At 61.4% G+C, this 56025-nt stretch carries 59 protein-coding genes and 1 pseudogene (1 of these 60 only partly in view); 33 read left to right on the top strand and 27 right to left on the bottom strand.

Annotated elements, in window-relative coordinates; translation table 11 throughout:
* Positions 1-28: 28 nt before the first annotated feature.
* Complete coding sequence (locus tag L0U82_RS37125; protein WP_233838814.1) at positions 29-925, bottom strand: LysR family transcriptional regulator; 897 nt, start codon at positions 923-925, stop codon at positions 29-31.
* Between the two features lie 95 nt (positions 926-1020).
* Here L0U82_RS37125 and L0U82_RS37120 point away from each other — a divergent pair, with 95 nt between their 5' ends.
* A complete protein-coding gene (locus tag L0U82_RS37120; protein ID WP_233838813.1) occupies positions 1021-1770 on the top strand; it encodes a sulfite exporter TauE/SafE family protein in 750 nt (249 codons plus the stop codon).
* 152 nt (positions 1771-1922) lie between these two features.
* Complete coding sequence (locus tag L0U82_RS37115; protein ID WP_233838812.1) at positions 1923-2555, top strand: LysE family translocator; 633 nt, start codon at positions 1923-1925, stop codon at positions 2553-2555.
* A 74-nt stretch (positions 2556-2629) separates the two neighbouring features.
* Here the strand turns inward: L0U82_RS37115 and L0U82_RS37110 are convergent, their stop codons facing one another.
* The 17 genes and pseudogenes from L0U82_RS37110 to L0U82_RS37030 all read right to left on the bottom strand — a co-directional run.
* Positions 2630-3397 (bottom strand): SDR family oxidoreductase, encoded by a 768-nt coding sequence (locus L0U82_RS37110; protein WP_233838811.1) that lies wholly within the window; start codon positions 3395-3397, stop codon positions 2630-2632.
* 66 nt (positions 3398-3463) lie between these two features.
* Positions 3464-3919 carry a DUF3788 domain-containing protein gene (locus L0U82_RS37105; protein WP_233838810.1) on the bottom strand — a complete coding sequence of 152 codons (456 nt, stop codon included), beginning with the start codon at positions 3917-3919 and terminating at the stop codon, positions 3464-3466.
* Between the two features lie 68 nt (positions 3920-3987).
* Positions 3988-4491, bottom strand: a complete 504-nt coding sequence (locus tag L0U82_RS37100; protein WP_233838809.1) for a YkgB family protein — start codon at positions 4489-4491, stop codon at positions 3988-3990.
* A 256-nt stretch (positions 4492-4747) separates the two neighbouring features.
* On the bottom strand, positions 4748-5197 hold the full coding sequence (locus L0U82_RS37095; RefSeq protein ID WP_233838808.1) for a GNAT family N-acetyltransferase: 450 nt from the start codon (positions 5195-5197) through the stop codon (positions 4748-4750).
* 30 nt (positions 5198-5227) lie between these two features.
* The gene (locus L0U82_RS37090) at positions 5228-5716 is read right to left on the bottom strand and encodes a pyridoxamine 5'-phosphate oxidase family protein (protein ID WP_233838807.1); all 489 of its coding nucleotides are present in this window, start codon (positions 5714-5716) and stop codon (positions 5228-5230) included.
* A gap of 51 nt (positions 5717-5767) precedes the next feature.
* Positions 5768-6463: a glutathione S-transferase N-terminal domain-containing protein gene (locus tag L0U82_RS37085; protein WP_233838806.1), complete on the bottom strand. Its 696-nt coding sequence runs from the start codon at positions 6461-6463 to the stop codon at positions 5768-5770.
* Between the two features lie 48 nt (positions 6464-6511).
* Positions 6512-7429 carry an NADP-dependent oxidoreductase gene (locus tag L0U82_RS37080; RefSeq protein WP_233838805.1) on the bottom strand — a complete coding sequence of 306 codons (918 nt, stop codon included), beginning with the start codon at positions 7427-7429 and terminating at the stop codon, positions 6512-6514.
* A gap of 86 nt (positions 7430-7515) precedes the next feature.
* Positions 7516-8061, bottom strand: a complete 546-nt coding sequence (locus L0U82_RS37075; protein ID WP_233838804.1) for a carboxymuconolactone decarboxylase family protein — start codon at positions 8059-8061, stop codon at positions 7516-7518.
* Between the two features lie 190 nt (positions 8062-8251).
* Entirely contained in the window at positions 8252-8887 is a 636-nt protein-coding gene (locus L0U82_RS37070) for a nitroreductase family protein (protein WP_233838803.1), read from the bottom strand.
* Positions 8888-8991: 104 nt separating this feature from the next.
* Complete coding sequence (locus tag L0U82_RS37065; protein WP_233838802.1) at positions 8992-9762, bottom strand: alpha/beta hydrolase family protein; 771 nt, start codon at positions 9760-9762, stop codon at positions 8992-8994.
* A 94-nt stretch (positions 9763-9856) separates the two neighbouring features.
* Positions 9857-10405 carry a carboxymuconolactone decarboxylase family protein gene (locus L0U82_RS37060; protein ID WP_233838801.1) on the bottom strand — a complete coding sequence of 183 codons (549 nt, stop codon included), beginning with the start codon at positions 10403-10405 and terminating at the stop codon, positions 9857-9859.
* Positions 10406-10707: 302 nt separating this feature from the next.
* On the bottom strand, positions 10708-11664 hold the full coding sequence (locus tag L0U82_RS37055) for an AraC family transcriptional regulator (protein ID WP_233838800.1): 957 nt from the start codon (positions 11662-11664) through the stop codon (positions 10708-10710).
* Between the two features lie 189 nt (positions 11665-11853).
* Complete coding sequence (locus L0U82_RS37050) at positions 11854-12564, bottom strand: SDR family NAD(P)-dependent oxidoreductase (protein ID WP_233838799.1); 711 nt, start codon at positions 12562-12564, stop codon at positions 11854-11856.
* Positions 12565-12737: 173 nt separating this feature from the next.
* Positions 12738-13283, bottom strand: coding sequence for a carboxymuconolactone decarboxylase family protein (locus tag L0U82_RS37045; RefSeq protein ID WP_233838798.1), 546 nt, complete (start codon positions 13281-13283; stop codon positions 12738-12740).
* A gap of 53 nt (positions 13284-13336) precedes the next feature.
* Positions 13337-13981, bottom strand: coding sequence for an FMN-dependent NADH-azoreductase (locus tag L0U82_RS37040; RefSeq protein ID WP_233838797.1), 645 nt, complete (start codon positions 13979-13981; stop codon positions 13337-13339).
* Between the two features lie 126 nt (positions 13982-14107).
* Positions 14108-14725, bottom strand: coding sequence for a nitroreductase family protein (locus L0U82_RS37035; RefSeq protein WP_233838796.1), 618 nt, complete (start codon positions 14723-14725; stop codon positions 14108-14110).
* A gap of 49 nt (positions 14726-14774) precedes the next feature.
* Positions 14775-14864: pseudogene (locus L0U82_RS37030) on the bottom strand (cupin domain-containing protein); the annotation flags it as partial.
* Positions 14865-14983: 119 nt separating this feature from the next.
* Here L0U82_RS37030 and pdxR point away from each other — a divergent pair.
* From pdxR to L0U82_RS37005, 5 genes are all read left to right on the top strand, one after another.
* On the top strand, positions 14984-16393 hold the full coding sequence (pdxR, locus tag L0U82_RS37025; RefSeq protein WP_233838795.1) for a MocR-like pyridoxine biosynthesis transcription factor PdxR: 1410 nt from the start codon (positions 14984-14986) through the stop codon (positions 16391-16393).
* 171 nt (positions 16394-16564) lie between these two features.
* A complete protein-coding gene (locus tag L0U82_RS37020; protein WP_233838794.1) occupies positions 16565-18163 on the top strand; it encodes an MFS transporter in 1599 nt (532 codons plus the stop codon).
* A 52-nt stretch (positions 18164-18215) separates the two neighbouring features.
* On the top strand, positions 18216-18866 hold the full coding sequence (locus L0U82_RS37015; protein WP_233838793.1) for a flavin reductase family protein: 651 nt from the start codon (positions 18216-18218) through the stop codon (positions 18864-18866).
* Between the two features lie 82 nt (positions 18867-18948).
* Positions 18949-19899, top strand: a complete 951-nt coding sequence (locus L0U82_RS37010) for a LysR substrate-binding domain-containing protein (protein ID WP_233838792.1) — start codon at positions 18949-18951, stop codon at positions 19897-19899.
* 52 nt (positions 19900-19951) lie between these two features.
* Positions 19952-20941 carry a helix-turn-helix transcriptional regulator gene (locus L0U82_RS37005; RefSeq protein ID WP_233838791.1) on the top strand — a complete coding sequence of 330 codons (990 nt, stop codon included), beginning with the start codon at positions 19952-19954 and terminating at the stop codon, positions 20939-20941.
* Between the two features lie 94 nt (positions 20942-21035).
* On the opposite strand, the gene L0U82_RS37000 is transcribed toward L0U82_RS37005, so the two are convergent.
* Entirely contained in the window at positions 21036-22259 is a 1224-nt protein-coding gene (locus L0U82_RS37000) for a porin (protein ID WP_233838790.1), read from the bottom strand.
* A 442-nt stretch (positions 22260-22701) separates the two neighbouring features.
* Here L0U82_RS37000 and L0U82_RS36995 point away from each other — a divergent pair, with 442 nt between their 5' ends.
* The 10 genes from L0U82_RS36995 (at position 22702) to L0U82_RS36950 (ending at position 31259) form a co-directional block, all read left to right on the top strand.
* On the top strand, positions 22702-23169 hold the full coding sequence (locus L0U82_RS36995; protein WP_233838789.1) for a RidA family protein: 468 nt from the start codon (positions 22702-22704) through the stop codon (positions 23167-23169).
* Positions 23163-23705, top strand: coding sequence for a 3-hydroxyanthranilate 3,4-dioxygenase (locus tag L0U82_RS36990; protein ID WP_233838788.1), 543 nt, complete (start codon positions 23163-23165; stop codon positions 23703-23705). Before L0U82_RS36995 ends, L0U82_RS36990 begins: the two co-directional genes overlap by 7 nt.
* Positions 23706-23896: 191 nt before the next feature.
* On the top strand, positions 23897-25387 hold the full coding sequence (locus L0U82_RS36985) for a 2-hydroxymuconic semialdehyde dehydrogenase (protein ID WP_233838787.1): 1491 nt from the start codon (positions 23897-23899) through the stop codon (positions 25385-25387).
* Entirely contained in the window at positions 25387-26199 is an 813-nt protein-coding gene (locus L0U82_RS36980; RefSeq protein WP_233838786.1) for a fumarylacetoacetate hydrolase family protein, read from the top strand. The genes L0U82_RS36985 and L0U82_RS36980 overlap by 1 nt, the downstream gene beginning before the upstream one ends.
* A 9-nt stretch (positions 26200-26208) precedes the next feature.
* The gene (locus L0U82_RS36975; protein ID WP_233838785.1) at positions 26209-27150 is read left to right on the top strand and encodes an acetaldehyde dehydrogenase (acetylating); all 942 of its coding nucleotides are present in this window, start codon (positions 26209-26211) and stop codon (positions 27148-27150) included.
* 13 nt (positions 27151-27163) lie between these two features.
* A complete protein-coding gene (gene dmpG / locus L0U82_RS36970; RefSeq protein WP_233838784.1) occupies positions 27164-28207 on the top strand; it encodes a 4-hydroxy-2-oxovalerate aldolase in 1044 nt (347 codons plus the stop codon).
* Positions 28204-28977: a 2-keto-4-pentenoate hydratase gene (locus tag L0U82_RS36965; RefSeq protein ID WP_233838783.1), complete on the top strand. Its 774-nt coding sequence runs from the start codon at positions 28204-28206 to the stop codon at positions 28975-28977. Before dmpG ends, L0U82_RS36965 begins: the two co-directional genes overlap by 4 nt.
* A gap of 38 nt (positions 28978-29015) precedes the next feature.
* Positions 29016-30038 carry an amidohydrolase family protein gene (locus tag L0U82_RS36960; protein ID WP_233838782.1) on the top strand — a complete coding sequence of 341 codons (1023 nt, stop codon included), beginning with the start codon at positions 29016-29018 and terminating at the stop codon, positions 30036-30038.
* A 27-nt stretch (positions 30039-30065) separates the two neighbouring features.
* On the top strand, positions 30066-30668 hold the full coding sequence (locus tag L0U82_RS36955) for an NADPH-dependent FMN reductase (RefSeq protein ID WP_326489809.1): 603 nt from the start codon (positions 30066-30068) through the stop codon (positions 30666-30668).
* A 90-nt stretch (positions 30669-30758) separates the two neighbouring features.
* Entirely contained in the window at positions 30759-31259 is a 501-nt protein-coding gene (locus L0U82_RS36950; RefSeq protein ID WP_233838781.1) for a 4-hydroxylaminobenzoate lyase, read from the top strand.
* A gap of 90 nt (positions 31260-31349) precedes the next feature.
* Here the strand turns inward: L0U82_RS36950 and L0U82_RS36945 are convergent, their stop codons facing one another.
* Entirely contained in the window at positions 31350-31988 is a 639-nt protein-coding gene (locus L0U82_RS36945; protein WP_233838780.1) for a TetR/AcrR family transcriptional regulator, read from the bottom strand.
* Between the two features lie 254 nt (positions 31989-32242).
* Here L0U82_RS36945 and L0U82_RS36940 point away from each other — a divergent pair, with 254 nt between their 5' ends.
* The gene (locus tag L0U82_RS36940) at positions 32243-32947 is read left to right on the top strand and encodes a glutathione S-transferase family protein (RefSeq protein WP_233838779.1); all 705 of its coding nucleotides are present in this window, start codon (positions 32243-32245) and stop codon (positions 32945-32947) included.
* 29 nt (positions 32948-32976) lie between these two features.
* Complete coding sequence (yghU, locus tag L0U82_RS36935) at positions 32977-33855, top strand: glutathione-dependent disulfide-bond oxidoreductase (RefSeq protein ID WP_233838778.1); 879 nt, start codon at positions 32977-32979, stop codon at positions 33853-33855.
* A gap of 131 nt (positions 33856-33986) precedes the next feature.
* Here the strand turns inward: yghU and L0U82_RS36930 are convergent, their stop codons facing one another.
* The gene (locus L0U82_RS36930; protein WP_233838777.1) at positions 33987-34166 is read right to left on the bottom strand and encodes a hypothetical protein; all 180 of its coding nucleotides are present in this window, start codon (positions 34164-34166) and stop codon (positions 33987-33989) included.
* Positions 34167-34493: 327 nt separating this feature from the next.
* Between L0U82_RS36930 and pyk the strand changes: the two genes are divergently transcribed.
* Positions 34494-35918 carry a pyruvate kinase gene (gene pyk, locus L0U82_RS36925; RefSeq protein ID WP_233838776.1) on the top strand — a complete coding sequence of 475 codons (1425 nt, stop codon included), beginning with the start codon at positions 34494-34496 and terminating at the stop codon, positions 35916-35918.
* A gap of 16 nt (positions 35919-35934) precedes the next feature.
* A complete protein-coding gene (locus L0U82_RS36920) occupies positions 35935-37107 on the top strand; it encodes a glycerate kinase (RefSeq protein ID WP_233839369.1) in 1173 nt (390 codons plus the stop codon).
* Between the two features lie 47 nt (positions 37108-37154).
* On the opposite strand, the gene L0U82_RS36915 is transcribed toward L0U82_RS36920, so the two are convergent.
* The 3 genes from L0U82_RS36915 to L0U82_RS36905 all read right to left on the bottom strand — a co-directional run bounded on the left by L0U82_RS36915 (position 37155) and on the right by L0U82_RS36905 (position 39752).
* Entirely contained in the window at positions 37155-38054 is a 900-nt protein-coding gene (locus L0U82_RS36915; protein WP_233838775.1) for a LysR family transcriptional regulator, read from the bottom strand.
* Positions 38055-38302: 248 nt separating this feature from the next.
* On the bottom strand, positions 38303-38575 hold the full coding sequence (grxC, locus tag L0U82_RS36910; RefSeq protein ID WP_233838774.1) for a glutaredoxin 3: 273 nt from the start codon (positions 38573-38575) through the stop codon (positions 38303-38305).
* A 217-nt stretch (positions 38576-38792) separates the two neighbouring features.
* Positions 38793-39752 carry an AraC family transcriptional regulator gene (locus L0U82_RS36905; RefSeq protein WP_233838773.1) on the bottom strand — a complete coding sequence of 320 codons (960 nt, stop codon included), beginning with the start codon at positions 39750-39752 and terminating at the stop codon, positions 38793-38795.
* A 166-nt stretch (positions 39753-39918) separates the two neighbouring features.
* Here L0U82_RS36905 and L0U82_RS36900 point away from each other — a divergent pair, with 166 nt between their 5' ends.
* A complete protein-coding gene (locus tag L0U82_RS36900; RefSeq protein WP_233838772.1) occupies positions 39919-41316 on the top strand; it encodes a dihydrolipoyl dehydrogenase in 1398 nt (465 codons plus the stop codon).
* 136 nt (positions 41317-41452) lie between these two features.
* Here L0U82_RS36900 and L0U82_RS36895 read toward each other — a convergent pair whose 3' ends face one another.
* Positions 41453-42013, bottom strand: a complete 561-nt coding sequence (locus L0U82_RS36895) for a TetR/AcrR family transcriptional regulator (RefSeq protein WP_233838771.1) — start codon at positions 42011-42013, stop codon at positions 41453-41455.
* Positions 42014-42876: 863 nt separating this feature from the next.
* Here L0U82_RS36895 and L0U82_RS36890 point away from each other — a divergent pair.
* Together L0U82_RS36890 and L0U82_RS36885 are read left to right on the top strand one after the other, a co-directional pair.
* Positions 42877-44364, top strand: coding sequence for a hypothetical protein (locus L0U82_RS36890; protein WP_233838770.1), 1488 nt, complete (start codon positions 42877-42879; stop codon positions 44362-44364).
* A 181-nt stretch (positions 44365-44545) separates the two neighbouring features.
* On the top strand, positions 44546-44872 hold the full coding sequence (locus tag L0U82_RS36885; protein WP_233838769.1) for a hypothetical protein: 327 nt from the start codon (positions 44546-44548) through the stop codon (positions 44870-44872).
* 177 nt (positions 44873-45049) lie between these two features.
* On the opposite strand, the gene L0U82_RS36880 is transcribed toward L0U82_RS36885, so the two are convergent.
* Positions 45050-45301 (bottom strand): IclR family transcriptional regulator domain-containing protein, encoded by a 252-nt coding sequence (locus L0U82_RS36880; protein ID WP_233838768.1) that lies wholly within the window; start codon positions 45299-45301, stop codon positions 45050-45052.
* Between L0U82_RS36880 and L0U82_RS36875 the strand changes: the two genes are divergently transcribed.
* The 6 genes from L0U82_RS36875 (at position 45262) to L0U82_RS36850 (ending at position 51644) form a co-directional block, all read left to right on the top strand.
* On the top strand, positions 45262-46227 hold the full coding sequence (locus L0U82_RS36875; RefSeq protein ID WP_267929946.1) for a ketopantoate reductase family protein: 966 nt from the start codon (positions 45262-45264) through the stop codon (positions 46225-46227). The two genes, L0U82_RS36880 and L0U82_RS36875, sit on opposite strands and share 40 nt — an antisense overlap.
* Complete coding sequence (locus tag L0U82_RS36870; protein ID WP_233838766.1) at positions 46224-47048, top strand: HpcH/HpaI aldolase/citrate lyase family protein; 825 nt, start codon at positions 46224-46226, stop codon at positions 47046-47048. Before L0U82_RS36875 ends, L0U82_RS36870 begins: the two co-directional genes overlap by 4 nt.
* 137 nt (positions 47049-47185) lie before the next feature.
* Entirely contained in the window at positions 47186-47992 is an 807-nt protein-coding gene (locus L0U82_RS36865) for a helix-turn-helix transcriptional regulator (RefSeq protein WP_233838765.1), read from the top strand.
* A 124-nt stretch (positions 47993-48116) separates the two neighbouring features.
* On the top strand, positions 48117-49487 hold the full coding sequence (locus tag L0U82_RS36860; protein ID WP_233839368.1) for an NAD-dependent succinate-semialdehyde dehydrogenase: 1371 nt from the start codon (positions 48117-48119) through the stop codon (positions 49485-49487).
* A gap of 42 nt (positions 49488-49529) precedes the next feature.
* Positions 49530-50462 (top strand): haloalkane dehalogenase, encoded by a 933-nt coding sequence (locus tag L0U82_RS36855; protein ID WP_233838764.1) that lies wholly within the window; start codon positions 49530-49532, stop codon positions 50460-50462.
* Between the two features lie 21 nt (positions 50463-50483).
* Positions 50484-51644 (top strand): iron-containing alcohol dehydrogenase, encoded by a 1161-nt coding sequence (locus L0U82_RS36850; RefSeq protein WP_233838763.1) that lies wholly within the window; start codon positions 50484-50486, stop codon positions 51642-51644.
* A 45-nt stretch (positions 51645-51689) separates the two neighbouring features.
* Here the strand turns inward: L0U82_RS36850 and L0U82_RS36845 are convergent, their stop codons facing one another.
* On the bottom strand, positions 51690-52280 hold the full coding sequence (locus L0U82_RS36845; RefSeq protein ID WP_233838762.1) for an amino acid synthesis family protein: 591 nt from the start codon (positions 52278-52280) through the stop codon (positions 51690-51692).
* A 145-nt stretch (positions 52281-52425) separates the two neighbouring features.
* Here L0U82_RS36845 and L0U82_RS36840 point away from each other — a divergent pair, with 145 nt between their 5' ends.
* The 3 genes from L0U82_RS36840 to L0U82_RS36830 all read left to right on the top strand — a co-directional run.
* Positions 52426-54270, top strand: coding sequence for a helix-turn-helix domain-containing protein (locus L0U82_RS36840; protein ID WP_233838761.1), 1845 nt, complete (start codon positions 52426-52428; stop codon positions 54268-54270).
* A gap of 90 nt (positions 54271-54360) precedes the next feature.
* Positions 54361-55341, top strand: a complete 981-nt coding sequence (locus L0U82_RS36835; RefSeq protein ID WP_233838760.1) for a flavin reductase — start codon at positions 54361-54363, stop codon at positions 55339-55341.
* A 15-nt stretch (positions 55342-55356) separates the two neighbouring features.
* A protein-coding gene (locus L0U82_RS36830; RefSeq protein WP_326489808.1) for an aldehyde dehydrogenase crosses the window boundary here: on the top strand, positions 55357-56025 show its 5' end (the start). Its footprint extends 843 nt past the window's final position; the window shows 669 of its 1512 coding nt (coding positions 1-669); its start codon is at positions 55357-55359; its stop codon lies beyond the right edge, outside the window.

Raw genomic sequence — 56025 nt, 5'->3', positions numbered from 1 at the left:
TACAGACACCCCGCAGCGGGCCGCGTTACTACGAGGTCTGTGCTGTGCCGCCGAGATGCGTGAGCAGGCTTTGCATCGGCGCGGACAGCGTGTGCCATTGCTGGAAGCACAGACAAAGCCGTCGGCGTGCCCAGCTATCGCTGAGCGCAATCGTTCTGAACGGATATCGGCGCCGAAAGCGTTTGGCGACCGCGAGTGGGACGATCGCTACCCCCACGCCTTGCGACACCATCTGGCACGATCCCTCGAAGTGTTTCATCCGGATCCGGAGTGTCAGCGTTTTGCGCAGATCGGCGGCGTGTCCGTCGATATGATCCTGCAGCGCGCTCCCAGCTTCGAGACCAACGAACTGCTCACCCGTCACATCGGCAAAGCAGACTTCCTTCGATTCAGCGAGCCCGTGCGTCACAGGAACAATCAGCACGAGAGGGTCGCTGGCGACAGGCTGGATCGTCAGATCCGTGGGGTTCACCGCATCGGATACCACACCTGCTTCGGCCAGCCCCGCGCGGATCATCTTGACGATCTCGGCACTGGTGCGCTCGCGCAGATCGATGTTCAGACGCGGACGCTGCGCGAGCCATGGTGCTAGCTTCTGCGGCAGCAGGCCAGTCAGCGCCGCCGTATTGGCGTACAGCAGCAACGTACCGCGTGCGCCGGCACCAAAGTCGCGCAACTCGCCCTGCAGCAGATTGTGCTGGCGGAGAATCAGACGCGCATGGTGCGCCAACGCCTCTCCTGCCTCGGTGGTCACGACCCCTTTGCGACTTCTTTCGAGCAGCACGACACCCGCATCCGATTCGATCTTGCTGATCCGCTCGCTTGCCGACGCCAACGCGAGATTGGCCTGTCGCGCGCCGGCTGTAATGCTGCCGGCGTCGACCACACAAACGAACAGGTGCAGATCCGCGAGATCGAATCTCATACGCTCACCAGGACGGCTTTTCCTTCGGACAATCCGAAGGAAGTATCGGAAAAACCGCATTGTGCCAGTTCATCGTTGCAGGCGTAATACGCCGCATGAATACACTGACCATCGGATTGATCTGCCTGCTCGTTGCGACGTTTCTCGGCGCAGGTGTCGTTAAAGGCGTGACCGGAATGGGTTTGCCCACGGTTGCAATGGGCGTGCTCGGGGCGACGATGTCACCGCTGACGGCGGCGGCGATCCTGATCATTCCGTCGTTCGTGACCAACGTGTGGCAAATGCTGGTTGGGCGCGACACACTTCGCCTGACGCGACGGCTATGGGCGATGATGCTGTGCATCGTGATCGGCACGCTGCTGGGGACGCGCTTGCTGGTCGTCGTCGACCCCGTCTGGTCCGGGCGTATGCTGGGACTCGCGCTGATCGCCTATGCAGCCTATGCGCTCGTGTTGCCGACGCTGTCGGTTCCGCAGCGGCTCGAATCCTGGCTGTCGCCGGTCATCGGTATCGTTACCGGCTTATTGACCGGCGCCACCGGCGTGTTCACGCTTCCCGCCGTGCCTTATGTGCAGGCGTTGGGTCTGCAGAAAGACGAACTCGTGCAGGCGCTTGGTCTTTCGTTCACGGTCTCCACGGTCGCTCTGGCCGGAGGGCTGGCGACTCATGGCGCGTTCCGGCTCGATCAGGTCGGCCTGTCGCTACTGGCTGTCGTTCCCGCTCTCGTCGGCATGTGGCTGGGCTCGATCGTGCGGCGGAAGATCAGCGCGAAGACTTTCCGCCGCTGCTTTCTTCTGTTCCTCGTGGTCCTGGGCCTCGAGCTGACGCTGCGGCCGTTTTCCTGAGTCGTACCCATCTAATGAAGGTTTCACGATGAGTCGTATCATCAATACCTTCACAACGGCACCGACGTCGACTTTCCTTCGGTCGATCCGCTCGACCAAGCCGCGTTGCCGCGCGCTTCGGTATTACCACGATCTAGCCATGGAGACATGCAATGCCTGGACATACCGCTTTTCTGGCCTTTGGACTCGTCGCACTCGGCATGGCGCTGACGCCGGGTCCGAACATGATCTATCTGGTGTCACGTTCGATCTGCCAGGGCCGCACGGCGGGGCTGATTTCGCTCGGCGGGGTCGCGCTCGGCTTCGTCGTCTATATGTTGTGCGCGGCACTTGGCATCACCGCGCTGCTGCTTGCAGTGCCGTTTGCGTATGACACATTGCGCTTCGGCGGCGCGCTTTATCTGCTGTGGCTTGCGTGGCAAGCGGTGAAACCGGGTGGACGTTCGCCGTTCCAGGTGCGCGACCTTCCGGTCGACGGCCCGCGCAAGCTGTTCATGATGGGTTTCGTGACGAATCTGCTGAACCCGAAAATCGCGGTGCTTTATCTTTCGCTATTGCCGCAGTTCATCGATCCACGGCACGGCAGCGTGCTGGCCCAATCGCTCGCACTTGGCTTTGTGCAGATTGTTTTGAGCATCAGCGTGAACACGCTAGTCGCGGTGACTGCCGGTTCGATTGCCGGGTTTCTCGCGCGCCGGCCTAAATGGTTGGCGGTCCAGCGCTGGATGATGGGAACGGTATTGACGGGTTTGGCCGTTCGAATGGCGATGGAAGCGCGCCGATAATGCGCTTGGCGTTTGCGCACGGGCGAGCAGGGGAGCAGGCCGCTCCGTGCCCGTCATCGGCTGCTTCAGTTCGTTCACCGCGTGCTGGAAGCGCCGTTGCGCGAGCGGCGTAACCACTCATGCAGATCGATGTGGCCGAGTCGCGCTTCGCCCAATGGCACGAGCGACTTTTCCGCGAGTTGGCCGCCGAAATAGCGGGCCTCGGAATCTTCCACGACCTTGCGCGGATCGCCGATAGACTCCAGATAGCGCGCCACGATTTCATTGAACGGCGCGCGTTCGGGGCCCGCGATTTCGACGATGCCGTTGTGCGGATCGGCGACAGACACTTCGGCGACGGCGGCGGCGACGTCGTCAACCGCGACAGGTTGAAACAGATTCGCGGAAAGCCTGACGACGCCTGCATGCGTACTCGCATCGGCGATGCCGCCGATGAATTCCAGGAACTGGGTCGAGCGAACGATCGTATAAGGCACGCCGGAAGCCTCGATCAGCTTCTCCTGGGCGACCTTAGCGCGGAAATAGCCCTGACCAGGAACCCGGTCGACGCCGACGATGGATAGCACGACATGATGCCGAACCCTCGCCGCGGACTCCGCCGCCAGAAGATTCCGGCTGGAAGTCTCGAAGAACTCCAACGCCGCATTGGCGTCATTGGAAGGCGGATTGGAGACGTCGATCACGACCTGCGCGCCGCTCAACGCCTCTTTGAGTCCTTCTCCGGTCACGGTGTTGACGCCACGACTGGGCGACGCCGCGACGACCTCGTGGCCACCCTGGCGAAGAATGGCAACGGTCTTCGAGCCGGTCAGACCTGTACCGCCGATTACTACGATCTTCATTGTTGACTCTCCCTGGACAGGTCAGCTTGCTATCAGCACACGCGGAATCCAGAACTTCCGCGACATTCAATCGGCCGATGGTGGAGGGCGCTTCATACTCACGAGGTCCATCACCTCATGCAGGTCATCAACGGATGAGACCACAATAGTCAGCCATTTTCCGTCGGGATATGCGCGGGCTTCATCGTAGAGATTGACCAGTTGCGGGCTCCACGAATAACGCCGCTCTTCGAACTTCGCTCGTTCCGCGCGCCCCAGCACCACCAGAACCGAAAGCACTCCATATCCGGGCAGCAACGTGCACAGCGCCCTGGTCTTCTTGTAACGCAGCGACCAACCGCGTTTCTTGCCGCCGTAGAGCCAATCGGGCTCGAACACACCGGGGTAGGAGGCCTCGATCCAGTTTTGCATCCTGGTCCAATGCTTGTACGCGTCCGCTCCGATCCAGTTGCGCAGAACGCGCGCATCGGGCGGTGCTGACTTGTCGGCGATCCTGTCGCCGATCTCGGGAGCCTGTGTCATGGTGCTTTCCTTTTCCTAAGTGCAATGCAGCGAGACCGGTCCAAGCGTCCAACCTCGTATTCAGGTCACTAATTCCGCGCGCTGGAGCGCGAACCCTGGATAGACGCCAGAAGCAGAACAAGCGATGCAGCCAGCAGAACGAGATCCTTCAGAAGAAACTGGCCAGGCGCCGCTGAAATGGCCGGAAATCCGCCTGCCGTCGGTTCCGCCACGCCGGGGGTGCTCAGGAAGAAGGTGAGCGTGATCAGATACGTCGAAGCCGACATGGCCGCTCCCAACGCGGAGAAAATCGGCTGGAAGGCTCCGATGATCAGTGACACGGCAGTCGACAGTTCGATCACACCGATCACGTAACTTGCCCCTCGAACGCCGAACAGCGAATGCAACCAGCCCATGATCGGACTGTTGATGATGAACGGAGCGATACCGTTGGCTTCGTAAGCAGTGAATTTCATTGCCCCGAACCAGAGAAAGATGATGACCAGCGCCCATCGGAGCAGGGCCAGACTGGACAGCGATCCAGCGCTCTTTTCAGCGATCTGAAGACGGAACTGATTTTCGCGAACGTTCATTTGGGTTTCCCATTCAGGTTGTTCGTGGGTAGTTAGGAGCTTCTACTTTAGGCCTGCGTGATGCTCGTTTCGAGACTGCATTTACTCAATAAAATGCGTAAAAGGATCAATATGACGATGCGATCCATTCCACGGTCATGCCGCCGCACGGGACGATAGGAATCGTCCCGTGCGGATCGGGATTCAGGTACTTGCCGGGGTTGCGAACAATAGCGATGCGCCGCGCGAATGTCGAAGGCGGCGCCTCTGCAGCGTGTCAGACGAATAGCTTCCGGTACTGGATAAAGCCCGAGCGATCAGCGATGCGGTCGTAAAGCCGCATGCCGGTATGGTTGGTTTCGTGCGTCAGCCAGTGCACGCGGGACGCGCCGCGACGTTGCGCCTCCGCATACACATGCTCGATCAGCGCGCGGCCGATGCCGCCGCCGCGCGCATCTTGCGAAACGAACAGGTCCTGCAGATAGCAGTAGTTGCCGGTCGTCCAGGTGGATCGATGGTAGATCGAATGCACGAGCCCCACTGCCTGTTCGCCCACCATCGCAAGCGCCGCATGCATCGGCTCGGTCGGGTCGAGAAAGCGCGCCCATGTTTCAAGCGTCACGGACTCGGGAATGTCCACTTCGTAAAAGCGCTGATAGCCTTTCCACAGCGGAAGCCAGAGATCAAAATCGTTGCTCTCAATGGCCTTGATTTCGACTGATTGCATAGGGTGCTCCTGAAATTCGGATCGGCGCGCTTATTCGTCGACAGCGTTAATAGCGCCAATGGGTTTCACACCGTACTTTTGATAGTAGGTGTTCCTTATTTCGTCCTGATCTCGGGCAGGCTTGGCGAATACATGCGCCGGCGACAGCAGTGGGGTGATCGAAGTGGTATCGATCTTGACGACGTGATCGACCGGATATTCGAGGCCGTTCGTCGCGCGAACCCAGTCCGCGATCATCGAATATTCGTCGGTGCCCGGCGGCAGTATCGACGCATGGCCTTTGAATCGGTAACCGCGCCGCTGAAAGAAATCGATCACGTTGATCTCGACGGCGGGATTGCGCCTCAGGTTTCGAATCGTGCCGGGCGACGCGATATCGGCGAAGTACAGAACGCCGTCTCTGACCGTCAACGATGCCTTCGGCGAAAGATTCGGCGTTCCGTCCTCGTTGACTGTCGCGACGAACGACAGCATTGCCTGCTTGATGATCGCCTCGACGTCGGCGTTGATTTCAATCACGGCTATCCTTGCTTGAAAAGAGTTTGAGCGGCCCACGCATGTACGCTTGCTTCAAGCCGCGGTCACCGCCAACCCGCGCTGCACGCCCGGACGCGCGAGACCCTGCTCGAACCAGCGCTGCACATGCGAGAAGCGATCGAAACCAACAAGCTCACGCGCTTCGTAAAAGCCGATCAGGTTGCGCACCCAGCCGAGCAGTGAGATGTCGGCGATGCTGTAATCCGCGCCCATCACCCAGTCGCGGCCCGCGAGCCGTTGGTCGAGCACACCGAGCAGCCGCACCGATTCGGCGACGTAGCGGTCGCGCGGGCGCTTGTCCTCATACGCTTTGCCGGCGAATTTGTTGAAGAAGCCGACCTGGCCGAACATCGGTCCGACACCGCCCATCTGCCACATCAGCCACTGGATCGTTTCGTAGCGCGTGATCGGATCGGTGGACAGAAGTTGCCCCGTCTTCTCGGCCAGATAGATCAGGATCGCGCCCGATTCGAACAACGCAAGCGGCCGTCCACCGGGACCGTTGGGATCGAAGATCGCGGGGATTTTGCCGTTCGGATTGAGCGCGAGAAAAGCCGGATCATGTTGCTCGTTCGCCAGGATGTCGATGCGGTGCGGCTCATAAGCCAGCCCCGTTTCCTCCAGCATGATGCCGGCCTTCACGCCGTTGGGCGTCGGCAACGAAAAGAGCTGGAGCCGATCGGGATGCTGCGCCGGCCAGCGCGTAAAAATGGGGTGATCGAGTGTCATGCTTTTCTTCCTGGGTAAACAAGCGGAGTCGAACTTCTCACGGACCTGTTACGAACGAACGCGAATAATCGTCTTCCCGTGAACCCGCCGCGTTCCATTGAAGGTAGCGACGGCGTCGTCGAGCGTCGCGACGTTGCCGATGTTCGTGCGCAACCGTCCGTCACGCCCACGCTCGATGATCGCGGTCAGTTGAGCACGCTCGGGCACGACGACGAAGTCGATCGTGAGTCCCTCGGTGGGACGCGCGTCGGTCGGGCCAGCGATGGTTACCAACGTTCCGCGCGGTCGAATCAGGCTGGCGGAACGCTTCGTGATGTCGCCACCGAACACATCGAAAACCACATCGACCGCGCCGATGTCTTCGAGCACGTCGTTCTCGAGATCGATGAATTCCTGCGCGCCGTAGTCACGCGCCGCCTGCCGATGTGCGGCGCGTCCGGTCCCGATCACGTAAGCGCCGGCCTCGCGCGCGAGCTGCGTCACCATCGAGCCAACGGCGCCGGCCGCGCCGTGCACGAGCAGGCTTTGGCCTGTCTGGATGCGTGCGTGGTCGAACAGTCCCTGCCATGCGGTCAGGCCCGGCATCGCCACACTCGCGCCCACCGTGTAGTCGACGTCGCCCGGTAGCGGTGCGAGGTTGCGTGCCTCGATGGCCACAAACTCCGCCAGCGTGCCGCTGCGATGCGAATCGGTGATGCCGAATACCCGTTGTCCGATCGAGAGTCCTGTCGTGCCATAGCCGAGCGCGCTGACCACGCCGGCGAGTTCTTGCCCGGGAATCACCGGCGTGCGGTCACGGCCGAGGCGATCGGTCCAGGTCGAGGGCCACGTCAACTCATCGCCGGTGAATCCGGACGCATGAATCTGAACGACGACGTCGTTTATCGCCGCCTGCGGCTCGGGGCGTTGCGTTAGCTGCATCCCGGCCGTTCCCGCAGCCTGGTCCGTCACAATGATCGCCTTCATCGTCCAACTCCTTGTGAGTGGTCAAACGTGTTTGCCGAATTCCCTCGTTTCTCCAGTAAGCGAGGGAATTCGGCGGGGAACTGCGTTCAGATCGAACCAGCCGGCGTGACAGCCGGGAAGTCCTTCTCGGGATCGAACACGTTGTTGAAGAAGTTCGTCAGCGAGTACATCGCCACCAGCGCGACGATCTCCATCACGTTGGCGTCCGTATAGCCGGCATCGCGCACGGCTTTCAGATCGGAGTCGCTGACTTGCCCGCGCGCCACGATGACCTTGCGGGCAAACTGCACCGCCGCATCGCGCTTCTCATCGGCGGCATGACCCTTGCGGGCGAGAATGATTTCATCGGCCGGCAGCTTCGCCATATGCTCGGCGGTGAAGCTGTGCACGGTCAGGCAGTAGTTGCAGCCGTTCACTTCCGACACGGCGAGGCCGATGCTGTCGCGCGTCTTCACGTCGAGTGCCTTGCTCAGCGAACCGAGCAGCGTGGCCCATGCGTTGAATGCGATCGGGCTTTGCGCGAAGCTCGCCATCATCGTCGGCGTGAAGCCGATGTTCTTCGTGAATGCATCGAGCGTCGCCTTCGATTCGGCGGGTACCTGTTCCGGCGTGAGAGCAGTAGTTCTGGACATCGTAGTCTTCCTTAAGTTACGGGTTTTGCAGATTGACAAAGGTCCATGCGGGGACCATCCGTTGTTTTGCTTCGCGCCCGGTTTTGATCCTGAGTCCCAGGTCGAAGCGGGTCCCGCTTCAAGTACCAGATACTTCGTGACGATCTTTCACTTGAAGCCGCGTGATCATTTCAATGTGGCGGCGATGCGCTTATACGAAATCCAGCACCTCCTCCAGCGGACGGCGCGGCTTTTGCGCCCAGTTTCCGGCGCGTTCCGTGCCGACGGACAACAGCAGCACCGGCACTTCGTCCTCGCCCAATCCGAATTCGCGATGCACGCCGTCGGCATCGAAGCCGATCATCGGCGTCGAACCGAGGCCCATCGAGCGTGCTGCATAGATCATTGCGGCCGCGCCGAAAGTGGCGGTACGTACGGCCTCGTCGCGCCGGCGCTGCGGATACGCCATATACAGATTGCGCGCCGGGATTTCCCACTCCGGCACCATCGAAGCCGGCATGACGCCCGCTTTCACCAGCGGTGCCAAACGCTCGGGAATCACGCTCGTTTCGACCAGCTGGCCGCAGATGATGAACGTGACCGCCGCATCCTTGATCGCGGGCTGGTTCCACGCAATCGGGCTCAGCCGCTCCTTGGCTTCGGGTGTGCGTACGGCGATAAAGCGCCAGTTCTGCAAGTGGAACGATGTCGGCGCGCTGGTGCCGATCTGCACCAACTCACGGATCTGCTCGTCGCTCAAGATCGCGGCGGGGTCGTAGTACTTGGCCGCGCTGCGGCTCAGGATGGTTTCGATGACCGGGTTGGTCGTGATGATTTCGCGTTTCATGAGAATTCCCGTGTGCAAATAAATAGATGCAGTGAATAAGTTCAGTGAATAGATTCAGGCGTACGAGTGCTTTCGCTCGATGTCGAGCCGAAAGCGCATGTCATTCAAGCTTCTGAAACCAGGTACCGGCTGGCCCACGTCGATATCATTGCGGCGGCGTAGTCCGCGTCGGCTCGGCGCGTCAGCAGGTGGTCGGCGTTGTCCATCGAAATGAAGCTCTTCGGGTGCTTCGCAACCGCGAAAATACGCGCGGCGTTTTCGATGCCCACCGTCGTATCCAGTGGCGAATGCAGCACCAGCAACGGGATGCGCAACTCGGCGATCCGCGACGCCAGGTTGTGGCACGCGAGGTCGTCGACAAAACTTTTGCGCACGACGAATGGCCTGCCCGCCAGCAATACTTCCGCTTCCCCGTGCGTGTCGATCGTTTGAAGGCTTTGCGGATCGAACTGATGCAGCACATGGCTGGTATCGAACGGCGCACCGAGCGTGGCCACCGCGCGAATGCCCGACATCTGGCCCGCGGCCATCAGCACCGCTGCGCCGCCGAGGCTATGGCCGACCAGAATCGATGGCGGCTTGCCGTCTCTCGCCATCGCGTTGCCGGCCGCGACCAGATCGTCGACATCCGCGGCGAAAGTCGTGTCGGCAAAACTGCCACCGCTATTACCCAGTCCCGCAAAGTCGAAGCGCAGCACGCCGATGCCACGAGCGGCGAGCGCACGTGCCACGCGACTGGCGGCGAGGCTGTCTTTGCCGCACGTAAAGCAGTGGGCGAGTATTGCCCAGCCATGCGGCTCACCGTCCGGCAATTCCAGTTTGCCGGCGAGCCGGTAGCCGTGCGGTCCGTCAAATTCGAAGGCTTGTGCGCTCATGAGTCGTATCTCTCGTATCGGCGTGCGTTGCGTTGATCGGAAGCCGGGCGAAGCGGGATGTGTGATCCGTTGTGCGCCCGGCGACGCGGCTTGTTTATTCGATCGGATCGACCGGAGGAAAGTCGACGTCGGTGCCGTTGATACGATTGAAGGTATTGGTGAAGATGCCGAGCGCGATGGTCAGTGCGATCTCCGCCAATTGAGTGTCGTTGTAGCCGGCCGCACGGATCGCATTGAACTCGTCGTCGCTGATCGTGCCGCTGGTGTCGTGCAGGTGGGATACGAAGTGCACCAGCGCATCGCGTTTAGCATCACCTGTCGGCTTGCCTGCGCGAATCGCACGCAGCACATCGACCGGCAGGCCCAGCAGTTTGCCCACGAAGCTGTGAGCAGCCACGCAAACATCGCAACCGGTCTTCTCACTGATCAGCAGCTTGATGATTTCGTGTTCCTGGCGGCTCAGGCTGCCTGCGTTCAACGTGCCCTGAGTGTCGAGCACGGCGGCCAACGACGCCGGTACCAGGTGACCCAGCGCGGCATACGTATTCGGCACGCGACCAGCGGAAATCTTCTTCACCCGCGCATAGATATCGGCGGTGGCGCCGGTGGCGGATTCGACAGCGGGGATAGCGATACGGCTCATGGTGTGAACCCTTCGTCAGGTGGTTAGGAGCCTCCACTTTAGGCTTCCTCGATATCCCTTTCGAGACCGGATTGGCTCAAAAAAATATCCAAAAGGATCAACTCGACGCGGATGATCCGTCCCTCAGTTGCCCCCACAACATCGCGTGAAGTTGCTTCGTCAAGATCGAGATTGATGTGCTGCGAGTACAGACGAACGCGTCGAGCAGCGCCCGCGCGAATGAACGGCGGCGCCGATCCTCTAACACCTCATTCGGGCCGCGCACCGAAGGTAAAACGATGATTGGCGGCCCTTGCTGGCCGCTACTGGACCTTGCGCGCGCAACGACGCCATTGCCCCGGTGTCATGCCCATCCTCTCGGTGAACACGCGCCGGAATGACGACACGGATTGATACCCGACCGACTCGGCCACGGCCTCGGTGGTCATCATCGGTTTCTTCAGCTCGTTGGCGGCGAGACTCATGCGGATATCGGTCAGCAGTTCGACGGCCGAGCGCCCGAGCGTGTCCTGAAAGTGCCGCATGAAGGTGGCGCGTGACATGCTGCACAAGTCGGCCAGCTCAGGCAGATTCCAGGGCCGCGCCGGATCGGCGAACATCGCTGAAATGGCCGGTGCGAGGCGTGGATGACCGGCCAGCGCCAACAAGCCTGCCGGGGCCTCGTCGGACTCGCTCGCCTCGCGCAGCACAAGCGTGAACAGCGCCGACGAAAGGGCGTTGAGGATCGCGTAGCCGCCGACTTTGTCGCCCGTGGACTCCTCGCGCATCAGCCCCACGAAACTGGCCAGGTGGTTCGAAGCAAACGCGGCCCCCGTTTCATCATGACCGTCCATGGTCCGGACCACGACATTCGTCGGCAGGTAATTGCGAATCAGCCGGTCATGAGGCGGCCCGATCAGAAACCGTCCGCACAGCATGTCCAGACGCTCGCCCTGGCCTTCGTTCTCGCTGAACATCAGCCCGGCGGAATCCCGGCGCTCGCACGTAGGTCCGGGCGCATTTCCGCTGCCATCGTGCAGCACATGCGCCGACCCATGAGGCAACAGCACGATATCGCCGGCCACCAGTTCGCGGGCCGTGTCTGTGTCGGGGTCCATGATGATCGCGCGGCCCTTCAGCACGACGTGATACGGAATCTCATGCGCCGCGGACTGGGCCCAGGCCACACGCCATGGCGCGCCATAGGCGCAGCGGACCTCGAGCCGGCCGGTGATGGTGATCATTTGCAGCAGGTGGCTCAGCCAATCGACTTGGGACATAGGATTCCGTTAGGCCTCGGCACAGACAGGATCGGAAGTTAACGTATTCATGGAAGGTATTAGGCCCCTAACCGGCAGCGGCCACAATGCGATTTTTCCGGTATTGCCTTCGGATTGTCCGAAGGAGGCTGAGCGGGCTACGGAGTCGGCGTCGCCTGCCTCGTCGTTCACTACCAGCATCCGCGCATCTCAGTGGCCGGCGCTTTGTCCGCCATCCACATGCAGGATTTCGCCGGTAATGAACGGTGCGGAATCGAGAAACAGGATTGCGTCGGCGATATCGCTCGTTTCACCGATGCGTCCGATCGGATTGAACGTGCCCAGCACGTCGTGAATTTCAGGTGCGTGCATCGGCGTCTTGATGTTGCCGGGCGCAACGGCATTCACGCGGATTCCCTTCTTCGCGTATTCGATCGCCAGCGACTTCGTGGCGGCGTTGATGCCGCCTTTCGTCAGCGCCGCGAGGACCGAGTGAACCCCGCTGATTGCAACCTGGTCGATGCTGGCCGTCACGCTCACTACATGACCGCTCGAATGCTTTTCCATCTCGGCGATCGCGAGCTGCGTGATGTAATAGAAGCCCGCCATGTTCACATTCATCACGGCGGCAAAGTCTTGCGCGGTATGTTCGGTAAAGGGCTTGCCGATATAGATGCCGGCGTTGTTCACCAGCGTATCGATGCGGCCGAATCGCGCGACGCCCTCGGAAATGACACGTCGGGCCGTTGCGGGGTCGCCGATATCGCCGGCAACGTTCAGGATATTCTCGTCGTCCGACGGCTTGATCGAACGCGAGGTTGCGACGATGCGGTAGCCGAGCCTCCGGAAGGACTCCACGACCTTGGCCCCGATGCCTTGCGACGCGCCCGTGACGACAACGACTTTCTGTGACGTGTTCATGCTCTACCTCCAACGATTTTATTCGGCTTCTAGCGCGACGCGCCGGCGCATATAAAAAAGCCCGGATACGTCCGAGGCGTATTGCCTGGGGCGTCTCCGGGCTTCGGCGTTCCGTTCGTATCAGATAACGCCTGTCAGGCCCCCCGGATAGGGACGGCGCAATCGGACACCGTTCAGATCGAACCGGCTGGCGTCACAGCCGGGAAGTCCTTTTCGGGATCGAACACGTTGTTGAAGAAGTTCGTCAGCGAGTACATCGCCACCAGCGCGACGATCTCCATCACGTTGGCATCCGTGTAGCCGGCATCGCACACGGCTTTCAGATCGGCGTCGCTGACTTGCCCGCGCGCCACGATGACCTTGCGCGCAAACTGCACCGCTGCATCGCGCTTCGCGTCGGCGGCATGACCCTTGCGGGCGAGAATGATTTCATCGGCTGGCAGCTTCGCCATATGCTCGGCGGTGAAGCTGTGCACGGTCAGGCAGTAGTTGCAGCCGTTCACTTCCGACACGGCGAGGCCGATGCTGTCGCGCGTCTTCACGTCGAGTGCCTTGCTCAGCGAACCGAGCAGCGTCGCCCATGCGTTGAACGCAATCGGACTTTGCGCGAAGGTTGCCATCATCGTCGGGGTGAAGCCGATGTTCTTCGTGAACGCGCCGAGTGTCGGCTTCGATTCGGCCGGTACCAGTTCCGGCGTTAGAGCAGTACTTCGTGCCATCGTAGTTTCCCTTGTCGAGTTGCTGGTTAGACGAATACTTAATAGACGAATGCCTAAACGAGGCCCTGCGCGAGTCCCTGCGCGAGACTCATCATCGCCGGCTCGATCTTTGCGATCAGCGAGTGGCGAACTTCGTTTGCTCGTGCTTCGTCGATGAACGCAGTGCCTTGCAAAGGCAGGTAGTGGACTGTATTGAGACCGATGCAGCCGAGTGCCGCGGACAGATAAGGGGTGAGGAAGTCGTGCTGGTTGGCTCCATCACCGGCGAACACGCCACCGGAAGCGATGCCGACGAATACCGGACGGTCATGCAGCATGCCGACCTTGCCGGCGGGTGTCGACTTCATCGTGCGGCCGACACGGAGAACCTGATCGATCCACGCCTTCAGCACGGACGGGACCGTGAAGTTGTTCATCGGCGTGCCGATCACAACGACGTCGGATTCCTCGAGTTCCTGAATGAGTTGCTCGGCCAGAACCAGCGCGGCGGCATCCCGTCCCGCCGCAGCCAGCGACGCGGGCGTCGCGAGGGCGGACGCATAGTCGGCTCCCGCATGCGGTATCGGTTCATAGCCGAGATCCCGACGGCAGATCGTCGTGTCCGGGAGCATCGTGAGAAGCTTGCCGACGATCTCGGCGGACAGTTGCCGGCTATGCGACTCCCGTCGCGGACTGCAATCGATGTGGAGGATATTCATACGACTTTCTCCAGCGGCTTCATAAAGCCGATGACGTATCGACCACTTCCCGTTTGAAAGGGCAGAGGGCTGTCATCGTCGCTTGCACGAACTGCCGCCGTTATTGACGAATAAACGAGTTGACGATTAAACGAGTTCAAGTACGTCGGACACCGGCATGCGCGGCTTTTGCGCCCAGTTCCCCGACCGCTCCGGTCCGACCGACAACAGCATGACGGGCACTTCGTCTTCGGCCAGTCCGAACTCGCGATGCACGGCTTCATCATCGAAGCCGATCATCGGTGTCGAGCCCAGGCCCATCGAGCGCGCTGCATAGATGATCGCGGCCGCGCCGAAAGTGGCGGTGCGCACGGCTTCATCGCGCCGGCGCTGCGGGTACGCCATATACAGATTGCGAGCCGGGACTTCCCAGTCCGGCACCATCGAAGCCGGCATGATGCCCGCTTCGACCACCGGTGCCAGACGCTGCGGTATCACACTGGTTTGAACCAGCTGACCGCAGACGATGAACGTAACGGCTGCTTCGCTGGTCGCGGGTTGATCCCACGCGATCGGCCGCAGCCGCGCCTTGGCTTCGCGCGAGCGCACGGCGATGAAGCGCCAGTTCTGCAAGTGAAAAGAGGTCGGTGCGCTGGTGCCGATTCGTACCAGCTCGCGAATCTGGTCGTCGCTCAAGGTCGCGGTAGGGTCGTAGTACTTGGCGGCAGTGCGGCTCAAGATACATTCGATGACGGCGTTGGTCACGGCTATTCCTATAAATAAAGGGATAAATCGACGGACGAAAGGCTATACACCTGACCGGCGTGGTCAGTTCCTTGTCGTTGATATCAACGACGAATACCGCCAACAGCTTCGCGGGTAGGGTTTTGATCGCATCGAATGATCACGGCCAGGCATCTCCCTATTGACCTTGAATCTGTACGATCATCGGTGAGAATATTCTGTACCATCGATGGTACGAATTGAAGAACCAAGACTTACCGTTTCGTGTGTACCAAGAAAATGAATTCGAACCTGCAGATTCGACTCGACCGGACAGCGAAGCTGCCGCTGTCGGAACAGATTTGGCTGAGCATCACCAAGGCGATAGAGTCAGGCCTGCTTGCTCCCGGCACGCGTTTGCCGTCATGGCAGGACCTCGCCGCGCAACTCGGCGTCGCGCGCGGTACGGTCCAGAGAGCCTATGAACGCCTGTCCGACGCTCAGATGATCGAAACATTCCGCGCCGGCGGCACCCGCGTGGCGCCACGGTCGCGCGCGGCGGCGGCGCGTTCCGAAGTACCGCAGTCCGGTACTTTCATGACGGCCTATCACGCGATGAACGCCGGGCCGGCGATCTTTCAACTCGGCATTCCGGCGTTCGAGGGTCTACCGGAAAAGCTCTTTGCACGCGCGCGCTCCGCCAATTCGTTGAATACGGATTGCCTGTCGTCATTGCTCTATCCCGATCCAGGCGGGGAGCTGGAATTGCGCACAGAGATTGCAGGCTATCTGTCCATTGCCAGAAACCTGCACTGCTATCCGGAACAAGTGTTCATCACGTCGGGATATATCTCCGGTCTCGGTCTTGCACTGCGAGTGCTGGGTCTGGACGGCAAGAAGGTCTGGATGGAAGAGCCCGGCTTCATGGTCACGCGAAAGGGACTCGAGCTTGCCCGCCTGAATATCGTGCCGATACCGGTGGATGCGGACGGCGTCAACGTCGACTACGGCATCGAGAAAGCGGGAGATGCCGCGTTAGCCGTCGTGACGCCCGGTCAGCAGGCTCCGTTGGGCTCGACAATGTCGTTGCGGCGGCGACTTCAGCTACTCGAATGGGCGGCATGGAGCGGCGCCTGGATCATCGAAGACGACTACCTCGGCGAGTTGCAACTGCAAGGCAGGCCAGCACCTGCTCTTGCCTCTCAGGACGAGAGCAAACGGGTTATCCATATCGGCTCTTTCAGCAAGACGATCAGTCCGGCGCTGCGGCTTGGATTCATCGTCGCGCCACTCGAACTGGCTAGCGCATTCGAAGAGGTAGCCGCAACGCTTTGCCCCGCGCCGTCACCCGTGGTGCAACTCGCCACGGCCCGATTCATGCGTGACGGCCATTATGTGCGGCGCGTGCGCCGGCTCAAGCGTCTCTATTCATCGCAGCGTGACGCGTTGTGCGAGCAGTTGCGCATGCGCGACGCCGAGTGGGTCAATGCCGGCCTCGCGGTATTGCTCAGACTCCCCGACGGCGCACCCGACGTGCGGATCGTCAAGGAAGCCATCGCCGCCGGCATGGCGCCATCGCCGTTGTCCGCGTGGTTCGGGACCCCGTCCTGGGCGTTACCCGGCCTTTTGCTCGGCGTTGCCACCGCGCCTGAACAGCACCTGCCGGCGGCGTGCAGTCGGTTATTCGAGATCATCGACCGATATCGGTAGCGGTATCTCATTGATCGCCTTCCGCTATTCCCGTTTCGAATAGAAGCGCCCGAATCTTTGATTACCGGTGCTATTTCTGTGCGTCTAGACTCGGCTCCATATTGGGCACGTCGGATATTCGCCGTGCACGAGCGACATTTCCAATAACGTCGGACGGAGCAGGGAGACAAGATGAATTTCGAATCCATTGCCCATGGCGGGCCGGTGGCGGTATCGAGACGCGAAGAGTTGAAGGTCGTCGTCGGCGCATCGGTGGGCACCGTACTTGAATGGTATGACTTTTTTCTGTACGGAAGTCTCGCGGTATTTTTCAGTGGACACTTCTTTCCGGCGGGCAGTGCGACTGCCGGTTACCTTGCATCGCTTGCAACGTTCGGCGTGGGCTTCGTGATCCGGCCAATCGGCGCCGTGGTGTTCGGGCGCTTCGGCGACAAGGCGGGACGCAAGGCGACCTTCCTCGTCACGATCGTCGTGATGGGACTTTGCACGGCAGGCATCGGCGTCTTGCCGACGTTCGCAACGATCGGATGGGCGTCGCCGGTGTTACTCGTACTACTGCGGATGCTGCAGGGACTCGCGCTCGGCGGCGAATACGGCGGTGCGGCGACTTATATCGCCGAGCATTCGCAGCCACGGCGGCGTGGTTTCACGACCGGCTTTCTTCAGACCACCGCGACGTTCGGCTTTCTGCTGTCGCTTGGCATTACGCTTCTATGCCGGGCATTCATGTCGGCCGAAGCATTCGCCGACTGGGGATGGCGTTTGCCGTTTCTGATCTCGCTCGTGCTGCTGGCGATTTCGACTTATATCCGCACGACGCTTTCCGAGTCGCCGGTGTTCGCGAAGATGAAAGCCGAGCAGCGGCTCGCGGTCTCGCCCGTCAAGGAGAGTCTGCTGGTCTGGGCCAACGTGCGCAAGATGCTCGCCGTGATGTTGGGCGCGCAGGCGGCGGTCGGACTCATCTGGTACACGTGCAACTTCTACACGCTGTATTTTCTGACCTCCACGATGAAGGTGCCGCCGGCACTCGCATATGGCTTCATGGCGATCATGTTGACGATAAGCCTGCCGCTTTATGTGTTCTTCGGCTGGCTCTCCGACAAGTGGGGGCGCAAGTGGATCGTGCTTGCTGGATGCGGTCTCGCTGTGCTGACGTTTGTTCCGATCTATTCGCAACTGTCGAGAGCGGTGAACCCCGAACTCGTCGCCTTCCAGCAGTCGGCCAACATTCGCATCGAGGCCGGCAATTGCAATACCGAGTTGTTCGGCGCGCCGTCCACGGCCTGCGATCGTGCGCGTGACTTCTTCACCCAGGTCGGGCTTTCTTACACCGTCGTGCCGCGTCATGATGGGGCGTTTTCGATCGGGATTGGAAGCCGCACATTCGATCGATTCGATGCACCTGCACTGAAGGCTGCGCTGGTCGAAGCCGGCTATCCGGCGAGCGTCGCGGCGGACAAGATCAATCGTCCGCTGATGTTCACGCTAATCGCGCTGCTGATGGTCTGGGGGGCCATGGCCTACGGTCCGATGTCGGCATACTATGTAGAACTTTTCCCCGCGAAGATTCGCTATACGTCGATCTCGATTCCTTATAACGTCGGCGCCGCGGTATTCGGCGGCCTCGCACCGTTCATGATGACGGCGGTTGCCGTAAAGACCGGAAACGTTTATGGCGGCATCTGGTATGCGGTCGTGGTCGGAGGCATCGCGGTGCTGATCAGCGTACTCTGCATGAGAGAGACCCGCGATACGGATGTGACGCAGTGAACACAGGCGGCAACGATCAAGGCTCACACGAAACGACAATACGGAGTGGTTGATGAAGCATGTACCGATGGCGGGGCTCAGCGAAATGCAGAAGTACTGGCTGATTACAGGCAGTGTGGGCCCGCGCCCGATTGCATTGGTCACGAGTCTCGCGGCCGATGGCCTGTGCAACGCGGCGCCGTTCAGCGCGTTCAACTACATGGGCGAGGAACCACCGTTGTTCGCGATCGCCATCGTGCGCTACGGAGAGGAAAGCCATCGTGTCGGCGAGGAGAAGGACACGCTCGCTAATATCATGCGGCGCGAGGAGTTCGTCGTGAACATGGTCGATGATTCGATCGTCGACAAGGCCGTGCTGTGCGGCAGCGATTTTCCCGCGCACGTTTCCGAGCCGGAAGCGGTCGGACTAACGCTCGCGCCTTCGACGTTGATCGGTGTGCCGCGCATTGCCGAGGCGCCGATTTCCTGGGAGTGTCGGCTGTTCCGTCTGCTCGATATTTCCGCGCAACGTGCAATCGTGTTCGGCGAAATACTTGCGATGAACTTCCGCGACGATCTGCTCGACGAAGAGCGCTTGCGCGTACAGGTCGACCGCTTCTTTCCGACGGGTCGTCTCGGTGGTCCCAACTACTGTTCCAGCGGCGAGCGAAAAAAGATTCCAGTGCCGACCTTTCTGCCGTCCGCGGGTAAGCCTCGCGAGTGAGAGTGAGAATGACAGGGGCATGATTGCGGATCGCCGGTGATACCATGCGACCTGATCAAGCACAGCGACGGATGATAACGGCATGAAACCGCACCGGCTTAGCCAGATCGGATTGAGTCGCAGCCTCAAGCTGAACCAGCTACTGATCTTCGACCGTGTCATGGAGACGGGTTCGATCCTGCGCGCTGCTCACGAAATGCGGCTGTCACAGCCCGCGGTGACCAAGGTGATCCAGGAGCTCGAAACGAGCTTTCAGGGCGTGCTGTTTTCCCGATCGAACCGCGGCGTGTTTCCCACTGAATTGGGCCATATGGTCGCGCGGCGCGTGAAGTCGCTGCTCGCCGAGTTTCGTTATCTGACCGAAGAACTCGATCAGTTCCGCTTCGGCGAGGCCGGCCATATCGTTGTCGGCACGCTGATTTCGGCGTCGGCGCATCTGCTGCCGCTCGCGATCACGAAGCTCAAGGCGCGCTCGCCGCGGGTGCTCGTCACCGTGCGCGAAGGCCCCACTGCGCACCTGTTCCCAGCGCTTGCCACCGGCGAACTCGATGTCGTCGTTGGCCGCCTGCCTGAAACCGGTCTGCCGCTATCCGATGCTTTTCCGCTCGACCATCACGCGTTGTTCGATGATTCGCTCGCGGTCGTAGTAGGTGCCGGTCATGACATTGCGAAAGCAACCAGTGCGACGCTGCGCGACCTCGCGTCGTTGCCGTGGATTCTGCCGACGTCCGAATCTCCGTTGCGGCAAGCGGTCGAGCGGATGTTTCGCGCAGCGGACCTGTCGCTGCCGGCGGATCTCGTCGAGTCGATGTCCGTGCTGACCAATCTCGGCCTGCTGCTCGACGCACCGAGAGTCGGTGTGATGCCGCACGTGGCCGCCATTCAGTTCGTCCGCTCGGGACTGTTGACGATCCTGAATATCCGCGAGACCGGTGCCTTCGGCACCGTCGGGTATTCGGTCCGTTCCGGCAAGGTGCTGACGCCGGCTTGCGAACTGTTCATCGAATGTTTGCGGGAAGCCGTGCCGTCGTAGTGAACAGGCGAGCGGACGCGCAGGCAGGCGGCTCATCTCCATACCGAAGGTGATGATGATGTTTCCGGCGTATTCCACGCTGATGCAGCGCGCCGTCGAGCGCACGAACGATCTCGATGCGATCGTGAGCGCCGTCACTGACGTGTATTGCGAACACACGGTCAATCTGAAGTCGGCCTCGTTCGATGCCCGTCTGATGATCGAGGGCAGCGATGTGCAGCCGGTCGTTTCATTGCAATACGGCGCGCCGGTCACGATCGATGCCGGGCGTTTCCCGAACCTGCTGCTGATGATGACCGCGCAATCCGGCGCGGCGCGCGTCGTGCAGAACGGAATTCGCGCAACGTGGAAAGCCGGGCAGATCATGCCGCTTTCTCCGGAGCGCGAGACGATTCTGGACTTCGACCGAGCCTTCGCGCAGCAGTCGCTGCGTGTCGATATTGAACGGCTCGAACAGGTCTGCGCGGCATGGCTGGGCTATCCGCTCGAACGGCCCATTGCTTTCGATCTGCAGGCGGTGCCTGAATCATTCGAGCGCATCTGGCGCGATTCAATCGCCGTCGCCATTTCGCTCGCGGCGGTGCCAGGCTCAGCGTCGAAACAGGCGCGCGCGGCCTTCGACGAATTCCTGATCTCGGCCATCCTGAACTCCATTCCTCACAACTTCAGCGCCGAGTTGGCGAAGCCCGCGCCCGCATCCACACCGCGACTCGTGACGACCGCCAAGCAGATGTTCGAGGACGGCGTGGATGCGGGCGTGGGCGTCATGCAGGTTGCCAACGCGCTAGGCGTCAGCGTGCGCAGTCTGCAGGCGGGCTTCAGAAATGCGGGGGAGACGACACCGTCCGCGTGGCTGCGCAAGCTGAAGCTGCAGGCAGCGCAAAAGGCGCTGACCGAAGAAGCGTGCTCGGTCTCGGTGACGGATATTGCGTTCCGCTTCGGCTTCAGCCACCCTGGGCGTTTCAGCGCGGCCTATCAGACGTTGTTCGGCGAATCACCGGTCGTGACGCTGCGACGCAATCGCAGACGCCGGCAAGCGTAGTTGGCGCCGCGCTGATCAATGGCGACTCACCTGAGCGAAGACTGACAGAGGCGGGGCGCGCCTGGCGATCCGCCACGCACCCCCGCACTGATGATCAGAACTTGTGCCGGATGCCGATGCGTGCACCGAGTTGCTTATCGGTCGACGACGGACCGAATCCGCTGATATTCGCCACCGCCGATTGATGCAGCGAGTCGATACCCGTCGCGTGCTGCGCCACCAGGACCGCGTACAGATCGGTCCGCTTCGAGAGGCTATAGATCGTGCCCAGATCGATCTGCAGATACCGCGCGCCGCCGTCATCATTCACCGAGTTTCGCCGCGTGTAGTCGAATGCGGCGCCGACCAGCCACCACGGCGTGACGCGCACGCTCGCATTGACTTCAGCACTGATGAACTCGGCGTTGCCCGAATAGCCGACCGGATTCGGACCCGAAGACGACCCCAGATTTTCGAAGCGGGTATCGGTCAGCACGAAGCCGACCGTGGTCGACGAGACCGTATAGGCCGCTGCGAGCGCCGCGAGTTGCAGTGTTTTGGCCGAAGCGTATCCCGCGAAGACCGGGTTGGATTGCGGCGACATCGCGGAACCGAACGAGCCGATGTTGTTCGCCGTCGCGCCGCCCTTGTTCGGCGTGTTCCCGTAGAACGACACGTTGGGGTCGCGTGCATTCAGGTAGCCGGCGCCGAGACGCAAGCCACTGCCTTCGTAGCCGACCCCGAGTCCCCATATCTGGTTCTGCGTGACGTTGCCGGCCACACCGCCGAGGCTGTACATGACGCCCGCACTGACGCCGCCGAACTTCGCGGTGGTGAACTTGATCGCGTTGTTGATGCGGCCGGAGTTGTTCAGGTTGTCGAAGTCATCCGGGTGCGAGCCCGGGAAGCCGGCGAACACCGCATTTGCGCCGAACGGTTGAACGAAGTCGACATACGGATCGTACATGCGGCCAGCCACTGCCGTGCCATAAGGGGACGAGATACCGACATAACTCTGCCGGCCGAATTCGGCACCGCCCTGGCCCAGCGTGCCGTTGTTGATGTTGAATCCATTCTCCAGAACAAAGACCGCCTTGAGTCCTCCCCCAAGGTCTTCCACGCCGCGCAGGCCCCACCGGCTACCGCTCAGGCCCGTGGAGTTGCCGTCCGTCAACGCAAACTGGCTCGCGCCGCGCGGCCGGCCGCCGGGCACCGCTGTTTGCACATTATTGGCATATTGAAGGCCGGCATCGATGACGCCGTACAGGGTGACCGAACTCTGCCCGTGCGCGAGCAGACAGGTACAGGCGAGAGGCAGCCCCAAGGCCCAACGTTTCATAGTGTCTCCAGAACTTTGTCGAATGGAATATCTTCTGGAGGGCGGATCGGCGCCGCGCCGGCATCGGGGACGATCGCCCGGATGCGCGGAATTGCCTGATGCGGAGACGAACAGAAGATCTTCCGAATAAATATCGCGTGAGCGCCTCGAATTATTTGAATGACTGAAATGGCGCCACGCGTTTATGTTCCGGTGGAAAAATTGCGGGCGAAAGGACGTTTTGCGAAACGAAGGCTGAAATGCGCAGTGTCGGCACAGAAATCTGCTGCTGCGGGCGCTGAACGAAGCAAAGAGTCGAGTGTGTGCGGTCGTGAACGCGCTGGTATTCCGTGTTTGAATACCCATGACCCGACATTTCATTGTGCAGCGGATGCGCGTATGTCTAGACTCGAATGGAAATCCCATACAGAGCGGTATCAGTCATTACGTGAGGTGACAAGGAATGGACAAAGCAGTACAGGGGCAGCTTCTCGCCCACAAGGCCAGGCCGCGCGGGCGCTTTCCGCATGTCGTGCGCGCCGGCGATTTTCTGTTTATTTCCGGCACCAGTTCGCGCCGGCCCGACAATAGTTTCGAAGGCGGTCACGCCGACGAGATGGGCACCGCGAGCGTCGATATCCGCGAGCAGACCCGCGCGGTGATCGAGAACATTCGCGACATTCTCCGCTCGCAGGGCGCCGACCTGTCCAACCTCGTCGAGGTGACGTCGTTTCTCGTCAACATGAACGACTTCCAAGGCTATAACGAAGTCTATGGCGAATACTTCGACGAGACCGGTCCCGCTCGCACCACGGTGGCCGTTCATCAACTGCCTCATCCGCTGCTCGTCATCGAGATCAAGGCCGTGGCGTATCTGCCGTGCGAAGCGAATACCAGGCGGCAAGGCCGCGACGGAGACAACGAATGCTGAAGCACGGCAAGCCGTTCAATTTCCATAAGTGGATCGACGACAATGCGCATCTTCTGCGGCCACCGGTCGGCAACCAGCAGGTCTATCAGGATGCAGGACTGCTCGTCACGGTGGTGGGTGGCCCGAACCAGCGCACCGACTATCACGATGATCCGCTCGAGGAGTTCTTTTATCAGATCAGAGGCAATGCGTATCTGAATCTGATGGTAGACGGCAAGCGCGATCGCGTCGATCTGAAGGAGGGCGACATCTTCCTGCTTCCACCGCATGTTCGCCACTCGCCGCAACGGCCCGAAGCAGGCAGCGCGTGTCTCGTCGTCGAATTCCAGCGCCCGCAAGGCATGCTGGATGCGTTCGAATGGTATTGCGAGCAATGCGACGGTCTCGTGTATCGCGCGGAGCTGCAACTGCAAAGCATCGTCGACGATCTGCCGCCGATCTTTTCGAGCTTCTACGAATCGACGGAAAAGCGCACCTGTTCGCACTGCGGCGCGCTGCATCCGGGCAAGGAGGCACGGCGCGGCACTGGTGCGTAATTGATCGCAGCAAATAGAGGGCTTGGCCTGCATTCCTGAGAATGCAGGCTTTTTTTGTGCCTTGGTTTGCTATTCCCGTTACGAATACCGACGAGTCGATCTTTGATTATCCGTGTGCAAGAGGCTTGCCTACACTAAGGCCCATACATAAGCCGACCCCAGCACGAACTCTACGCATAGCAGGAGATCACGTGAATTACCCATCGTATGCCGAGATCGCGTTGCCGACGCGACTCCAGCACTTCATCGGAGGAACGTTCGTCGATTCTGGCGACACGTTTGCCAACCACAGCCCCATCGACGGACATGAGTTGTCGCGTGTGTGCGAGGCTCGCCAGAGCGACGTCGAGCGCGCGGTCGAAGCAGCACGGTCCGCGTTGCAAGGGCCCTGGGGCAAGATGAGCGTCGTCGAGCGCGCGGCATGGCTGCATCGAATCGCCGATGGTATCGAGGCCCGCTTCGACGAATTCGTCGCGGCCGAAGTCGCCGATACGGGCCGTCCGATCCAGCAGGCCAAAGCGCTCGACGTCGCGCGCGGCATTGCCAACTTCCGCACCTTTGCGGATCTGATCAAGACCGCGGGCGGCGAGTGCTTCGAAACCGTCGGCGCCGATGGTGACGAGTACCTGAACTACGTCACACGCAAGCCACTCGGTGTAGTCGGCATCATTTCACCGTGGAACCTGCCGCTGCTGCTGTTCACATGGAAAGTCGCGCCGGCGCTCGCGATGGGCAACTGCGTCGTGGCGAAGCCCTCCGAGGAAACGCCGACTTCCGCGACGCTACTCGCCGAAGTCATGCGCGACGTCGGCTTGCCCGCCGGCGTGTTCAATCTCGTTCACGGCCATGGCCCGAACGCGGCGGGCGAGTGGCTAACGCGTTCACCCGGCATCGACGCCGTCACGTTCACCGGCGAGTCCCGAACGGGCAGCGCGATCATGAAGGCCGTCGCTGACGGCGTAAAAAACGTGTCGTTCGAACTCGGCGGCAAGAACGCGGCCGTGGTTTTCGCGGATGCGGATTTCGACGCGGCAGTCGACGGCGTAGTGCGATCGAGCTTCACCAACGCCGGTCAGGTGTGTCTGTGCTCTGAACGCGTGTACGTCGAGCGGCCGATCTTCGATCGCTTCATCGCCGCGTTCAAACAGAAAACCGAAGCGCTCAGAATCGGCTCTCCGTACGAAGCGGGCACGACGACGGGGCCGCTGATTTCCCGCGGTCATCGCGACAAGGTACTGAGCTACTGCCGACTGGCGGTCGAAGAGGGCGCCGCCGTCGTAACGGGCGGCACGGTGCCCAGCTTCGGCAATGCATGCGACGACGGCGCGTTTATCCTGCCGACCATCTGGACGGGTCTGCCCGATACCGCGCGCACGGTCAACGAAGAGATCTTCGGGCCCGTCTGCCACGTGGCGCCCTTCGATGCCGAAGACGAAGTCGTGCGGCGCGTCAACGATAGCCCGTATGGTCTCGCGGCCAGCATATGGACTTCGAATCTGTCACGTGGCCATCGCGTCGCGCGGCAGATCGAGACGGGCATCGTCTGGGTCAACGCGTGGTTCGTGCGTGACCTGCGCACGCCGTTCGGCGGTGCGAAGCTGTCGGGATTCGGAAGGGAAGGCGGCCGTCATTCGATGGACTTCTATTCCGAACTGACCAACGTATGCGTGAAGGTGATCTGATGGCTCGCGTCGATCAAACACTGGAGCGGATCGCCGACGAACTCTGGCAAGCACAGGTGAATGTTCCTTTCGCGCCGATTGCGCCAATACGCGACACCATCGTGTCGCTCGGCGGCGACGCGATCGCCAACGCGTATCGCGTTCAGCAGATCAACACACGGCGCCGCGTGGACATGGGCCGGCGCGTCGTGGGCCGCAAGATCGGGCTCACGTCGAAATCGGTGCAGGCACAACTGGGCGTCGATCAGCCCGACTTCGGTGCGCTGTTCGACGACATGGCCTTTGTCGACGGTCAGGAGATTCCGCTGTACCTCACGCAGCAGCCGAAGGTGGAAGCGGAAATCGCGCTCGTGCTCGAACACGACCTCGGTTGGGAGCGGCACACGCTGGTCGACGTGCTGAACGCGACCGCCTATGCGCTGCCGGCCATCGAGGTGGTCGGCAGCCGCATCGCCAACTGGGACATCAGACTCGTGGACACCGTGGCCGACAACGCGTCGAGCGGGCTGTTCGTGCTTGGCAGCCGGCCCGTCAAACTCGGCGATTTCGATCTGGTGAACTGCGGCATGTTGATGGAATCGCGCGGCGATCAGGTGAGCAGCGGCATCGGCGCCGCGTGCCTCGGCCATCCGCTGAACGCCGCCATCTGGCTCGCGGACACGATGGTGCGATACGGCACGCCGTTGCGCGCCGGCGATGTGATTCTGACGGGCGCGCTCGGGCCGATGGTTGCAGTGCGGCCGGGCGACGTAATGACAGCGCAAATCGAGGGGCTTGGTTCGGTCCGGGCCGTGTTCTCGACAGAAGCATAAGGCGAAGCGATGAAAGACAACGCGAAAATTTCCGTGGCAGTAATCGGCTCGGGCAACATCGGCACCGATCTGATGATCAAACTGATGCGTCACGCGAAGCATCTGAAGATGGCGGCGATGGTCGGCATCGATCCACAGTCAGAAGGATTGGCGCGCGCCGCGCGTCTGAATGTCGCGACGACGGCTGACGGTATCGACGGGCTCGTGGCGATGCCGGTGTTCAAGGACATCAAGATCGCTTTCGACGCCACTTCCGCCGGCGCGCACGCTCAGCATGCGCAGGTGCTCGCCCAGCATGGCGTGAAGGTGATCGATCTGACGCCGGCGGCGATCGGGCCGTTCGTCGTTCCGGTGGTCAATCTCGACCAGCATCTGCACGCACCGAACATCAACATGGTCACGTGCGGCGGCCAGGCGACGATTCCCGTCGTCAGGGCCGTCTCGCGCGTGAGCCCCGTGCATTACGCGGAAATCGTCGCGTCGATTTCGAGCCGGTCCGCGGGGCCTGGAACGCGCGCGAACATCGACGAGTTCACCGAGACGACCGCGCGCGCGATCGAAACGGTGGGAGGCGCAAGCGTCGGCAAGGCGATCATCGTTCTGAATCCCGCGGAGCCGCCGCTGATGATGCGCGACACCGTCTACTGCCTCACTGACGAAGACGCCGACCACGCGCTCATCGATGCGTCCGTGAACGAGATGGTGAAGGCCGTGGCGGCCTATGTGCCCGGCTATCGGCTGAAGCAGCAAGTGCAGTTCGATCGCGTGCCGGTGCCGCCGCAGTTCGCCGCGCGTCTGCCGGGTCGCGAATACGCGCTGAAAGTCAGCGTGTTTCTGGAAGTCGAAGGCGCGGCGCACTACCTGCCTGCCTATGCCGGCAATCTGGACATCATGACCTCCGCCGCGGTGCGTGCGGCCGAACAACTGGCGCTGACCGGTCTGCAGGCGTAACAGGAGATCTCCTATGAATCAGGGTGGCAAGAAAATCTACGTTTCCGACGTGACGCTGCGTGACGGCATGCATGCGGTGCGTCATCGCTATAGCGTGGCGCAGGCTGTACAGATCGCGCGTGCACTGGATGAAGCCGGCGTGGACAGCATCGAGGTCGCGCACGGCGACGGCCTGGCCGGCTCGAGCTTCAACTACGGGTTCGGCGCTCACACCGACCTCGAATGGATCGAAGCGGTTGCATCGACGGTCCGTCATGCGAAGGTTGCGACACTGCTGTTGCCCGGCATCGGCACGGTTCACGACCTGCGCAACGCTTACGATGCAGGCGCGCGCGTCGTGCGGATTGCCACGCATTGCACGGAGGCGGACATTTCGAAGCAGCACATCGAATATGCGCGCAAGCTCGGCATGAACACCGTCGGCTTCCTGATGATGTCGCACTGTACGGACCCATTCTCGCTCGCGAAGCAGGCGAAGCTGATGGAGCAGTACGGCGCGCAGTGCGTGTACGTGGTGGACTCCGGCGGTGCGTTGAATATGGACGAGGTTGCGCAGCGTTTTCGCGCATTCAAGGACGTGCTCGATCCCGCCACCGAGACCGGCATTCACGCGCATCACAACCTGTCACTGGGTGTCGCCAATTCGATGGTCGCGCTCAACGAAGGCTGCGACCGTGTGGATGCATCGCTGACGGGTATGGGCGCGGGTGCGGGCAACGCGCCGCTCGAAGTCTTCATTGCCGCGGTGGATCGCGCGGGCCTCAATCACGGTTGCGATGTGAAGAAACTGATCGATGCGGCCGAAGACATCGTGCGACCGCTGCAGGAGCGGCCCGTGCGCGTCGATCGAGAGACGCTCGCGCTCGGCTATGCGGGTGTGTATTCGAGCTTTCTGCGCCACACGGAAGCCGCGGCGGCGAAGTTCGGTCTGTCGGCGTTCGACATCATGGTCGAACTCGGGCGGCGCCGGATGGTGGGCGGCCAGGAGGACATGATCGTCGACGTGGCGCTCGACATGCTGCGCGCGAAATCGCCGTCGATGGAGGTCGCCTCGTGAATCTCGCCCTGCTGGCCGAACGTGTCGACGAAGCCGCGCGCCGCGCAACCGCGATCGAGCAACTCACGCTGACCGAGCCGTTCTCGGTCGACGAAGCGTATCGCATCCAGCGTGCGTCGATCGAAAGACGAAGTGCGCGCGGTGAGCGTGTGATCGGCATCAAGCTCGGCTTCACGAGCCGCGCGAAGATGATCCAGATGGGCGTGGACAGCCTGATCTGGGGATGGCTCACCGATGCGATGCTCGAAGAGGACGGCGCGCCCGTCGATCTCGGACGCCTGATTCATCCGCGCGTCGAGCCGGAAGTGTGCTTCCTGACCGCGCGCGATATCTCGGCGCCGTTGACGGCGCTGGAGGCTGCCGGATACCTGGACGGTGTCGCGCCCGCGATGGAGATCATCGACTCGCGCTACCAGAATTTCCGCTTCACATTGGAAGACGTCGTGGCGGACAACTGCTCGTCGGCGGGGCTCGTAGTCGGGCCATGGTCGAGCCGCGTGACTGATCTGCGCAATGCGGGCGTCGCGCTGCGTTTCGACGGCCGTGACGTGCAGACAGGATCGACAGGCGCGATTCTCGGCGATCCACTGCGCTCGGTCGTGCAAGCGTCGCGACTGCTGCATCGCGCGGGGCTTACGCTGCCCGCGGGCAGTCTGATCATGGCGGGCGCGGCCACTGCCGCGCAGCCGCTTCGCGCGGGTCTGCACGTGCAGTGCATGGTGTCGGGGATCGGGCAGGCCGAATTCACGACGACCTTGATCAACCGTTGACGTCCGTACCGGACGCAAGCAAGAAAGGCAGTTCAATCATGTTAAAAAAGATCGACATGCATGCCCACTTCTTCCCGCTCATCACGCGGGAAGAAGCGGCCCGGCTGGGCGCCGACGACGCACCGTGGCTCACCGTGGACGATAACGGCGACACCGGCATGATCATGGTCGGCGAGCGGCGCTTCCGTCCGGTTGGCCGCGCGCTGTGGGATCCGCGCCGGCGCGTCGAGGAAATGGATCGCCTCGGCATCGACGTGCAGGTGATGTGCGCGACGCCGATCATGTTCGGCTACCGTCATGAGGCCCGTTCGGCTCTCGAATGGGCGCGACGCATGAACGATCACGCGCTCGAACAATGCATTGCCGCGCCGGACCGTCTGAAGGTGCTCGCGCAGGTGCCGCTGCAGGATCTGCAACTCGCCTGCGACGAAGCATCGCGAGCGTTTGCGCAAGGGCACATTGGTGTGCAGATCGGCAATCACGTCGACAAGCGCGACCTCGACGACGACATGCTGGTGGCGTTCCTCACGCACTGTGCGCACGAGGGCATTCCGGTGCTCGTGCATCCATGGGACATGATGACCGACGGCCGCATGAAGAAATGGATGCTGCCGTGGCTGGTCGCGATGCCCGCGGAAACTCAATTGGGCATCCTTTCATTGATCCTCTCCGGCGGCTTCGAACGGTTGCCGCGCAACCTGAAGCTGTGCTTCGCGCACGGCGGCGGCAGCTTCGCGTTTCTGCTCGGACGCGTCGACAACGCGTGGCGTGAGCGCGATATCGTTCGGGAGGATTGCCCGCATCTGCCGTCGTCCTATGTGGAGCGTTTCCATGTGGATAGCGCGGTGTTCGACGACAAGGCGCTGGGGCTGCTGGTCGATGTGATGGGCGAGGACCGCGTGATGCTCGGCTCGGATTATCCGTTTCCACTCGGCGAGCAGCAGGTCGGTGGCCTGATCGAACGCCACGACGGCTTCGGCGAAAACACGAAACGCAAGCTCTGCAGCGAGAATGCGATCCGCTTCTTCGATCTCGTGTCCGAACCCGTAGCCGCGCGCTGAACGGACACGCACAGTCCGCTTTAACCGATCCACTACGATATCCGCGATACTGACCATGACTGTAAAATACTTGCTCTATGCGGCAGCGTCCGCCGCGGTTCGTTAAACCGCCGGCTTCTCGATCTGGCCGCACGGGGCGTGACGGAAGCGGGCGGCGAAGTGACATTCGCCAATCTCGCCGACTATCCGCTGCCGTTTTATGACGCGGAACTGGAAGCCGACGAAGGCGTACCCGAAGCCGCCCGGCGACTTCAGCAATGCGTTGCCGAGCATCATGGGCTACTCGTCGCATCGCCCGAGTACAACGGCGGCTATACGGCGCTGCTGAAAAACGCCATCGACTGGGTGAGCCGGCCGCTTCCCGACGGCCGCTCCGGCGTGACGCTGGTAGCGGGCAAGGCAGCCGCGCTGGTTTCCGCATCGCCCGGACCGCTTGGCGGACTGCGTTCGCAAAGCGCGCTGCGCACGGTGCTGGACAAGCTCGGTATGCTGGTCGTGCCCGAAAGCTTCGCGCTCGGACTCGCTCACGAGGCGTGGGGCGAAGACGGCAGAATGAGGAGCGAACCGGCGGAGCGCCAGGTGGTTGCCGTGGGTGCGGCCTTGCATCGGGTGGTCGCCCGGCTAAACTGAATGACGCTTCCGGACGCATCGAAAGAACGATCGTCGCGAATACAAACCATAGGACCGGTGCTTGCCGGTCTGTTGATCAAGGAGAACGCCGTGCTACCTGGCGGAGACCACAAGCAGGAATTTCTCGACGTCGTGCACGAACTCTGCGACGCGATTCGCGGCATGCCGCTGGATGCCAATCTGAATGCTTATCTGAACGAGCATTACGGCGCGCAGACGGACGGCTATAAAACGCTCAGCCGTTTGCTGAAACTCGGCGTGGAGGAGCAATGGGCAGCCTATGTCGAAATCGAAGGCCCCGACTATCGGCGCGGCCGCATTTCCGAACCGGTCGAGCAAACGGCTGGCATGAGCGTCGAAAGTGGCTTGCTGCGCGACGTAAAAGGTCAATACCACTGTCATACGAATGGTGAGATCAACATGATCATTCCGCTCGAACCCGGTGCGACCTTCTGCGGCACGGGGGCAGGCTGGCGCGTTTTCGCGCCGTTGAGCGAGCACTTTCCGACCGTGCAGGGGCGGGCGCTGATGCTGTTTTTTCTGCCGGGCGGGAAGATCGAATATAAGGTGCCGCCGGCGGAACGGGCCTAAGCGGATCTGTTTTCTTTGTGGTTAGTACGGGCAGCCTGGCGTTGCCCGTTATTTGTTATTCGTTGCCCGTCGCACGTCCGCACGACGATCTCATCCGTGTGCTAAACGACGGTCACTCCTTTTGCGCCGCTGATTACGGTCGCACTCAGTTACCGCGAGCTGTGAAAGCGCTGGAGCAATCGCGCCTTCCAGCATGGCCTTTTCGGGGCACACCCGGGCCAGCACGCGAACACCCATCAGCACGCCGAGCAGATGCCGGGCAAGCACGTCCGCGGACAGCGACGGGTTCACCGTTCCATCGGCCTGCCCAGCTTTGACACGATCGAGAAAGAACCCTTCGATACGAACCAGCACGCCAGCGATGACCTTCTGGAATTCAGCATCGTGTGGCGCTACTTCCAGCGCGGAGTTCACGAGCATGCAGCCCTTGTGCTGGCGGTCATTTAGCGAGCGACGCAGGATCTCATCGAAAAACGCATGAATCGCTTCGAGCGGTGGAAGTGCTTCGCAGCGTCGTATGCGGTCAGCGACACTGTCGTTCACGTATCGATCGAGCGCTGCCCGGAACAGTCCTCGCTTGTCTCCATACGCGTTGTATAGGCTTGCCACGGTGACACCCGTTTTTTCGGTGAGGTCTTTCACCGATGTCGCTTCGTAGCCGTATCGCCAGAAGCACTGGATCGTCGCGTCCAGCACGGCATTTTCGTCAAATTCTCTGGGTCTCGCCATGATGTGTCACCTGTCCGGTCATCGCGCAGTGAGCTTGCCAGTTTCGCTGCGATGAGCGATTATAGAATGCATGTTCTAAAACAGAAAGGCGTGATCTGAAGATCGGCGTTAGGTACGTCATGCTCTACGAGAGCAGTCTTCACCGGTCTATTCGCCTCGCGTCCCGTACGAGAGCGACAGGGAAAATTGCATTGGCTCGGCTATGTGGCGATCGTCACTGGACTTAACCGCTTCGTCAACCTGAGGGCATCGACATGATTCGTTTCTATTTCCATCCGACGCCGAACCCGGCCAAGATCGCTCTCTTTCTCGAAGAGACAGGTCTGCCTTACGAAATGATTCCGGTCGATACGAGCAAGGGCGAGCAGCACACAGCGGAATTCCGCGCGATCAACCCCAATGGCAAGGTGCCCGCGATCGTCGATACGGAAGGGCCGGGCAGCAAGGAGGCGCGCGTCTTCGATTCCACGGCGATCCTGCTGTATCTGGCGGAGAAAACTGGAAAATTGCTGGGTGCACCGGAGGACAGACCCGAACTGCTGTCGTGGCTTCTGTTCCTTGCATCCGGCCTTGGCCCATTCTCGGGCCAGGCCGTGCACTTTCAGTTTGCGGCACCCGCGGGACTCGACTATGCGGCGAATCGCTATCGACGCGAGGCCGAGCGCCATTACCAGGTGCTGAACGATCATCTGGAAGGGCGCAACCATATCGTCGGCGAAACGTATACGATCGCGGATATTTCGGCGTGGGGATGGCTCGATCGTGCGTCGCGCGTGCGCAAGGGTGCCGACGATCCGCTGGCTCCATTTCCGAATCTCAAGCGCTTGTTCGCGACGGTCGATGCGCGACCCGCGGCAACCCGTGCGAGAGCGGTCGGCAAGGATCACGAGTTCAAGAAGGTCAACGACGAGGAAACCCGGCGCGCGCTCTTCCCGTCCAACTATCCGCCGGCTGCCTGAGCCTACATTGAACAGTTATGGAGAGCAGTATGAGCGATTCACACGACTATATTCCGCCGAAGGTCTGGACCTGGAACAAGCCTAGCGGCGGCACGTTCGCGAGCATCAACCGGCCGATCGCCGGGCCGACGCACGACAAGGTGTTGCCGGTCGGGCGCCACCCGCTGCAGCTTTATTCGCTGGGCACGCCGAATGGCGTGAAAGTGACGATCCTGCTCGAAGAACTGCTCGCGGCCGGTCATTCCGGTGCCGAGTATGACGCGTGGCTGATCAAGATCGGCGAGGGCGATCAGTTCGGCAGCGGCTTCGTGGACATCAATCCGAACTCGAAGATTCCGGCGCTGCTGGACCGCAGTGGGCCGGAGCCGGTCCGCGTGTTCGAATCGGGGTCGATTCTGCTGTACCTGGCCGAGAAGTTCGGCGCGTTCCTGCCGAAGGATGTCGCGGCACGCACCGAGACGCTGAACTGGCTGTTCTGGCAAATGGGCAGCGCGCCGTACCTGGGTGGTGGTTTCGGTCATTTCTACGCTTATGCGCCCGAGAAGATCGAATACGCGATCGACCGCTTCGCGATGGAAGTGAAGCGCCAGCTCGACGTGCTCGACCGCCGCCTCGCCGACAGCGAGTATCTCGCCGGCGACCAATACACCATCGCCGACATCGCGGTGTTCCCGTGGTACGGCGGCCTTGCCAAAGGCTGGCAATACGGCGCGGCTGAATTCCTGTCGGTGCAGGACTATAAGAACGTTCAACGCTGGGCCGAGATGCTGTTTGCACGGCCGGCCGTCAAGCGCGGGCGCATGGTCAACCGCACGAGCGGCGAGCCCTCGGGCCAGCTTCGCGAACGCCATGACGCAAGCGACTTCGATACGAAGACGCAAGACAAGGTGGAAGCAGCACAGCAGTAAAGATCGAGGGCAAGCGCAGGCTGATCACCGGCGGCGCGAGTGGCATCGGGCTCTCGCTTGTACATGCGTTGCTTGCGTAACGCGCGAAGGTGTGGTCACGGGCCGGTGTCCCGACGCACCAGCGTAGCGCGTTACGTAGTTGCCGTGATCGGACGGCGCTGGTTTCCCGTCGACGTGCGCTTATCGTCGGCGTTGCGCACGAAGCGGACGACCACGTTGGTGCTGTCGTTGGTCCAGGCAAACAGTTGTGAAACCGGCGGAATGTCGGGTTGATCGCCGCCTCCGCCGGATGCCGCTAATACAAGTGACATCGCTACCTCTACGCAGTCATTCCGTTCATCAAAACCCCGTCGTTTTACAGGTGTGCCCGCAACGCGGGCACATTCGGCCGCAGCAGCCACCGTTGGCGACCTCGTAGCCACCGGGTGCGTCATCACACATCGAAATCCGCCTACATCCAGCAGGACGCTTTTCACGCGAGCGGCAATTCACTAGCCCATTTCCATTCTGGAAACGACGCGATGAAATATTAGCGATGGCAATGTCGGGACGGTCTGTCTACGATCAGTCATGACCGCCGTGTCTGCCGGGTGCGGCGAAACGACGGCACGTCCCATTGTCTACTCCACTGAGTCCCCATGATCCGAGCTACCAAGATTGTCGCCACGATCGGCCCCGCGTCGAGTGAGCCGGAAGTTCTTCTGAAAATGATCAACGCAGGCTGCGACGTCGTGCGGCTGAACTTTTCACACGGCACCGCGCAAGATCATCGGCAACGCGCGGAATTCGTGCGTGAGGCAGCGCGCCAGGCCGGCCGCGAAGTTGCGATCATGGCGGATTTACAAGGCCCGAAAATCCGCGTCGGCAAGTTCGAAAACGGCAGGACGACGCTGCTTGCCGGCAATCCGTTCGTGCTCGATTCCGCCTGCGAATTGGGCAACGACGATCGCGTGGGCCTCGATTACAAGGACCTGCCGCGCGATCTGAAGCCGGGCGATACGTTGCTGCTCAACGACGGCCTGATCGTGCTGAGCGTCGCACGTGTAATCGGCAGTGAGATTCATACGATCGTGAAGATCGGCGGTGAGCTGTCGAACAATAAAGGCATCAATCGGCAAGGCGGCGGCCTCACGGCGCCCGCGTTGACGGAAAAAGACATGGAAGACATCCGCACGGCGATGTCGATTGGCGCTGATTTCGTCGCCGTGTCGTTTCCGAAAAACGCCGCCGATATGGAAATGGCCCGCCAGCTCGCGAACATCGCGGGCGCGCCGTACGGCATCAAGCCGAAGATGATCGCGAAGATCGAACGCGCCGAGGCGATTCCGGCATTGCAGAGCATTCTCGACGCGTCGGACGGCATCATGGTCGCGCGCGGCGATCTCGCGGTGGAAGTTGGAAATGCCGCCGTGCCCGCGTTGCAAAAACGCATGATCCGGATGGCGCGCGAATCGAACAAGTTCGTGATCACCGCGACGCAGATGATGGAGTCGATGATCCACGCACCGGTGCCGACCCGCGCGGAAGTGTCGGACGTCGCGAATGCGGTGCTCGACGGCACCGACGCGGTGATGCTGTCGGCGGAATCCGCCGCCGGCAAGTACCCGGTGCAGACGATCGAAACGATGGCGGCAATCTGTATCGAGGCCGAGAAATCCGAACAGTCGGAATTGGACAAGGATTTCCTCGATCGCACGTTCACGCGGATCGACCAGTCGATCGCGATGGGTGCGCTGTTCACCGCCTATCATCTCGGCGCCAAGGCGATCGTCGCGCTGACCGAGTCCGGTTCGACGGCACTGTGGATGTCGCGCTACTGGTCCCACGTACCGATTTTCGCGTTGACGCCGCGTACCAGCAGCGAGCGGACGATGGCGCTGTATCGCAACGTGACGCCGCTGAATCTTGCGACCAATGTGGATCGCGACGCGGCACTGGCGCAGGCCGTCGAAGTTGTCGTCGGCAAGGGTTATGCGTCGCGCGGCGACATCATCGTGCTGACCGTCGGTGAGCCGATGGGGCAGGCGGGTGGTACCAACACGTTGAAGATCGTCCGTATCTGAAGGGGGCGTGAAAATCATGCTCAACTTTGGCAACGCGGACAGAGAACGCAACGCAGCCGATCGAAGCGCTCCGATTGTCGTGATCGCGCCGGATTCGTTCAAGGGTTCGCTCGATGCATCGGCTGTCGCCGCGGCGATGGCGGAGGGGATAAAGCGCGTGCGTCCCGATGCGCAAGTGCGCGTATGTCCGATGGCCGATGGCGGCGAGGGCACGTTGAACGCGGTGGCGGGAGCCGGTGCGCGATTGCTGACGATCGACGTGCAAGGCGCTGCAGGCGCCCAGCGGTCCGCGGCAGTCGGGCTTTTGCCGGACGGTAGCGCGTTGATCGAAAGTGCGGAGATCGTCGGTCTGACTGACCCCGCGGGAACCAGCGTTCCGGTTCTCGAACGCTCGACGACGGGCGTGGGCGAAGCGATTCGTCATGTGCTCGATCTCGGCGTGACAACGATCTATCTCGCGCTGGGCGGCAGCAGCACCAATGATGGCGGCGCGGGCCTGCTGGTTGCGCTCGGTGCGCGCTTGCTCGATGCCGAGGGCAATGAAGTGAGGCCCGTGCCGGCGCAATTGTCGCGTGTCGCGACGGTCGATATCGGTCGGCTCGATGAACGCCTTCGACACGCTGTGCTCATCGGCATGTCGGATGTCAAAAGTCCGCTGACGGGGCGCACCGGCGCAACCTATATCTTCGGGCCGCAAAAAGGCGTTACGCCGGAGCAACTCGAAACGACCGATCAGTGTCTCGCCCGTTTCGCGGATGCGGTCGAGCGTGCATTCGATCGCACTGCGCGCGAGCAACCTGGAGCAGGCGCGGCGGGCGGCCTCGGTTTTGCGCTCTATATGCTCGGCGCGAATCTCGAGCCGGGCGGCGAAGTCGTTGCGCGCAAGATCGGCCTCGATCGTGCTCTGCAAGGCGCGGACTGGTTGCTCACTGGCGAAGGACGCTCCGATGGACAAACCTTGTCGGGCAAGGCGCCATTTATTGCCGCCAGACTCGCGCAGGCGGCGAGTGTTCCGGCTACGCTGCTATCCGGCTCGGTCGATCCGTTCTCTCTCGTCGATCTGAACGGCCATTTTCACGGCTGTTTTTCGATTGCGCCGGGGCCGATCGCATTGGAAGACGCGATGCAAAACACCGCCGCTTATCTGGCCAATCAGGCCGAACAGCTCGCGAGATTGATGCTGGCTTAGTGGATGAATCGAGTTGGCGAGTCGTATTGGCGAATCGTGCCGGCGATTCACGCGGATTGAGGGTCCCCGCTCGTTTCCCATACGTCACGCAGGCATTCCCGCAGCGCGACGAGCACGGCGTCTTCCGCTTTGCTGCGCAATGTCACGACCGACAGCGGGCAAGGAATCCTTTCTCCGCGCCAGATCGTGATGCCGCCCGCGGCCATCGCCGACGTCGCCAGTTGTTCGCGCATCAGGCAAAGCGCCACGCCGGAGCGCACGATTTCGATCATCGACGACTCCTGGTCCGCTTCGACGATGGCTTGCCGGCTGCGCCCATGCGCGCGCTCTATCTGACGGATGACGTCGGTTTGCGAGCTCTCCTGCGCGGTGCGGACCCACGGCAAATCCAGTAACGCAGGCCAGTCCGCGTCGCGAACCCGATGGTCCCATGCCGCCGGCGCGGCGACCACATAGTGCTCCTGCGTCAACGCGGTGGCCACCAGCAGCGGATGCTGAACCTCGCCCAGATAGAACCCCGCATCGAGTTCGCGATTGATCACGCGCTTCAGTATGCCGCCGGAGATACCGTGTTCGAGCTGGATATCGATGCGTGGATAGCGTGCGACGATCCTGTTGAGCAACGCGCCGAGCCGGATCGAACCGGGATCGATGATGGTGCCGAGCCGCAGCGGACCAGCGATCTCTTCGTTCAACCCGCTGGCCACCGAAATCATCCTGCCCGCGGCGGCAATCGTTTCGATTGCAAGCGGCAGCAGCTTACGGCCTTGCGACGTGAGCGTCATGCCAGCCGGGGTACGTTCGAAGAGCCTCGTATGAAGCTCCTCTTCAAGCGTCTTGATGTGCTTGGAGATCGCCGATTGCGTGAGATGCAACTGCTCGGACGCGCGCGACAGATTGCCGGTATCGGCAACCGTCGCGAAACTTCGTAGATGATGAATCTCCATGACTGCCGCTGCTCCAGGTCTGACGCAATGCACAAGATCGGCGCGTTGAATCTGAACATCGCCGCGTGCTGCTCGTGTGATGCATGGTACCAGGCGCGGGTGCCGAATGGCGAACGCGAAACATGAAAAAAGCGCCAGCCGGTATTCCGGATGGCGCTTTGCTTTACCGATAACAGCCAGATGTATTTAAGCTCGACAGGCGTTCGGAACCGGCGCAATTTCTACAATCGTCCGGTCGTGATGTGCGATCAACGCGACGATTCTGCAACGCGGCCGAGCAATGCATCCAGACGGCCCTGGTCTTCGAGCGCTTTCAGATCGTCGTAACCGCCCACGTGATATTCGCCGATGTAAATCTGCGGCACCGTACGACGTCCGCTACGCTGGGACAGCGACGTCGCGGCACGCAAATCGCCTTCGATGCTGATTTCGCTGAACGATGCACCCTTGTCGCGCAGCAGTGCTTTCGCGGCGATGCAATAGGGGCATGTCGGTTTCGTATAGATCGTGATCGATGCCATGATAGTCACCTCTGGTTCCGGTTGATGGGCGGCCTCCGGGGCCGCATTGCCAGCTGTCTTTGCGACGGCGTAACCAGACTTTAGGCGTGGTGCTTCGAGGCGTGAATTGCAGATCGGATCATCAAACTGCTCGATCGACTCATTGATGCCGACGCACCCATTTCAATTCGAACGGAGGTATAGGGCGGCGCACCCGGGATCGCGATCAGCGTCCCGATCATGCGGGAAGGTTGCCGCCGGACGCTCGCCAGCGCGCCGGTGTCACGCCGATCTGGCGTTTGAACACGCGCTGGAACGCCGCGTCGGACTGGTACCCGACCGTTTCGCCAATGACCGCAATCGACGTGGACGTCCGCAACAGCATGCGGCCCGCGATCGTCATACGGACCTCGGTCAGCACATCCGTTGCGGAGCGGCCAATGGCGTCCTGAAACTGGCGCACGAACGTCGCTTTGGACATGTTGCACAGCGCCGCGAACTGCTCCAGCGTCCAGGGCTTGCCGGGCGTTTCGAACATCGCCGATATCACCGGCTGCAAACGGGGCTGGCGGGTCAGCGCGAGCAAACCGTGCGGCGGTTCCGCACCTTCCGCCGCGAAGCGAAGCGTCAACGCGAAGAGTGCCGCCGACAGATGATTGACGAACATTTCGCTGCCGGGTCCGGGGTCGAGCGCTTCGTCGTTCATCAACTCGATCAACTGGGTCAAGCGGGTGCGAACCGTCGACTGTTGCGGACTCTCGGGATCGGCAGTCGCTGCGGATGGCGCGCTATGCACCACCAGCCGGCCCGGTAGATGATCGCGCAACAGGTGGTCGGGTACGGCGCCGAGCAGAAAGCGGCCGCATAGAAAGTTCGCGGTGTCGCCGTGGCCATCGTTTTCCACGATGCCGGGTGCCGCCTGGCGGCTTGTCTTCGGCGGTACTGCCGCCTCGCCGCTGCCGTCGTGTATCAGATGCGCGCTGCCGGCGGGGAAAAGGATGATGTCACCGGCTACGAGCTTTTGCGTCGGCCCGTTCGGATCTTCGAGCACGGCTTGGCCGGACAGCAGCACGTGATACGGAATCTCGCGCACGCCCGCGACGTCCTCATCGATCTTCCAGGGCGCGCCGAAATGGCAGCGCAATTCGAGTCGCCCGGTGACGGGAATCAGCGAGAGAACTCGACTGAGCAGATCCATATGAGTCGCCTGAGCATGTTTTTGAGCCGTTCGCGACTTCGCGCCGCGTCGCGCCGAACGTACAGTGTGGGCAAGCAATGAAGCCGGATTTTACTTGATTAACGCGCGGTGCCCGGCAGCAGCCCAAGGTGGCTGGCGGGCGATGCAAACCCCTTCGAGGTGCGAGATGAGAACAGTAAAGGTCGATGTCGCGGTGATCGGCGCGGGCAGCGCGGGACTGTCGGCATATCGGACGGCCAAGGCGGCCGGCGCTTCCGTGGTGCTGATCGAAGGGGGCGCTCACGGCACGACCTGTGCGCGGGTGGGCTGTATGCCGTCCAAGCTGCTGATCGCGGCGGCCGAGGCCGCGCATTCCGCCGCGGCAACGGCGCCGTTCGGCGTGCACGTCGACGGTACGGTGCGCGTCGACGGGCGTGAAGTGATGCAGCGTGTCAGGAGCGAGCGCGACCGGTTCGTTGGGTTCGTCGTCGATGGCGTGGAGAAGATGCCGGAAGCCGATCGCTTGACCGGCTACGCGCGGTTCATCGACGACAACCTGCTGCAAGTCGGCGATCACACGAAGGTCAGCGCGCGCAGCGTGGTGATCGCGACGGGATCGTCGCCGGTGGTGCCGGCCATGTATCGGGCGCTCGGCGATCGCGTCGTGATCAACGACGACGTATTCGACTGGACGGACTTGCCGCGCCGCGTTGCCGTGATCGGCGCCGGCGTGATCGGACTCGAACTCGGGCAAGCGCTGTCGCGACTCGGTGTGGACGTGACGTTGATCGGCGCGCGCGGAAAGGTCGGCCCGCTGACCGATCCCGACATCACCGCGTATGCGGCGAAGGTGTTCGACGACGCGTTCCGCTTCGAAGCGCGTACTGATGTCGAGGCGGTGTCGCGCGATGGGGATGAAGTACAGATTCGCTATCGGACCAGTGATGGCGAGTTGCGTGACATCACCGTCGACTATGTACTCGTTACCGCGGGCCGCAAGCCGAATGTCGGATCGCTTGGACTCGAGAATACGTCGATCGCGCTCGATGAAAGCGGCGTGCCGGTCTACGATCCGCTGACTTTTCAGGCGGGCGCGCACCCGGTTTTTATCGCAGGCGACGTGAATGGCGTATTGCCGCTTTTGCATGAAGCCGCGGATGAAGGGCGCGCCGCCGGCGCGAACGCGGCCCGGTTTCCGGAGGTGACGCCGCTCGTGCGCCGCGCGCCGATTTCGGTGGTGTTTTCCGATCCCGGTATCGCGATGGTGGGCGCGAGTTATCGCGATCTGACGCCGGGCTCGTTCGTGACGGGCGAAGTCAGCTTCGAGGACCAGGGCCGTAGCCGCGTGATGCTGCGTAACCGCGGGCTGATGCATGTCTATGTCGACAAGGCGAGCCGGCAGTTCGTCGGTGCCGAGTGGATTGGGCCGGACGCCGAGCATATCGCGCATCTGCTCGCATGGTCGTTGCAGATGAAACTGACCGTCGATGCGATGCTCGCGATGCCTTTTTATCACCCGGTTGTTGAAGAAGGGTTGCGGACCGCGTTGCGGTCGGCGGCTGAACGGCTTGGGGCTGTCGGGTAACGCGTGAAGGTTAGTTTGGGGCGGGTAGTCTGAATGTGAGTAGCGGCCGGCGCGTGTCGGGTTCAATGGACCGGTGCGCGTCGGCTGATGTGCTTGTTGGACTGGCTGCAGGTATTGATCGCTACTTCACCTTGCTTCAGACCTTCGATCGCAACAAAACCTCTGCAGCAGCCCACGCCTGCAACGCTGGGGTTGGGGCATTCGCGGCGCGCGCGTTGACGGTTGCCCCGTCGAGCAACATCATGAAAACGTCGCCAAGGTGTTGCGCATCGGATGCCGGCATAAGCTCCTCCAGGAGTTCCGCCATCCAGCTGGTCATCTTTTCCCGATATTGGATGGCAACGCCCGAAATGGTGGGGTACTCGGTGCCGAACTCCGCCAGTGCGCGTTCAAAAAGGCAACCGGCAAATTCCGGTGTGGCGAACCAATCGCCATACCAGTCGAAGATTGCCTTGACTCGCTCCTCCGGGATCTGCAGCTCCTGCAGACGGGCTTCGATACTGCCAACGATTAGCGCATAACGTTGCAGCAGCACCTCGCGGATCAAATCGTCCTTGCCCGAAAAATGGCGATATAGCGTCATTCGCGCTACGCCGGAGTCGTCGATGATCCAATCCACTCCCACCGCCTGAAAGCCGTGCTTCGAAAACAGCTCGGTAGCCTTGTCAACGACAAGTTGTCGTTTGTTCGCACGCATGCGGATCACACTCTCAATTTGACATATTTCCGGTGAATTTTAACACCGGATGTCGCTGTCACGATTCTTCACGGTGCTTCATGTAGAACGATCTATCTCAGTCAAGCGCGATGATGATCATGCAGCTGGCCTCGTCCGGACGACTTCGCCGTGCAATGGGCGGAGGCAAACGCTGCGTTCCGTGATTTCAATATATGTTTATAAACCCGTTGACTTCAATGTAGAACGATCTATATCATGTGCGGCACGGGAAACTTGCAATCATTCTGATTACACCAGCCTCAGTATATTTAACATTTCAAAGTATAAGTCACGGCCCGAAAATTTAGCTGGCCATCGATCAATAGCGGCTATGAAAATTTATTCGGGATAAACGGCGTAGTCGCTTTGACTGTCGCGGCCGCGCTATCAGTGTTAAGGGGTGATTAATCCAGAAAAGTCGACCGCAGCGGATCTTATTGGTAACCATGTCGCGGATGAACTGTCCGAGCTTCGGTCAACGTTCAGGGCGAGCTATTGATCAACAGGCAGGCGGCACGTTGCGCCAGCCGTATTGATGCTGCCCGCGGCAGATTGTATCGCGTCGGTAACTCGTGGGGATTTCACAAATACAGCTGATGACCCTTGGCTAGTCGGAAATAAGTGCCGTGCCGGGCGATTCTGGTTATTTATAAAGCAATACATGAAGTCCATGAAAAGAGGTACGCCGAAAGGGTACGCCTCATGGGTTCGCTTTGTCTTCAGATTGAAGTAATGGAGCAGGAATTCGGGTAATGGATGTCCCGATTATCTATAGCTGTCGTGCTTTGCGGAGATTAATAGCAGGGAAGCATCGGTTGGCAATTTAACAAAAAAGGACCTTTATGAAACCCATTGCATGGATTGTCATGGCCGCCTGTCTGACGTTGACGGCGTGCGGCGGCGGCAACGATTCGCACAACAGCGGCTCTTCGTCGTCCGCTACCGGCCCAGGCGGGTCTTCCAATCCGCCGCCGCCCGGCGGCGGCAATACCTCCCAGCCGCAGGTCGGTTGGTCCAACGCGGTCGCAATGGACGGCAAGGCCCCGGAAATCGAACCCAGTACAACCATCGACGCGAACGGCAACACGCTCGTCACATGGATGACGAACGGTCCCGCTGGAACTCTCGGCAACGAGATGTGGGGCGCGCGTTATGTGCCCGGGTCGGGCTGGGGAACGCCGGCGCGCCTGGATACGGGCGACGGCAGCCATTCGATGACCGGGCCGGGCACGATTCAGCCGCAACTGGTCGGCAACGCCACTGGCCAGGCGGTCGCGTTCTGGACGGAGTGGATGCCGGGTCCCAATGCCTACGCGCTATGGGCGCGCCCATATAGTCCAGGCGCTGGATGGGGCACGCCGTTCGAAGTGGCGCCGAACGTCACGAGCTCTACTTATACGGCCGGTATCGACGACCAGGGCAATGCCATCGTCGCCTGGCCGCAAGCAACCGATCTGCTCAATTCCCGGATCGAATGGACGCGTTATACGCCGGACGGCACGTGGTCGACGACGGCGCAGATCCAGATGCCGGCGCAGACTGGACCGGGCGCCGTCACCGGAGACACCACCAATACAAGGCCGATGATTTCGGTCCAGCCGTCCGGTAGCGCAGTGCTCGCGTGGAGGCAAACCAACACGACGCAGTCGGCCCTCTGGACCGCTACTTTCGATGCGACCAACGGTTGGACCAACGTCAACCAGGCGGTCTCGAACACGAGTCTGTTCACGACGATCGACCTCCCTTCGGCGGGTATGGACGCCAAGGGCAACATCACGCTGGTGTGGGGCCAACTCGATGTGACGAGCGGGAAAATCTCGACGACCACGATGTCGCAGCGCTACGTCGTGGGAACCGGCTGGCAGGCGGCTCAGACGGTGGCCCCGGAAATTACGGAGCCGAGCGGCTTTATCGCCACGCCGATTCTGAGCGTCAATGCAAACGGTGTGGCGGCCGTCATGTGGGCGGAAGGTGGCGTCGTTCTGCAGGCGAGCGTTACCGATGCCAGCGGAAACTGGGGGCCGTTGCATCAGTTGACCGAGCACGTGGACGGCACGGCGGGGCAGTATCCGCCGCTGGTGATCGATGCCGCGGGCAATGCTACGGCCGCGTGGGTGGACTCGGGTACGCCGGGCTCGTCGGATGTTGTCGCTGCCAGCTATCGGAACGGTGCATGGAGTACGTCGACATTGTTCGGGCAAGACCCGCAGGACGCCATCTGGCCCGCGCTGGCCGTCAACGCTTCCGGGGCAATGGCGCTCATCTGGCAATCGTATGTCCCGAACGTCGGTCCCGAACTGCAAGCCGGCTTCTATACCCCCGGCACATGATTGCCTTGTAGACATCGTCGAACTGCCGTCGCCGGATGCCGCGGCAACGGCAGGCTCGGTCGTGGAAGAAGAGCGAACCTTCTTGTGCCTGCCTCTATGCGCTTAAACCAGCTGGCAGTGTCGGTGCCGTTTCGAGTACGCGTGCCAGCGTGAAGCTTCAACCAATCGATAAGGAATAGTCATGCAAAAAGAAATGCGTTCCGCGCTGCGGACTGCCATCGCAATGTCGGTCGTCGGTTTCATCGTGTCGGCGTGCGGGACAACGCAGATGAACATGATCGATGTTCAGACATCCACTGCGAAGACAATCGGCTTAGCCTCCTCGGACGAGATTGTCATTACTGACGTCCAATATGGGCAGAAGAACGCGCTGGGCGGTCAGCAGGTGAGTTACGACGCCACGACCGGGAAAGGACGGCATTTCACCTGCACGGTGTTTATGATTCCCGGACTGACACCAATCGACAAACCGACATATAACGATTGGGAATGTCACCAGCATCGCTGAATTTCTCGATGACGGCGAGCGTCAGCAGACCGAATTGCGGCAAGCGCCACGCGCATTTATCCTACATCGACTCGCGTGGCGTCTAAGTTGTTCTTATCGGCATTGGCGACGCTGCCGGTGCGACCGTTGTGTCGCACCGACGAGCTTCGGAGCAGTTGCCAATACCCATCTCCGGCATTACTTGCCCTTGGCCGAATCAGGCGTGCCACCCAAAAGCCTCGTTGCTCTCGCCGTCGCTTCAAGCAGCGACTGCACATGCGGCGTCCCCGGCTCGGTATCGAGAATCGTGTGTGAGCCAACCAGACTGATCGCGAATTTCACATCGCCAGTCCAGTCGCGAATCGGTGCCGCAATGGATGCATATCCGCTGATGTCCGAACGGTGCATCGTTGCATAGCGGTTTTGCTGCAACTCGCGCTGCACGTCCACATAAAAGTCTTCAAGTTCACCGCTGCGCTCTTTCGCGGCGCTCCATTCCTGTTCGAGAAACGGCTGCGATTCGCGCCAATGGCCTGCGCGTCGTCAGCGCCGATGAAGACTTCCGCGTGCGCGTGACGGCAACCGACAATCCTGCCGACCTCGGTCCTCAAGACTATGTATTCATCGCGCTGAAGTCGCATCAGCTCGCGGACATACTCGGCCCGATCCAGTCACTGCTCGGTAGCGACACCGTCGTGATTCCACCGACGACAGGCATCCCGTACTGGTACTTCCATGGGCAGACAGGTATTCACGCGAATCGCCGCATCGACAGGCTCGATCCGCACGGGCGGCTGTGGGATGCGATTCCGCCTGAACGGGTACTCGGCTGCGTATTCCGGGTCGCGGCGGAAGTGGTGGAGCCGGGTGTCGTCAGGCAGGACGGGAGTTATGCGCGTCTGCCTGTCGGCGAACCCGACGGCTCGCTGTCGGTACGCGCAAGGCGCTTGTCCGAGGCGATGACTACAGCGGGATTCGACTCGCCCGTCGTGAACAACATCCGAAGCTGGCTGTGGATCAAGATGATCAGCAGCATGTGCTGGAATCCGGTTGCGGTGTTGACGCTGGCGACGTGGGGCGAAATCAGCGACAGCCCCGAACTGGTGCGCCTCGTCACGCGGATGATGAGTGAAGCCGATGCTGTGGCAACGGCGCTCGGCGGTGAGCCGCCGATTCCGATGGCAGAACGCATCGCATCGGCACGCTCCGCGCCGCATCACAAGATGTCGATGCTGCAAGATCTCGAACGGGGGCGTCCGCTCGAGTATCAGGTGATTGTCGATTCGATCGAAGCGATGCGCGACATCGCCGGACTGCAAACGCCGACTATCGATAGCGTGCTCGCGCTGTTGCAATTGCGCGCGACGAGACCATGAGCCACGAAAGGACGCGCCGCCAGGCGCTATATCGTTCGCTTCTGTTCGTTCCAGGCAATCGTCCGGAGCGCTTCGCGAAAGCGTTGGACAGTGGCGCCGACGCGGTCATCGTCGATCTGGAAGACGCTGTCGCGCCGGACGAGAAGTACGAGGCACGCGCCGCACTCGCAGAGTGGCTCACGCCGGAGCGTGCCGTCCTGATCCGCGTGAATGCACGCGATACGCGCTGGTTCGACGATGACGCGAAACTCGGCAAATTGCCCGGCGTCGCCGGCATCGTATTGCCGAAAGCGGAGAGCGCGCACGACGTGATCGAACTGGTATCGCGCACGAAGAGCCGGATGTCGGTCTTTCCGTTGATTGAAAGCGCTCAAGGCATGATGAACGCGCAGGAGATTGCCAGCGCGCCGTTCGTGCATCAGTTGCTATTCGGTACGCTCGACTTTTGCGCCGACATGAATCTCGCGCACGACGAAGACGCGCTCAATCATTTCCGGGTGCATCTGACGATGATCTCCAGGGTCGCCGGCATTCACGCGCCGATCGACGGTGTGACGCCGGCCATCGACGATGAGCAGGCTCTGCACGCGCATACCGTTAACGCCAGACGGCTTGGCTTCGCGGGGGAACTCTGCATCCATCCGAAGCAGGTGAAGACGGTCAATGACGGCTTTCTTCCTACTGAATCGGAAATAGCGTGGGCGATGCTTGTGATGGAATCGTCTGAAAATGCGAAAGGCGCGGTCGTTACGGTGGATGGAAAGATGGTCGATCGTCCGGTTGTGATGCGGGCGCGGAGCATTCTTGACAGCGTGCGCTGACTGGCTCCCTGGCGGAGAACCCGGTCCGGGCTGACATGTAGCGAGCAGGGTGCCGCACAAGAATCCGCGACATCGAATTTGACAAGAAGGTCGCATCTGACCGACCATTGCCTGGCATAGTTATTGTCAATTTATCCATGTCAAGAAGACCAACTGCCGAGGAGCGACGTGAGCTGGGTGCGTTCCTCGCCAGCCGAAGAGCAGGCTTGCGGCCCGCTGATTTTGGCTTGCCCGAAGGGCCACGGCGTACGCCGGGACTTCGGCGCGAAGAGATCGCCTTGCTCGCGGGCATGAGCCCCAGCTGGTACACGTGGCTGGAACAGGGACGCGATATCCAGGCGTCGCCCGATACCTTGCGGCGCCTCGCCGGCGTACTGAAGCTCAATCGGGTCGAATCCGATCATCTGTTCGCGCTGGCTTCCCGGGAAGCACCCGCCGTCGTGGCCGGCGGCGAGATTGGCGAGGGGCTGGAAATGCTCGTCAATGCCATTTCCATGCCTGCGTATATTCGCAACACCCGGTTCGACATCCTCGCCTGGAACGATGCGATCGCGAAACTGTTCGTCGACTACGGTGCGTTGCAGGTGCATGAGCGCAATACATTGCGTCTGATGTTTCTGTATAAACCATACCGCACGTTGATCCTCGACTGGGAGCAGATGGCTCGCGGAACGCTGTCGGCGTTTCGCGCGGCGAGAGCGCAGGCACAGGACAAGAGGCCGTTCGACAGCCTGGTCGAGGAGCTGACCGAACTGAGCGCGGAGTTCGCGTTGTGGTGGAAAGACACGCACGTCCAGGGCTTCGACGAAGGCGAGAAACGTCTGCTTCATCCCGACGGCGGCCATATCCAGTTTCACTATGTCGCGCTGACACCTGCTGGCCGGCCGGACCTGTCGCTGGTGACTTATATTCCCCGGCCGGCTGCCTATGACTCGCGGTCCTAGGATAACAAGGCTCCTTCTTGCGTTTTGCCGGGTTGACTAGAGTGACGTTACATCCTTTCGATCGTCACTCATCGTCACGAAGGCAAACATGTCCTCTGCAAATACCGCATCCGCCGCTGTCGCGATCTCGCGCAACCCCGCCACCGGCGAATTCATCGCGTCCTATCCGTTCCAGACATCCGCGGAAGTCGAGCGCATGCTCGAGGCCAACGTTGCCGCGCAGAGATTGTGGCGCGCCACGCCGATGGCGCACCGCGTGTCGACCTATAAGCGACTCGCGGAAGTCCTGCGCGATCGCATCGACGGCCTCGCCGCGCTGATCACCGCCGAGATGGGCAAGCCCATCGCCGCGGCCCGTGCGGAAGTGGAGAAGTGTGCCGTTACCATCGAATGGATCGCCGAGCACGGCCCGGCTATTCTGGCCGACGAACCGGTGGTCATTGAAGGCAGCGACGACCAGGTGCACGTGTCCTATCTTCCGATCGGCTCCGTGCTCGGCGTCATGCCGTGGAACCTGCCGCTATGGCAGTCTATCCGCGCCGCCGGGCCCATCATGCTGTCGGGCAATGGCTTCATTCTCAAGCACGCGCCGAATGTCATGGGGTCCGCCTATGCATTGCAGGAGGTCTATGAGGAAGCGGGCTTCCCCAAGGGTCTCTTTGTTAATCTGAACGCGGACAACGAGACGGTCGCGAAGGTGATCGACGATGCTCGCGTGGCAGCGGTCACGCTCACCGGAAGCGTGCGCGCCGGTGCCGCCGTCGCGTCGCTGGCGGGTCGTGCGATCAAGAAGAGCCTTCTGGAACTGGGCGGCGCTGACGCATTTATCGTGCTGGCCGACGCGAATCTCGACCTCGCTGTCAAAGCCGCCGTCGATGCGCGTTACCAGAACGCCGGACAGGTATGTATCGCAGCGAAGCGCTTTATTCTCGAACGGCCCATCGCCGAAGCGTTCACGCAGAAATTCGTGGCGGCGGTCAAGCGCCTGAAAGTCGGCGATCCATTGGACGCGAGCACCAACCTTGGACCGATGGCACGCGCGGACCTGCGCGATGAATTGCACGACCAGGTCGAGCGCACGATTGCCGCCGGCGCGAGCTTGCTGCTCGGAGGCCACAAGATCGGCGGCGAGGGCAACTTCTACGCGCCGACGATTCTGGCCGACGTGCGTCCGGGAATGGCCGCTTTCGACGAAGAGACGTTCGGTCCGGTTGCCGCCATCACGATTGCCGACAATATCGAGCACGCTATCGAGCTGGCCAACACAAGCGATTACGGCCTGGGCGGATGCCTGTGGACCTCCGACATCGCACGCGCGCAGCGTATTGCCCGGCGCCTCGAAACAGGCGGCGTGTTCATCAACGGAATCACTTCCTCGAATGCGCGTATTCCTATCGGCGGCGTCAAGAAAAGTGGCTACGGCCGTGAACTGTCGCACTTCGGCTTGCGAGAGTTCACGAACGCTCAGGCAGTGTGGGCAAAGACGGTCGACTAAGCCCGGTCCTGGTGGCTTCTGGTTATAGAGAGGGAGATAGCAATGAGCATTGCAGCGTTACGCACACCGGAAGAGCGCTTCCGGAACCTTCCAGGTTGGTCGTTTGCACCGAGATATATCGATACGCTGCCCGGCTATCAGGGCCTGCGCATGCACTATATCGACGAAGGTCCCAGCAACGCCGAAGTGACGTTTCTGTGCATTCACGGCACGCCTTCATGGTCGTATCTGTATCGCAAGATGATTCCGGTCTTCGTCGCGCACGGCCATCGCGTCGTTGCCCTCGATCTGTTTGGATTCGGCCGCAGCGACAAGCCCGCGGACGATCTCGTCTATCGATACCACTTTCATCGGGACTCGATCCGTCAGTTCATCGAGCACCTTGATCTGAAGAATGTGTGTCTGGTGGGGCAGGACTGGGGAGGCATTCTCGGTCTCTCTCTGATCAAGGACATGTCCGAACGCTTTTCGCGTCTGTTCCTGATGAATACCAGTTTGCCTCATGGAGAAGAGCCGACGCCGGGATTCGACAAATGGCGTGCTGAGAACCGGAGCCGACATTTCAATCCGGTGGGTGACTGGATCGGCAGCAGAACCCCGGTTCTCTCCGCAGAAGAAAGAGCCGCGTACGACGCACCGTTCCCCGATGCTTCGTATCAGGGCGGTGTCAGGCGTTTCCCGGAGCTGATCATGCGTCCGGAAAACGGTGTGCTGTCCGATGCCGCCAAGGAGGGGCTGGAAACTAGTGTCGCTGCGCGCAAGTTCCTGAGCGAGCAGTGGCAGGGCGAGTCCTTCATGGCGATCGGTATGCAGGACGTCGTGATTACGCCGGAGCGCATGGAGCAATTGAGGCAGGTGATACGCGGTTGCAACGATCCCTATCTGGTGCAGGACGCAGGTCACTATGTTCAGGAATGGGGTGAACCCATCGCATTGGAAGGATTGCGCCGGTTTGGACTGCTGGCCACGAACTAAAAATTCTTTGTGAGCGATTCCATGCAAGCTGATTTCGTATTCAATGCGAGCAAGAGTGTCATTCTTGGGGCGGGTGCCGTTGCGCGGCTGGGGGCGATCGTCAAGGAACAGATCGGTCAGACTGTTCTGGTCGTGACGGACCGCGGTGTTGCGGGTGCCGGCCTGCTGAGTCCGGTCGTCGATAGCTTGAGCGAGGCGGGCGTCACCGCCCACGTCTTCCAGGACGTCGCGGCGGACCCGCCGGTCGAGGTGGTGCTGGCTGCCACGGGATTGGCGCGGCAGCACGCCGTAGCCGGAGTGATCGGTCTGGGAGGTGGCTCGTCGATGGACGTGGCCAAGCTGGTCGCCTTGCTGGTCGGAGGCGGCGAGCAGCTCGAAGACATTTACGGCGTGGGCATGGCGAAGGGACGCCGGCTTCCGTTGATTCAAATCCCCACTACAGCGGGCACGGGGTCCGAGGTCACACCCGTCTCGATCGTGACGGTGGGCGCGCAGGAGAAGCGCGGCGTGGTCGCGCCGCAGTTGCTGCCCGATGTCGCGCTGCTCGATCCGGAATTGACGCTGGGCCTGCCTCGCCATGTCACCGCGGCGACCGGCATCGACGCGATGGTTCACGCCATCGAGGCATTCACGTCGAAGTCCGCGAACAATAATCCGATCTCGAAGCTTTTTGCACGTGAGGCTCTTCGTCTGCTCGGCACGAATCTGCAGACGGTCGTCGACGACGGACGCAATGTGGCGGCCCGCTCGGACATGCTGTTCGGCTCGATGCTGGCCGGCCAGGCCTTTGCGAATTCACCTGTCGCGGCGGTGCACGCGTTGGCTTATCCGCTCGGCGGGATTTATGGCATCGCACACGGAGTCTCTAACGCCGTGGTGCTTCCGCACGTGCTGGCGTTCAATGCACCGGCGTGCCTTGACGCATACGGTGTTCTGGCCGGCGATGTGTTTCCCGACCTGTTGCAGCTGGAGACAGGCTCGCGCGTGCAGAGCTTCATCGACAGAATGGCCTCGCTGATCCATTCGGTCGGATTGCCATCGAGACTGCGTGAGCTCGATATTCCTGAGGACGCGTTGCCGGCACTGGCCGCTGAGGCGATGAAGCAAACGCGGCTACTGGTGAACAATCCTCGAACTGTCAGTGAGCAGGACGCGTTGGCCATTTATCAGGCGGCCTGGTAGTACGCGCGCGAGCCTCACGCACGTGTCGGCCGCCCGTCGCGAAGCTCACGCGCCTGCCTTCTCCGCTTCGATTTCCGCCATGTCCTGGAAACGGTCGGCAATGCGCGGATGAGCGCGGCCGCCGTCTGCCGCGCCGATTGCGATCAGGATCTCATCGGGGCCGGGCGCATCCGCGATCTGAAAGGTCGACGTGATGAAGTGTGAGCGCTTGCCGGTTTCCGATTTATGGATCATCGGAACGGACAGCAGCGCGCCGGGGCCGACACGCGTATTCGTAAAGCTGAGAAATGCCGTTCCGTTGACCGCTTCGCGATACATGTTGCCGAAACGAAGCGTGTGAATCAGCGCCGAGCCATGTTCGATTTCACCATTGACGCCAACTGTCGCCGCCTTGCCATACGCTTCCACGCGATCGGCCGGCATGATGGCCACGAGTCGGCGCGTCATCTCCGCACCCAGCACAGGGGCTAGCCGCAGAATCCCCGGCCGAAGGTTCTCCACGAACCCCTTGCCCGCCCAGGGATTGCGAAGCACGGCCGCGACGATCACGGTGGTAATGGGGCGTTCCGTCGGCTTGCCTCCCTCGACGACGGTTTCCTCGACAAAGGTCGAGATCTTGCGAAGTCCGGTTTCCATTTGCGTACTCCATCGGTTAGCAGGGGATACGGAAGCATCCTAAGGATGTGCGCCCGCTGTGTCTTCCTCCACTTCGATGGATGAAACTATTATTTCCCACTACGAGGTATCGTATAGTGACCGACCTCCATGAAACGAGTGGGCCATGTCAGATCAATTATCGCGAATCGTCGCGCTTCGTGACGTTGCGAGTCAGATCAATTCCGACAACGATCTCGACGCGCTGTTGCCAGATCTCATCAAGGCCGCGTGCCGGCATGGCTCGTGGGATCTCGGCTCGGTCATGGCCGTGGATCTGGCGCATGGCTGGTCGCTCGTCATGGCGCGCCACGACCCCACGTTGTTGCCCCGTCCGTTGCTCGATCGCTGGGAGTTAGCGACGAGTCCGGCGCTGGTCGCATTGCAGCGTGGCGAGCCCGTGTATATCCGCGATGCGCGGCAGTCGGAGGAATTTCCCGGGTATCGGCGCGACGCGAACGAACGCGACTATTGCACCGTGCTGATCTTTCCGATGACCAGTGTCGACGCGAATGGCCGGCCGATGGTGGTAACCGTTGCCTCGCGCAAGGTAACGGACGTGTCCGCGGAAACTCTCGCCTTCATGGCGACCATCGTGCACCTCGGCGACATCGCGGTCGAACGTGCGCACCGGCATCGCGCGGAACTGGCAGCGGCGGAGCAATTGCGCCGCGTGTTGGGCGCGCAGAGTTCGATGCTGCGGGAGGTTCTGGACGGCGGCTCGACAGGCGCGCTCACGGCGACGCTCGGCAATCTGCTGGGCGCGCCCGTGGTCGTTCTCGATTTTTTCGCCAGCAGTGTAGTGGGCGGCGTGTCGCCGCTTCCCGAGCTTCATGACGACGCGTCGTGGCACCGGATGCTCGATGGCGCGCCGGGGCGTCAGTTACTGAGCGACGCCCGCGATGCTATCAAGTACCGGCATGGCAGCATCGCGCTGCATCCGGGTGCGGGCGCTTCGCTCGACGCGCAGATCGAGCCGCTGATGGTCGACGACGAAGCCGTCGGCGCGCTGCTGATTTTCGGCAAGCGCGACGAAAGCGATCTGCGCCAGCTGTTGATCGAAAGCGCGAAGTTTGCGTTGAGCGTGCAATTGATGCGCAGTGTGATCCGCTTCCGTTTTGAGACGCGCACTTTCACCGAACTGTTCTTCGAGATCGTCGAACGCCGCTGGCGCGACGAGCGGGACGTGCTCGACCGGGCGCGGCGTCTCGGACTGTCGCTTGCCGCGCCGACGCGCATGCTCGTGATCGACTTTCCGGATCGCACGGATGGGGCCGTCGATGTATCGGTCCAGGCGCAACATGCGATCTCGATGCTGGCGACCCAACAGCATGTCGCGGTGCATATCGTGGCTGTCGGCGGTGCGCTGGTGTGCCTCGTGCCGGGGGAGCCGAATGCACAAGCGGAGGCGGACCGGGAGCCGATGACGCGGCTCGCGCAACGTATTTCCGACACGCTCGGCCGATCGTTCGGCAAGGAGCCCATCGTGGTGCTCGGCGATACGTGCGAACGTCTCGAAGACTATGCGAGGGGATGGGAGAGCTGCTGGCGCATGATCCGGATCGCCCGTACGTTCGGTCGCCGAGGCGTGATCGCAGTCTCCGATCTGGGGCCGTTGCCGATGCTGATCGGCGCGGCGGATTCCGCCGACGTGCGCAACTTTATCGACGGTGCGATAGGCCGGGTGATTGCCCATGATCGAAAGAACGATACGGCCTACCTGGAAACCCTGAGCGCCTATATTCGTTCCGGTTGCCGCGGGGAGCCTTGCGCGAAAGCGATCGGTCTGCACGTAACGACGCTTCGTTACCGCCTTGCTCGGATCTCGGACCTGTTCGGCATCGCGATCGAAACGCCGGAGCAACGCTTCGCGATCGAGTTGGCGCTGCAACTGCATAGCCTGATCGATAACGGCGCACCGTCCGCCAGGGCGCCGGAGCCGGCGCGGATACATCGAACCGGAGGCGAATAAAGCGCGTTTGTCCTCCGGTTCTGTGGAAGAATCCCTTTTTTGCATGAGTTAACTTTTACCTCAACGCAATGACGTTTCGAGGTAAGGCACATGCAAGCCGAAGTGACAGACAAACTCATCGCCATCGATCCCATGGCGTTGCGCCGCGCGTTCGGCACCTTTGTCACCGGGATCACGGTGGTGACTACGCGCGATGCCGAGGGCCGTCCGCGCGGCATGACCGCGAACTCGTTCACCTCGGTATCGCTCGATCCGCCGCTGCTGCTGGTTTGTGTCGGCAAGGGCGCCTCCAGCTTCCCTGTCTTTCAGGCCGCCGATCACTTCGCGGTCAATCTGCTTCACGAGGCCCAGACCGACGTCTCCGCGCTGTTCGCTTCCAAATCCGCGGACAAGTTCGCCGCGGTCAGTCACGCTCACATTCATACCGGCGCGCCGGTGCTGACCGATTGCCTGAGCTGGTTCGACTGCACGGTCCATGACCGGGTCGACGCTGGCGACCATACGATTCTGATCGGCAAGGTTCAGGCGTTCGGCACCAGTCCGTCGGCGCCGCTGGGCTTCTGCCGCGGCAGCTACGCGCAGCTCAAGAACCCGCTGCCGCCGGGTTGGCTTTCGTCGCACGACATGGTCGTGGGCTACCTCGTCGAGGCAGAGGGCACGCTGTTGCTGGTGAACGATGGCAAGGACGGCTGGACGCTGCCGAGCGCGCCCAGGCGTCTCTCCAACGGCCGACTTCCGGTTGCCGGTGGTGGCGAGCTGGCCTTGCTGCCCGACGACACCTTTCTGTACTCGGTCTTCGACGTCGACGGCAGCGACTCGGGTTATCTGATCTACCGGGCGAGACTCGCGCAACCGCGCGCGGCCTGCGACCTTCCCGCGCAATTCAGCTTTTTCCCCCTCGATCAGTTGCCCTACGACGATATTCGGACCCCCGAGATTCGCGGCATGCTGCGCCGCTACGTCAGCGAAAGCGCGCGCGGACGGTTCGGTATCTACATGGATTCGCACGACGGTGGCCGCATCGCGATGGTCGGCGCGGCACAACCGCAAACCTCGCATCAGCAACCTTGATCCCCGAAGGACATGATGAAAACGACAGCCGAAAATTTGCAGGGTTCGCGTTTGGACCTGTTCATCGACGGACGCTTCACGCGCCCGCATAGCGGCCAGTATGTGCCCAGTTACGATCCGACCACGGCCGAGCCCTGGTATCAGTTTGCCCAGGCGGATGCGGTAGACGTCGATGTCGCCGTGCGTTCCGCGCGGGCCGCGCTGAAGAATCCGGCGTGGCACCGCATGACGCAGACCGAGCGGGGCAAGCTGGTGCGCCGTCTCGCCGATCTCGTGCTGGAGAACGCGGAGGAACTGGCGCTGATCGAGTGCCGCGACAACGGCAAGCTGCTCAAGGAAATGCGTGCGCAGATGCGGGCCGTTCCCGACTCCTACATCTATTTCGCCGGGATGGCCGACAAGCTGCAGGGCGACACGATTCCGGTCAACAAGCTCGACACGCTCAATTACAACGTGCGTGAACCGGTCGGCGTGGTGGGCATGATCATCCCGTGGAATTCGCCGCTGATGATGCTGACGGGCACGCTCGCGCCGTGTCTCGCGATCGGCAACACGATCGTGGTGAAGCCATCCGAACACGCCACCGCGTCGACGCTGGCGCTCGCAGAGCTGGTGATCGAAGCCGGCATTCCGCCTGGTGTGTTCAACGTCGTCACCGGCGATGGCGCGACCACCGGCGACGCG

It is taken from the genome of Paraburkholderia sp. ZP32-5, from assembly GCF_021390495.1.
In the GTDB taxonomy this organism is placed as follows: Bacteria; Pseudomonadota; Gammaproteobacteria; order Burkholderiales; family Burkholderiaceae; genus Paraburkholderia.
This window is presented reverse-complemented; position numbering and strand designations above follow the sequence as displayed.

Excerpts from the sequence above, each read along its gene's own strand:
- L0U82_RS37125 (WP_233838814.1), bottom strand. The coding sequence starts at position 925 with ATGAGATTCGATCTCGCGGATCTGCACCTGTTCGTTTGTGTGGTCGAC.
- L0U82_RS37120 (WP_233838813.1), top strand. The coding sequence starts at position 1,021 with ATGAATACACTGACCATCGGATTGATCTGCCTGCTCGTTGCGACGTTT.
- L0U82_RS37115 (WP_233838812.1), top strand. The coding sequence starts at position 1,923 with ATGCCTGGACATACCGCTTTTCTGGCCTTTGGACTCGTCGCACTCGGC.
- L0U82_RS37110 (WP_233838811.1), bottom strand. The coding sequence starts at position 3,397 with ATGAAGATCGTAGTAATCGGCGGTACAGGTCTGACCGGCTCGAAGACC.
- L0U82_RS37105 (WP_233838810.1), bottom strand. The coding sequence starts at position 3,919 with ATGACACAGGCTCCCGAGATCGGCGACAGGATCGCCGACAAGTCAGCA.
- L0U82_RS37100 (WP_233838809.1), bottom strand. The coding sequence starts at position 4,491 with ATGAACGTTCGCGAAAATCAGTTCCGTCTTCAGATCGCTGAAAAGAGC.
- L0U82_RS37095 (WP_233838808.1), bottom strand. The coding sequence starts at position 5,197 with ATGCAATCAGTCGAAATCAAGGCCATTGAGAGCAACGATTTTGATCTC.
- L0U82_RS37085 (WP_233838806.1), bottom strand. The coding sequence starts at position 6,463 with ATGACACTCGATCACCCCATTTTTACGCGCTGGCCGGCGCAGCATCCC.
- L0U82_RS37080 (WP_233838805.1), bottom strand. The coding sequence starts at position 7,429 with ATGAAGGCGATCATTGTGACGGACCAGGCTGCGGGAACGGCCGGGATG.
- L0U82_RS37075 (WP_233838804.1), bottom strand. The coding sequence starts at position 8,061 with ATGTCCAGAACTACTGCTCTCACGCCGGAACAGGTACCCGCCGAATCG.
- L0U82_RS37070 (WP_233838803.1), bottom strand. The coding sequence starts at position 8,887 with ATGAAACGCGAAATCATCACGACCAACCCGGTCATCGAAACCATCCTG.
- L0U82_RS37065 (WP_233838802.1), bottom strand. The coding sequence starts at position 9,762 with ATGAGCGCACAAGCCTTCGAATTTGACGGACCGCACGGCTACCGGCTC.
- L0U82_RS37060 (WP_233838801.1), bottom strand. The coding sequence starts at position 10,405 with ATGAGCCGTATCGCTATCCCCGCTGTCGAATCCGCCACCGGCGCCACC.
- L0U82_RS37055 (WP_233838800.1), bottom strand. The coding sequence starts at position 11,664 with ATGTCCCAAGTCGATTGGCTGAGCCACCTGCTGCAAATGATCACCATC.
- L0U82_RS37050 (WP_233838799.1), bottom strand. The coding sequence starts at position 12,564 with ATGAACACGTCACAGAAAGTCGTTGTCGTCACGGGCGCGTCGCAAGGC.
- L0U82_RS37045 (WP_233838798.1), bottom strand. The coding sequence starts at position 13,283 with ATGGCACGAAGTACTGCTCTAACGCCGGAACTGGTACCGGCCGAATCG.
- L0U82_RS37040 (WP_233838797.1), bottom strand. The coding sequence starts at position 13,981 with ATGAATATCCTCCACATCGATTGCAGTCCGCGACGGGAGTCGCATAGC.
- pdxR (WP_233838795.1), top strand. The coding sequence starts at position 14,984 with ATGAATTCGAACCTGCAGATTCGACTCGACCGGACAGCGAAGCTGCCG.
- L0U82_RS37020 (WP_233838794.1), top strand. The coding sequence starts at position 16,565 with ATGAATTTCGAATCCATTGCCCATGGCGGGCCGGTGGCGGTATCGAGA.
- L0U82_RS37015 (WP_233838793.1), top strand. The coding sequence starts at position 18,216 with ATGAAGCATGTACCGATGGCGGGGCTCAGCGAAATGCAGAAGTACTGG.
- L0U82_RS37010 (WP_233838792.1), top strand. The coding sequence starts at position 18,949 with ATGAAACCGCACCGGCTTAGCCAGATCGGATTGAGTCGCAGCCTCAAG.
- L0U82_RS37005 (WP_233838791.1), top strand. The coding sequence starts at position 19,952 with ATGATGATGTTTCCGGCGTATTCCACGCTGATGCAGCGCGCCGTCGAG.
- L0U82_RS37000 (WP_233838790.1), bottom strand. The coding sequence starts at position 22,259 with ATGAAACGTTGGGCCTTGGGGCTGCCTCTCGCCTGTACCTGTCTGCTC.
- L0U82_RS36995 (WP_233838789.1), top strand. The coding sequence starts at position 22,702 with ATGGACAAAGCAGTACAGGGGCAGCTTCTCGCCCACAAGGCCAGGCCG.
- L0U82_RS36990 (WP_233838788.1), top strand. The coding sequence starts at position 23,163 with ATGCTGAAGCACGGCAAGCCGTTCAATTTCCATAAGTGGATCGACGAC.
- L0U82_RS36980 (WP_233838786.1), top strand. The coding sequence starts at position 25,387 with ATGGCTCGCGTCGATCAAACACTGGAGCGGATCGCCGACGAACTCTGG.
- L0U82_RS36975 (WP_233838785.1), top strand. The coding sequence starts at position 26,209 with ATGAAAGACAACGCGAAAATTTCCGTGGCAGTAATCGGCTCGGGCAAC.
- dmpG (WP_233838784.1), top strand. The coding sequence starts at position 27,164 with ATGAATCAGGGTGGCAAGAAAATCTACGTTTCCGACGTGACGCTGCGT.
- L0U82_RS36960 (WP_233838782.1), top strand. The coding sequence starts at position 29,016 with ATGTTAAAAAAGATCGACATGCATGCCCACTTCTTCCCGCTCATCACG.
- L0U82_RS36945 (WP_233838780.1), bottom strand. The coding sequence starts at position 31,988 with ATGGCGAGACCCAGAGAATTTGACGAAAATGCCGTGCTGGACGCGACG.
- L0U82_RS36940 (WP_233838779.1), top strand. The coding sequence starts at position 32,243 with ATGATTCGTTTCTATTTCCATCCGACGCCGAACCCGGCCAAGATCGCT.
- yghU (WP_233838778.1), top strand. The coding sequence starts at position 32,977 with ATGAGCGATTCACACGACTATATTCCGCCGAAGGTCTGGACCTGGAAC.
- L0U82_RS36930 (WP_233838777.1), bottom strand. The coding sequence starts at position 34,166 with ATGTCACTTGTATTAGCGGCATCCGGCGGAGGCGGCGATCAACCCGAC.
- pyk (WP_233838776.1), top strand. The coding sequence starts at position 34,494 with ATGATCCGAGCTACCAAGATTGTCGCCACGATCGGCCCCGCGTCGAGT.
- L0U82_RS36920 (WP_233839369.1), top strand. The coding sequence starts at position 35,935 with ATGCTCAACTTTGGCAACGCGGACAGAGAACGCAACGCAGCCGATCGA.
- L0U82_RS36915 (WP_233838775.1), bottom strand. The coding sequence starts at position 38,054 with ATGGAGATTCATCATCTACGAAGTTTCGCGACGGTTGCCGATACCGGC.
- grxC (WP_233838774.1), bottom strand. The coding sequence starts at position 38,575 with ATGGCATCGATCACGATCTATACGAAACCGACATGCCCCTATTGCATC.
- L0U82_RS36905 (WP_233838773.1), bottom strand. The coding sequence starts at position 39,752 with ATGGATCTGCTCAGTCGAGTTCTCTCGCTGATTCCCGTCACCGGGCGA.
- L0U82_RS36900 (WP_233838772.1), top strand. The coding sequence starts at position 39,919 with ATGAGAACAGTAAAGGTCGATGTCGCGGTGATCGGCGCGGGCAGCGCG.
- L0U82_RS36895 (WP_233838771.1), bottom strand. The coding sequence starts at position 42,013 with ATGCGTGCGAACAAACGACAACTTGTCGTTGACAAGGCTACCGAGCTG.
- L0U82_RS36890 (WP_233838770.1), top strand. The coding sequence starts at position 42,877 with ATGAAACCCATTGCATGGATTGTCATGGCCGCCTGTCTGACGTTGACG.
- L0U82_RS36885 (WP_233838769.1), top strand. The coding sequence starts at position 44,546 with ATGCAAAAAGAAATGCGTTCCGCGCTGCGGACTGCCATCGCAATGTCG.
- L0U82_RS36870 (WP_233838766.1), top strand. The coding sequence starts at position 46,224 with ATGAGCCACGAAAGGACGCGCCGCCAGGCGCTATATCGTTCGCTTCTG.
- L0U82_RS36865 (WP_233838765.1), top strand. The coding sequence starts at position 47,186 with ATGTCAAGAAGACCAACTGCCGAGGAGCGACGTGAGCTGGGTGCGTTC.
- L0U82_RS36855 (WP_233838764.1), top strand. The coding sequence starts at position 49,530 with ATGAGCATTGCAGCGTTACGCACACCGGAAGAGCGCTTCCGGAACCTT.
- L0U82_RS36850 (WP_233838763.1), top strand. The coding sequence starts at position 50,484 with ATGCAAGCTGATTTCGTATTCAATGCGAGCAAGAGTGTCATTCTTGGG.
- L0U82_RS36845 (WP_233838762.1), bottom strand. The coding sequence starts at position 52,280 with ATGGAAACCGGACTTCGCAAGATCTCGACCTTTGTCGAGGAAACCGTC.
- L0U82_RS36840 (WP_233838761.1), top strand. The coding sequence starts at position 52,426 with ATGTCAGATCAATTATCGCGAATCGTCGCGCTTCGTGACGTTGCGAGT.
- L0U82_RS36835 (WP_233838760.1), top strand. The coding sequence starts at position 54,361 with ATGCAAGCCGAAGTGACAGACAAACTCATCGCCATCGATCCCATGGCG.